Genomic DNA, 40,762 nt, shown 5'->3' on the forward strand with positions numbered 1-40,762 from the left:
CACCCACGCCTCCCCGCCCTCCATGGCAGCACGGAGGGCAGACAGGCGGGCAGCACCCACTGTCCGGAAGGCCGCAGGCGGACACGACCAGACGCCACTCCCCCGGCTCACCGGCCGTCCCCACCGTGCCCGACATCCGACGCCAGGACGACCTCGCGCGGGCGGCGGGAAGGGACACAGGGGGCACACCGTGACGACGAAGACGCTGCGCGTGAGGGTGGCTCGCATCACCCCTGAAGCCGAAGGCATCCGGTCCTACGAGCTGGTCGCCGAGGACGGCGGCGCCCTTCCCGCCTTCGAGGCCGGCGCCCACCTGGACGTGCGGGTGCCGACGTTGGACGGCCTGCGCCAGTACTCGCTCTGCAACGACCCACGGGAGACGCACCGCTACGTCATCGCCGTGCAGCGCGACGCGAACGGGCGCGGCGGTTCGCGGGCGATGCACGACCACGTGCGCGTGGGCGACGTGCTCACCGTGAGCGAGCCGCTCAACGACTTCCCGCTCCTGTACGGGCGCAGCTACGTGCTCATCGCGGGCGGCATCGGCATCACCCCGCTGCTGTCCATGGCGCGCGTGCTGGAGCGCACCGGCGCGGAGTGGGTGCTGCACTACTGCTCGCGCAGCGCGGACCGGACCGCCTTCACGGAGCTGTTGTCCTCGCCGTCCTTCGCCGGCCGCGTGCACCTCCACCATGACGGGGGCGATCCCGCGAAGGGCCTGGACGTGAAGGCGCTCCTGGCCACGCGCGGCCCGGGCACGCGGCTGTACTGCTGCGGCCCCGCGGGCCTGATGAAGGCCGTGCGCGAGGCGGCGACGCTGCACCGGTGGCCCTGGGAGAAGGTCCACTTCGAGGCCTTCACCGCCGAGGGCACCTCCGCCACCCGCGAGCAGGCGGAGGAGGAGTTCGAGGTGGCCCTGCGCAGCACCGGCCAGGTGCTCCGCGTTCCGGCCGGAAGGAGCGTGCTCAACGTGCTGCGCACGCACGGGGTGAAGGTGGAGAGCGACTGCGAGGCGGGCTCGTGCGGCACCTGCCTCACCCGCGTCTGCGAGGGGACGCCCGAGCACCGCGACACCTTCTTCCAGCAGGAGCCCGCCGGGGACGCGCGCATGCTCGTCTGCGTCTCGCGTGCACGTTCCAAGCGGCTGGTGCTGGACCTGTAGTAGGAGCACAGGGCCGGGACGCTCGCGGGAAGGGAGCGCCTCCGCCGCGCGGGCGGCCCATGCTCGCGCACGAGAGAGGCTGATGAGCGACGGGACGCTGTTCTCCATGGAGACGATTCCCACCGAGGCCCAGTACCAGGGCCGGCTGTGGGTGGCGGATCTGCTGGACCTCACGGGCGCGGCGCTCGTGGGATGGGGCGCGGTGCGCGCGGCGGAGCAGGTCTCCACCGCGGGCGCGCTCGTGCTCGCCGGAGCCGTGGCGTGGTTCGCCCTGTCCGCGGTGGGCGGGCTGACGGGCCGCACCCCGGGCCGTCACTTCCTGGGCCTGCGGCTGGAGCGCGGCGAGGGACGCGCGCCGGGCCTGGGCACCGGCCTGCTGCGCGGCCTCACCGCGCCGGTGGAGCTGCTGCTCCAGGTCGTGTTGCAGCGCCGGCCCCTGGACACGCGGCTGGGCGTACACGCGCGGCCGATTCCGGGCGGCGCGCGCGGCTGGGTGCGGGGCCTGCTGCCCCAGCTCGTGGGAGTCGCGGTGCTCGCGGGCGCGGTGTGGAGCATCGTCACGCCCACGCGCCAGGAGATGCTCCAGTACCTGGACTCCACGCTGACCGGCTGGCACTGCTGCCACGGCACGCGCGAGGTGACGTGGCAGTGCCGCACGTCCCTGTCCCGCGCGGTGCGCAACGCGAAGGGCGGCGACGCGGAGGTGGAGAAGCTGCTGCGCGCCGAGTGCCCCGTGGCCGCCGCGCGACTGACGCCCTGAGGCACGCCAACCCGTAGGGCCCCCTCGATGAGGGCCCTCCGAGGAGGGCTACTCGGGGGAGGCGCTAGTCCGGCTTGCCCAGCACGAAGTCGCCCTGACCTTCCTTGCAGGTGACACGCACCATGCGGTCGCCCACGCCGGGCGCGCTCGACTCCACCTTGAAGTAGGGCTCGCGCACCTGGACCACGTGCCGCGAGTAGGGCTCCAGCTTCGCCATCAACGCCTGCTGCCGCTTCGCCAGGACGATGGTGCACCGGGTCCAGACGCGGGTGTCGTTGTTGATGAGGGTGAGGGTGCGCTTGACGTTGCTGCCCAGCAGGCCGTCCATCGTCGCGAGCCCCAGGAGCGGGGACGGCTCCGGGGGCTTCTCCTCGCGCACCGGCTCCGCGACGGGCGTGGGCACGGGCGCCGCGGGCACGGCGGCACGCGCGGGCAGCACCACGAAGCGCAACCCCTTCGCCATGTCCGCTTCGTCATCCAGGCGCAGGGTGAGCTGATCCCGCTTGGGACGGATGCTCTCCACGCGGGCCTGCCCCAGCAGGGGACGCTTGTTGGAACCGCTCGCGACCGGCGGGCCCACCACCTGCAACGACGTGCCCGCGATGAGGCCGGGCCAGGCCTCCACGGCCACCACGCGCTGGCCGCCGCGCGTCTCTTCAATCTCAGCCACCGGCGTGGTCACGGTCACCGAGCGCGGGGGCTTGCGAACCTTCGACACCGACGCCGTCTTCACCGGCTTGTCGGGCACCACCACCGGGGGCGGCTCGGGCGGGACCGGCACGGGCTCCGAGTCCGGCGCCTTGTTCACCACGCCCTCCGAGTGGGTGGGCGGCGTCACCACAGGAGGTGGTGCCACCACCGGAGGCGGTGCCACCACCGGAGGCGGTGCCACCACCGGAGGCGGTGCCACCACCGGAGGCGGTTCGGCCGCGGCCAGCACCGGCGCGGTGGGCGGCGGCAGCGGCGCGGGGGTCCCGGTGGGCGCGTTCGCGTGGATCACATACGCGGTGAGGCCCGCGGTGACGCCCACCAGCAGCAGCGCGGCCACGGCGATCCGCGCCACCGGCCTGCGCCGCTCGGACGGCTCCACTGCCTGTGACGCCGATGCCACCGCAAGCGGCGAGTCCGGCACCCGGTGCACCGCGGTGGCGCCCAGCGCGGACTCGTCCGGGGCCTCGTCGCTGCGGGCCACGCCGCCGGAGCCCGGGCCGCGCGCCACGCCGCCGGAGCCCGAAGCGTGGGACACGAACGTGCCGGAGGGGCCTCGCGCCGCGTCCTCCCGTTCAATGCGCCCGGTGTCCCGCCGTCCCGCGTCGCTCCCGGGCCGCAGCGCCGTGGCCTGGAAGCCAGGGGCCTGATCCGGGCTGCTCCCGGGGGCGCCGTACAGGCCGGTGCCGGAGTTGCCGCGCGGGGCCGGCGGCGGCGTGCGGCGCTCGCCGGTGACGCTGGAGGCCAGCTTGCGCTGCTCGGCGAAGGCCTCCGGGCAGAGGGCGCGCACGAACTCGCCCACCTCTTCGGCGCCCATCGCGGCCCCGGTGCGCAAGAGCTCCGCGTTGAGCGCGCGGCCGAAGTCGTCCGCTCGCGCGTAGCGGTCCGCCGGCACGGGCGCGAGCGCGCGGCGCACGACGGCCTCCAACGAGGGCTCCACGTCCGGCCGGAGGTCGCCCAGGGGCGGGACCACCGGCTGCGACATGGCGGCCATCATCTCACCCACGGTGCCGTGGGGAACGAGCCCACGGCCCGCCAGCATCTCCCACACCACCACCGCGCAGGAGTAGATGTCGCTGCGGTGGTCCAGGGGCTCCGCGCGCACCTGCTCCGGCGACATGTAGCCCAGCTTCCCCATCACCGTGGCCGGCAGCGTGTACTTGCTGCGCGCGGTGGACTTCGCGAGGCCGAAGTCGATGACCTTCACCTCGCCCTCGTACGACACCATCACGTTGTGCGGGGACACGTCCCGGTGGACGATGCCCAGGGGATCGCCGTCCGTGCCCGTCTTGCGGTGCGCGTACCCCAGCCCCTCCGCCATGCGCTGGCCGATGTAGAGCGCCACCGGCGCCGGCACCGACCGCCCCTGCACCCGCGCCTGCTCCAGCAGGTAGCCCAGGTCCACGCCCGCCACGTACTCCAGCGCCATGTAGTAGGTGCCGTCCGCTTCACCCATGTCGTACACCTGGGCGATGGACGAGTGCACCAGGTGCACCAGCACCTTGGCCTCGTGATGGAAGCGGTCCAGGAACTGCCGGTCCTTCACCAGCGCCGGCAGGATGGTCTTCACGATGCAGGGCTTCTCGAAGCCCGCCGCCCCGGTCAGCTTCGCCAGGTACACCTCTCCCATGCCGCCCTGGCCCAGGAGGTGGACGAGCTCGTAGCGCCCGAAAAACCGAGGGGACTCTGAGGGTGCGGTGCTCATGGCTTCGGCGCGGGAGCGCAACACGGACTCCCCCATGGAATCAAGCCGCGCGCCTCGCTTCCCTGCCTTCTTTCCAAGCCTTGGACACCGCTCGCGCCAAAAATGGAAAGTCCCGGAGGTAACGGAAAACCTGAAGCTGGCTTCCTGCTGACAACAACCGCGGTGTGCACCCGCGCACGTCCGGGGCCGCGCGCCCCGCCGGACGTTGCCGCTTTGGCGCCGGATGCGTTCCCTGAGTGTGCCTCCCGTGGATCGTCGTTCTGGAAGGAGTCGGCCATGATGCGATGGGGATTCGTCGGTTTGCTGGCGCTGGTGGCGTGTGCGCCGGAGTCGTCCAGGCAGGCCCAGTCACAGGCGCGGGTCTGCCCGGGCGTCATCGCGGGCGAGGTGACGCAGGGTCAGGGACTGGATGGGAACCAGCCCTCGAGGGAGCCGGACGACGGCCGCACGGCGACCATCATCCGCTTCCGCAAGGTGAGCGGCACACAGGCCTCGCGCGTCACCGCGGCTGGCGCTGACCTGGCGCGGGATGTGGGCGCGAAGGTGAGCTTCGTCTACCGCAACATCCCCGCGGTCGCCGCGCGCGTGACGCCCGAGGAGCGCCGCGAGTTGGAGCAGAGCGAGCTGGTGGAGAGCATCGAGGAGGACCAGGCGTGGTTCGCGCAGGGGCTGACGCCCGGCCTGCTGCCTGCCCCGGTGATGGCGGCGGCCCAGGGCGTGCTGCCCACCGGGGAGTACACGGACGCGCTGCGCATGGTGCAGGCGCCGGAGGTGTGGGACGCGGACGAGGACGGCGTGCTGGACGTGGGCGCCCCCACCGGCGCGGGCGTGAAGGTGTGCGTCGTCGACAGCGGGCTGGACCTGGGGCACCCGGAGCTGCAGGGCGCCGTGGTGGCGGGCCGCGACTTCCTGGACGAGGACGACGACGCGAGCGACAAGGGCGAGGCGGGCCAGTGGGGCATGGGCCACGGCACGCACGTGGCGGGCATCATCGCCGCGCGGCCAGGCCAGGGCGGCGTCACGGATCCGAAGTCGCACCCCGGCGGCATGGTGGGCGTCGCCCCCGGGGCCTCGCTGCTCATCGCGCGCGTGCTGGACCTGCAGGGCCAGACGCAGATGAGCGTGGTGTTGTCCGCGATGGAGTGGTGCGAGTCCCAGGGCGCGCGCATCGTGTCGATGTCGCTGGGCGGAGGCACGGCCACGCGCAGCTCGGTGGACGCGTTCAAGGCGGCGCTGGACCACGGCATGCTGATCGTGGCGGCCGCGGGCAACCAGGGCGGGCCGGTGCTGTACCCGGCGTCGGATCCGTCCGTGGTCGCGGTGGGCGCGGTGGACGCGCACGAGCGGCGCGCGGGCTTCTCCTGCGTGGGGGCGGAGCTGGACCTGATGGCGCCCGGCGTGGACGTGCTGTCCAGCTTCCCCCGGGGCCTGGGCGCCTTCTCGCAGATGTCCGTGAGCGACACGCAGCCGATGTCGCGCTCGCTGCTGTTCTCACCCACGGGTAACACCGCGGGGATGCTGGTGGACTGCGGCCTGGCGGATTCGCTGGACACGTGCCGGGGCGCCACCTGTGACGGCTTCGTGGCGTACGTGCACCCGGGCATGGTGCCCATCGACCAGGCCATGTCCAACGTGATGATGCAGGGCGCGCGCTCGGTCATCTTCGGCGCCGACGACGGGCCCGCGGGCAGCGAGGTGGACATCCTCGCCCTGCCCCGCCGGGGGCACTGGGCGCCCGCGGTCAGCGTCAACCAGGCCGCGAGCACCATGCTGCGCCAGCGCATGGGCAGCCACGCCTGGGTGAACCTCTTCCCGGTGGACTACACCCACTCCTCCGGCACCTCCATGTCCGCGCCCTTCGTGAGCGGCGTGGCGGCGCTGCTCTGGAGCGCGAGGCCGGAGCTGACGCCCCTTCAGATCCGCCAGGCGATGCAGGCCTCCGCGCGCGACCTGGGCACCGTGGGCCGCGACCCCGTCTACGGCCACGGGCTGGTGCGCGCGAAGGACGCGTTGCAGCACCTGCCGTGAATCCCCATTCTCAAGAGGCGGGAGGAAGACCGGGCGGATGTTGACGAGCAGAAAATCCCCCGCACGGACGCAATCACGAACGCACTCCCTCGTGGAATGAACTCGCGGCGGGATTGTACGTGGCGCGCGCCGATGGCTGCCGGGAGGGCAGCCAGGCCGGCGTGAAAACCCTTTCATTCTTGAATTGAGGATATCCATGTTGCGAATTGCTGTTGCCGCCCTGGTCCTTGCCGCCACTGCTTGCGCCTCGACGTCGAGTGGTGCGGCGGCTGGAGGGCGTGGGGGCAACGCCACGGTCACGGGCAGCGTCACGTACCCGGAGAGCGGGCTGCAGGGGAACCCGTGCACTTCCGTGAGCGTGAAGGTGACCGAGGGGAACTCCGCGGCGCTGGGGTCGGGTGAGGTGAAGCAGAGCCGCAACAACCGCTGCAGCTTCACGGTGGCCGGCCTTCCGGACGGGACGGACCTGCAGGTGGCGTTGGTGGTGGATCCGGGCCTGAAGTGCGCCAACGGCGCGGCGCCCACCGCGACGCCGGGGCCCACGACGATGAAGATCGCGAAGTACGCGGCGCCGGTGGTCAGCTACAAGCTCACCTGCGGGTGAGCCGGAAGCACTGAAGCACTGAAGCACTGAAGGGCTGGGGACGCGCCATGTCATGGGGCGTCCCCGGTCTTCCGGGTAGCGGGAGACCTGGCGGGTGGGTTCGGCCGGGACCATTGATTGCTGAACACAAGGGGGCGAAGCTTCACCGGCCCATGTCCCTGTTCCGTCTGCGTACCGCCGTGCTCGCCCTGGCCCTGCTGGGGACGGGTTGCGAATCCGAAGCCCCCTTTCCGAGTGAAGACGAGCTCGACGCCCTCAACACCCTGCACACGCCCAGTGCGCGTCCGGACGTGGACCCCACGAACAAGTGGGGCGACAACCCGGACGCGGCGGCGCTGGGGCACCGGCTGTTCGATGATCCGGGGCTGTCGCGCTGCGGCACGGTGTCCTGCCGCAGCTGCCACGACGGCGAGGGCTACACGGTGGAGACGGCCACGGCGGAGGGCTGCGGGGGCCAGCGCACGGAGCGCAATCCGCCCAGCCTGCTGAACGCGGGCTACAACCGCTGGTTCATGTGGGACGGGAGAGCGGACCGGCTCTGGTCGCAGGCCATCCTGCCGCTGACGAACCCGGTGGAGATGGACTCGGACGCGGTGGTGGTGCGCGCGCGGCTGGTGGCGGAGCCCGCCTATACGGCGGCGTACACGCAGCTGTTCGGCACGGCGCCCGCGGAGGAGCAGGACGGGGACCGGCTCCTGGCCAACGTGGGCAAGGTGCTGGCCGCGTACCAGCGCACACTCAACCGGACGGACGCGCCCTTCGACGCGGACGTGCGGCGCTTCCTCCAGGCGGTGCAGGCGGGCACGGCGGAGCAGGACCCGGCGTACCTGGGGCTGAAGACGTTCGTGCGCAAGGGCCAGTGCGTGGTGTGCCACAAGGGCCGCGCGCTGTCGGACGACAAGTTCCACAACATCGGCCTGAAGGACGCGGGCAACGGCAAGCGCGGCCAGGCGGACGCGGTGGACGCGCTCCTGTCCTGGACGTTCAACGCCGCGGGCGTCTTCAGCGACGCGCCCACGGGCACGGACGCGGCGCGGCTGTCCGCCCTGCACACGCAGGCGCAGAGCAAGCCGCAGGAAGTGGTGGGCGCCTTCCGCACGCCATCCCTGCGCAACGTGGCGCTGAGCGCGCCGTACATGCACACCGGCGCGGAGAAGTCGCTGGAGGATGTCGTCGAGTTCTACAACAAGGGCGGCGACGCGGACGGCAGCTTCGTGGGCGTGCGCACGGAGACCATCGTGAAGCTGGACCTGAGCAGCGAGGAGAAGCAGGCCCTGGTGGCGCTGCTCAAGTCCCTGACGGGCGCGGCGCGCTGACGCCTTCCGCGCGCTGAAGCTTTCAGCGCACCAGGTGGAAGGACGTCTGGCGCTGGAAGGCCCAGCGCACGGCGCCCTGCGCGTCCAGCACCACGTCCTCCTCCTGGCCGGAGCGCACGGGCTGCTGGTTCCACTCCGGGACGGGGGTGGTGGCCTGCAGCTCGATGGAGAACCAGGACTGGGGCATCACGCGGTGCTCGCCGTTGCCGGGCACGCCCTCCTGGCGGTCCCACATGCCAATCATGGGGCCGGCGCCGTGGCCGTTCAGGCCGATGGGGTGCGAGTACACGGTGCCGTCGATGCCCTCCGCCTTCATGCGCGCGAGCGCGGCGCGGAGCACCTCGTTGCCGGCGAGGCCCGGCTTGAGCTCCCCGATGACGATGTCCTGGAGCCGGTTGGAGGCCTTGAGCGCGGCCTTGAGGCCGGCGGGCGCGTCCGTCTCCCCTTCGCGCAGCACGTAGCCCATGTGCTGGGTGTCGGTGTTGAGGCGGAGCGCGGTGATGCCGAAGTCGCAGTGGAGCACGTCGCCGCGCTGGATGACGGGGTTGTCGCCGAGCTGTTCTTCGGTGCTGCCCTTGCGCTGCACGTCCACGTCGGGCTGGAACCAGGTGTCCAGGCCCTCGTCGGCGAGGCGCTGGCGCATCCACCACTCCACGTCCTTCGGGGTGGTGACGCCGGGGGTGATGACGGCGTTGGAGAAGGCGGTCTGGATGATGTTCCAGGCGTGCTTCGTGAGGTCCTCGAAGAAGCGGACCTCGTCGGCGCTGCGCCAGCCGAGCATGTCCAGGGGCAGGCCACCCGCGGGCTTGAAGCGCTTCACCCAGGTGGGGCCCAGGGCCTGGGCCATGGCTTCGTATTCGCCGTGGGTGAGGCCGTCGGCGAAGGCGATGGCGGGGGACACGTCGATGGCGATGGACTGGGGCTTGCGCTCCTCCACCACCTGCTTGAGGAGGGGCCACTGTTCGGGGCCGAGGAGCTCCGCGGTGCGCTGGACGCCGCCGCTGTTCACGCGCTGCGGCGCGCGGAGGACTTCATAGAGGCCGCCCTGCGAGCTGCCGCCCAGGGCCAGCCGCTCCACGCCCTTGTCGCCGCCCCGGTCGAAGAAGACGTAGATGGTGCGGCGGCGCGCGGCGAAGGTGGTGGGGGACACGAGCGCCTTGAAGACGGGGTCTTCGTTGTGTTCGCGCATGGGGATGATCCACATCTGCACGCCGTACTTGCGCATCAGCATGGGCAGCGCGGTGTCCAGGCGTTCGCGCAGCCAGGCCTGCTGACGGTCCGCTTGTTCGCGCAGGGTGCCGAAGGGGCGCTCCGGCGCGGCGGGGGCGACAGGCGCGGGCGCGATGGCCACGGGAGCCGCGATGACCGGGGGATCCACCTTCGCGGGGGTGACGGGCGCGGTGGCGCAGGCGGAGGAACAGACGAGCGGGACGACGAGCAGGTGTTTCCAGGAGCGCATGGGCGCGCAGTCTGTCACGCGCTCCCGCGTGGCGCCGCACCGATGCGCGGCGTCACGACAGGCCTGGGGGCGCGGCGCGGGGGCTGACCTTGCGCAGCTCGTGGAAGTGCTCTCGGACGAAGCGCGCGGCGTTGAGCAGGGCATCCACGGGCCCGACGCCCACCAGGCTCGCGGTCAGCGGGACCTCATGTCCGATGAGCACGGGGCAGTACCAGTCGCCGTTCGCGTCCTGCGGGATGGGCGCGGGCCTGCCCATCGTGACGCGTGAGACGTGCGGACGTCCGTGGTCGTCCTCGAACGACCAGTAGTCGTCGGCCACGGGATCATCGATGGACGTATGCCGTGGGGGGCCAGGGGACATGGACGCACTCCGTGGATGGGACTCACGGCAGCGTGCGCGTGCCATCCCGTACCTGTCCATCCCCCCCTGGCCCGAGCCGTCAGTGAACAGGCTCGCCGCCCGGCAGCGCGCCCGCCACGCAGGGTCCGCAGTCGAGCGTTCCCCCGCAGCCGTCCGTCGTCACACCGCAGCCCGGACCTCGCGACTCACACGTCACGGGCATGCAGGGGGCCGGGACGTACTCCTCGCTCGTGGCCAGCGTGCCCAGCTCATTCACCCCGCCCACCACCAGCACCGTGCCCCGGCGCAGCCACAGCGCGCCCGCTTCGCCTCTCGGCTCATGCAGCGTGGGCGCTTGCGCCCAGGTGCCTCGCACCGGATCAAACCGCTCCGCCGCCGCCAGCGTGCCGCGCGTGGAGTGCTCGCCGCCCAGCACCAGCACCGCGCCCTCCGCCGTCACCAGCGCCGCATGGTGCTCGCGTGGCAGCTCGGGCGGATCCACCCGCTCCCATGCGTTCCGCTCTGGCACATACACCTCCGCCGTCCGCGCCGCGCGCTCCGTGGTGCCGCCCACCACCAACACGCGCCCGTCCGGCAACAGCGTCACGGTGTGCCCCAGCCGGTGCGTGCCCGCCGCGCCTCCCACCGTGCCCGCCTTCTCCCAATGGCCCGTCACCGGGTCGTACAGCTCCGCCTGCAACCCACTCGCGAACAGCACCTGGCCCGACCGCAGCACCACCGCCGTCCCCGCGCCTCCCCGCACGAAGCCCGGGGCCTCCGCCGGCCGCCATACCCCCGTCGCCGGGTCGAACAGCTCCGCCGAACGCACCGGCCGCAGGTCCACGTCCGTGCCGCCCGCCACCAGCACGCGCCCGTCCGGCAACAGCACCGCCGCCGGGTCGTTGCGCGCCTCGGCCAGCGACGCAGCCACCGTCCACGTCCCCGTCTCCAGTGCGTACAGCTCCGCGCTCGCCAGCGCCCCCACCGTCACGCCGTTGGAGCCGCCCACCACCAGCACGCGCCCGTCCGCGAGCCGCACCGCCGCGTGGTTGCGCCGCGCCGTGCGCAGCGCCCCCGTGGGCCGCCAGCGTCCGGTGTCCGGGTCGAAGACCTCACAGCTGCCCAGCGTGCGGTGCCCGTCGTGCCCTCCCGCCGCCAGCACCCGCCCGTCCTCCAGCGACACGTAGGGCAGCAGCCGGCGCGGCGTGGACAACATGCCCGGGACGACGGGCGCCTCCAGGCCTCCCGCGTCCGCTCGCGGCACGGGCCCGCACGAGAACATCACTCCCAACCACAGCGCCGTGACGCAAGATGTCGAAAACCGTCGCATGACCCCACCCGGACGTCTGACCGAGGGGTCCGTCTACCGCGCCGGTCTGACACGCCAGGCCCGCCAAGACCCAATGATTCCAGGGCCTTGCCCTGCCCGCCGGGTTGGAATGCCCCTGCTGTCCGAGGGCCTTCCGCGACGCTCGGACGTCAGTGCCGCACGGGATCCACGGGGTTGTTCAAGGGCTCCGCGTCGATGCCCTTGCTGTCGCGCGGCGGCAGGGCTCCGCCGTCGTCATCCACCTCCAGCGTGAGCTGCGAATGGTCGGCCGGCTTGAGCAGGACCTCGTCCCCACTCACGGCCTCCACGTCGGAGTACTCGATGAGGTAGTCGCGCCGGGGAATGGGAATGAGGCCCTGCTCCAGCTCGAAATGCGTGTCGCCCACGCCGGCCACCCGGCCCAGCGTGCGTCCGTCAGCGCTGCGCACCGCCATGCCCTCGCGCACCTCTCCCGCGTGAATCATCGTGTCGCTCCTCGCCGTGGCATCTCCTCCCAAGGTGGGGTCGCTCCCACTGCCGTGCGCGTCGTGGCGGGCAGCCCGGGGAGCCCCCGGGCAGGCACCTTCCACGGCAGGGAGCCGGCCCCGCGTGCTCGGGGTGACGGTGCCTACCGTTCCTGTTGGAGGACCCCCACGATGCTGCTGGAACTGTCGAACGAGGAGTCGCGCGTCCTGAAGGACACGCTGGACGCAGCCCTGCGCACGCTGCTGGATGAGATCGCGCACGCGGATCAACGCGAGTTCAAGGAGGCCCTGCGCCACCGCTACGACCGGCTCCATGACCTCCAGCGCCGCCTGGAGCCGCTCGTGGAGAGCGAACAGGTCTACGCCTGACGCGACGTCACAGCGCCCGCCCCGTCTTCCCATCGAACCGGCGCAGGTAGCGCACATCATGGCGCAGCCACACCGGGGCTCCGCTCGCGGCGCGGAAGTCTCCGGGCGCCCTGGCCACCAGCCGCTCGCCCCCTGTCTCCACCGTCACCCAGACCTCCGCGCCCATGGGCTCCACCAGGTACACGCGGCCCTCGCGTGCATCCTCGGGCCGGGGGCCCTGGCCCACTTGCAGGTGCTCCGGCCGCAGGCCCAGCACCGCGTCCTCCGCGGGCAGCCCCAGCGTGTCCGGCTTCACCAGGTTGATGCGCGGCGAGCCGAAGAAGCCCGCCACGAACAGGTTCGCCGGCGCGTCGTAGAGTTCGCGCGGCGGGGCCACCTGCTGCACCTCGCCCTGGCTCATCACCACCACGCGGTCCGACAGCGTCATCGCCTCCGCCTGGTCGTGCGTGACGTAGATGAACGTGGCCTGGAGCTGCTCGTGCAGCTTCTTGATCTCCCCGCGCATCTGCGTGCGCAGCGCCGCGTCCAGGTTGGACAGGGGCTCGTCGAAGAGGAACACCTTGGGCCTGCGCACCAGCGCGCGTCCCAGCGCCACGCGCTGCCGCTGTCCTCCCGACAGCTCCTTCGGCCGGCGCGCCAGGAGCGCCTCCAGCCCCAACATCGCGGACACCTCGCGCACCCTCGCGTCGATGTCCGCGGGCCCCATCCCCGCCACCTTCAGCGGGAACGCCAGGTTCCCCGCCACGTCCAGGTGCGGGTAGAGCGCGTAGCTCTGGAACACCATCGCGATGTCGCGCTCGCGCGGGGACAGGTCGTTCACCACCTGCCCGTCGATGCGCAGCGTGCCGCCCGACAGCTCCTCCAGCCCGGCGATGAGGTTCAACGTCGTGGACTTGCCGCAGCCGGATGGGCCCACCAGCGACACGAACTCGCCGTCCGCGATGTCCAGCGTCACGCCCTTCACCGCCGCCACCCCGCCCCGGTACACCTTGCGCACGTCCTGCAGGGACACCGTCGCCACCCGCGCCACCTCCACCGGAATCGAGAAGGCGGCCAGCATCGCCGCCCCCGCGCGTCCCACAAGCCCGTCCCCACCGGCACGTACGGCCCCGGACATTCGAGCGCGCCCGGAGCCATTCGCGCCGGAGCCCGCTACCGCTCCACCGTCACGCCCTTCCAGAAGGCCACGTGGTCCCGGATGTTGGCCGCGGCGGACTTCGGCTCCGGGTAGAACCAGGCGGCGTCCGGGTTCGTCTTCCCGTCCACCTCCACGGTGTAGTAGCTCGCCTCGCCCTTCCACGGGCAGGTCGTGTGCGTGGTGCTGGGTTTGAAGTGCTCACGGCGGATGCTGTCGGGCGGGAAGTAGATGTTGCCTTCCACCGTCTCGAAGCGCTCGGTCTGCGCGAGCACGACGCCATTCCATTTCGCGACTGGCATTGAAGCAGCCCTCCTGGGCCTTCCGGTAACCGTGCGTCACCCGGTGTGCGCGGTGTTCGTGGACGCATGCTGGGTGAGGAAGGGGGCAAGCTCCGCGTTCACCAGCGCCGGCTCCTCCACCGTGGACGAGTGCCCGCCGCGCGACAGGCGCACCAGCTTGGAGCCCGCGATGAGCGAGTGGATGCGCTCCGCCTTCGCGGGCACCGTCGCGCGGTCCTCCTCGCCCACGATGACGAGCGTGGGCGTGCGGATGCGCGGCAGCTCGTCCGCGACGCTCTTGCGCTGGATGACGCCGTTGACCGCGCGCCAGATGTCACGGCGGTTCTGGCGCAGGCGCGCGGCCCACAGCGCCCGTTCGGCCGCCCGGCCCGGGTCGGTGAGGAACGACGTGCCGAACATGATGCGCATCACCACCCCGGTGACGGGCGCAAGCCCCAGGTAGCGGGCAACGAGGTTGAGCGCCGTGTACTTGGGCACGTTCGCGGTGGGCTCGGGGTCGGTGGACGTCTCCAGCAGCACCAGCGAGCGCAAGAGGTCCGGCCGGCGGGCCGCGAGCCGCAGGCCCACGAAGCCGCCCATGGACAGGCCCACGAAGTGGACGGGGCCCACGCCCAGCGACTCGATGAGCGCCACCGCGTCCGCGTACACCGTCTCCATGTCGATGACCGCGTCGGGCGGCACCGCGCTCTGCCCCTGCCCCCGGTGGTCGTACGCGATGCAGCGGAAGCGGCCTCGCAGCGCCTCCACCTGCGGGTCGAACAGGCGCGTGCTCCAGAGGAGGCCGTGGCTGAAGAGGACCACGTCCCCCGCGCCTCCGGTGTCCTCGTAGTACAGCCGGGTTCCGTTCACGGACCGCATGGGCATGGGCAGGTCTCCCTGGGTAGGTGCTGGTGACTGGCTCCTGGCAGCCGGCACCCTAGTCCAGCGCTCCCCGGGAGCGCAGCCCTACCCGGGAGGGCGGTGTCCACTGGAGGAGAGGGGCTGTCCGGCCTCACTCGGAGGGCCGCTTGTGCCGCCCGGCGGTCCGGGGGAGCATGGACGCACCTCCGGATGCGCCCTTCTCGCCCTGTCCTCGTCTCCCTCGCGGTGGTTGCCGTCCTCGCCGTGGGGGTGGGTTACGCCCTCCGCCCGGCGTCGTCCTCCGCGCCTGTTGCGTCCACGTCCGCGGTCACGACCCGGCCTCCTGTGGCTCCGGTGGACGCGGGAGGCCCTGCCGCGCCCGTGCCGGTGAAGACGGCGGAGGCGTCCCCCAAGGCTCCGGCGACGGCTCCGGCGAAGCCGAACCGGTTCGTGGGCTCCGAGGTGTGCGCGGACTGCCATGAGGAGCAGCACACGGGCTGGAAGCACGACTGGCACGCGCGGGCGCTGTCCCCGGCGACGAAGCAGTTCGTGGTGGGCACGTTCACGGGCGCGGGCACGCACTTCAAGGGCGAGTCCAGCGAGGCGTGGGTGCGCCGCGATGCCAGCAAGTACCTGATGCGCACCAAGGGCGCGGACGGGAACCTGGGCGAGTGGCCGGTGCAGTGGGTGGTGGGCGGCAAGCGGATGCAGGACCCCATCACGCTCTTGCCGGACGGGCGCTGGCAGGTGTTGCCGGTGTACTTCCACGTCACGGGCAAGGGCGAGTGGGTGGACTACTCGGAGAAGAAGCAGGGTGCGCTGGCGCCGGACCACCCGTTCTTCTGGGCGAACTTCCGCCGGAGCGCGCAGCACGCGTGTCTGGACTGCCACGTCACGGGGCTGGACGCGCGCTATGACCGCGCGAGCCACCAGTGGGAGACGAAGTTCGCGGACGCGGGCGTCGCGTGCGAGTCCTGCCACGGGCCGGGCGGGCGGCACGCGGATTCGCAGGCGGAGGAGGACATCGTCCAGCCGGCGAAGCTCTCTTCGGAGGCGGGCTTCGCGGTGTGCGCGCAGTGCCACGGGCCGCGCCGCACGCTGTTCCCGATGCTGGACGCGGCGCACCGCTTCCAGCCCGGCCAGCGCTACGACGCGAACTACCAGCCGATGGTGCTGTTGGTGGGCAACGAGCGCTCCGGCGACTTCTTCAACGACGGGCGTCCCAGCACGTCCAGCTTCGAGTACCAGTCGCTCATCCAGTCGCGCTGCCACATGGAGGGCGGGGCCACGTGCCTGACGTGCCACACGGCGCCGCACGACCCGCATGCGCCCAACGAGGTGAAGAAGCCGAAGGTGACGACGGCGCGCACGTCCGCGAACGCGGCGACGTGCCAGGGCTGTCACGCGGAGGTGGTGGCGCAGGGAGAGAAGCACACGCACCACAAGGCCGCGGCGGCGCAGGACTGCATCGCGTGTCACATGCCGCCGGTGGTGTCGGGCGTGTTGGATCACTTCGCGGACCACGCGCTGGACGTGCCGGTGCCGAAGAACACGGCGCGCCACGACGTGCCCAACGCGTGCAACAGCTGCCACGCGAAGGAGACGCCGGACGCGATGGACGCGGCGCTGACGAAGTGGTGGCCGAAGGCGGACGCGCGCCAGCAGCGGCGGCTGCGCCTGGCGGATGCGTTCGACGAGAAGACGGCGGCGTCCAGCCGGGGGCCGCTGGAGGCGGTGCTGGCGGACACGACGGAGGCGGGCACGCTCCGGGGCGCGGCGGCGAAGTTCCTGGCGCGGCGGTTCAAGCACGACGTAGTGCCGGCGCTGCGGGCGACGCTGAAGAGCACGACGGACAGCACGTTGCGCTCGGACCTCATCGACGCGCTGGGCAGCGTGAATGCGCGCGAGGCGGCGGAGGACCTGGTGCCGCTCTTGAATGACGGCTCGCTGTGGGTGCGGCAGGGCGCGGCGCTGACGCTGGCGGCCTTCGGCGACGCGCGGGCGATGCCGGCGTTGCAGGCGCTGGCGACGCAGCCGGAGACGAGCGGGCTGGTGCAGCCGCACGTGATGCTGGGGCAGCTGGCGATGCGCCGGAAGGACGTGACAACGGCGACGCGCGAGTTCGAGCGGGCGCTGGACCTGCAGCCCTACAACGCGGACGTGCTGGTGCGGCTGGCGGACCTGTACGTGGTGCAGGGCAACGTGGCGAAGGGCCGCGAGCGGCTGGAGGAGGCGCTCCGGTTTGATCCGCAGAGCCGCTCGGCGAAGCAGCGGTTGTCCATGCTGCCGGTACCGTGAGGAGAGGACACAGGCTGAGGCTTCCGGGATGGCTGGGCCTGGGCCTCGCATTGGCATGCGCGCAGCCTGCCGCGACCCCTGGAGTCATCCAGGGCAATGCGCGTGACGCTCTCGAGCGCATCCCGGGCCCCATGCCGGGCTTTGGACCCTTCGACACGTATTCGGACGCGCTCATCTCTGCCTGCTCGATGCTGCTGAAGCAGCCGCAGGCCACCGCGGGACGCCGCTCGGACATGAACTTCCAGCTGCGCTGGGAGCTCTCACGGGAATACTGCGCCTGGGTCTATTACACGCCGGATGAGCGGTTCGAGATGAGCATGATGTCCGTGACCCCTATCCAGGACGCGCGTGGCAAACGGACCTGTCGCCTGCCGCCCACGGTGGACGATGCCCGGTATCCTCCCGAGAGCATTGGCTACGTGTACCTCCTCCACACCCATCCCTATGCAGGCGAGCTCACGGAGCAGGACATCCGGTACATCGTCGCCATGGGACTGGCGCATGGATGGGAGGTGAAGACGAAAGCGGGGATGCTCCGGCTGTCCCTGGTGGCGTTCTTCTCGGCCTCGAATGACTTCGCGAATCCCACCTGCGACGGCTTCTTCCAGTACACGCCCACGACCGGTGATCTGTCCAAGTGGACGCATGAGCGGGATCAGTGGAGTCGCCAACCCCTTGGCACCGTCGTCTGGACCGACGAGCAGACCTATCGGATCGACCGCCACTAGGCGCACGGTCAAGGAATCGACGAAGAGGGCCCATGGCGACAATGCGCTTCATGCTTCCGGCGGCCCTGCTGTTGGCGGGCTGCCTGCGGACCCCGCCCACGCGTGATGCGTGGGTGAGTGATACGTCCATCGACTTCCCTGCCTTCTTCGAGCATCCCGCCGTGGAGGCAGGTGCCGACGGAGGAGCTGTCGAGCTCACCGGCACCGTCCTGTGCGCGCTTGAACTCGCCGCTGCTGACTTCCTGGGCCCGCAGCGTGCCGACACGCCCTGCCCTGACCGACGCGAGGCGCATCGGTACAGGGTCATTCAGCAGCAGGGCATCGTCTTCATCCGGATTGATGAAGATCCCCGGTTCTGCGGCCTGACTGTTCCAGGGCTGCACTCGGGAGCCCAGTACGCGGTGGGCAGCGATGGCAGGATCCTCCGGCGGCTCCGGGATGGAGAACCGGGTTCATCGCTGACGCCAACGGACGCGGGGCCTGTCATTCCGGTTCCTTCATCCGAGGTCGGCCGGTCGTTCGATCCGCCGGATGGCTCCGTCCCCCTGCCATTCCTCATCGGCCCCGGCTGGGATGCAGGGACCTGACAGCGCGGATGTGCTGATTCGGCTGGCGGACCTGCATGTGCTGCAAGGCACCCGTGAGCGCTCAATGCTGGACGGCGAGGATGCGCCGTCCTGTCACGTCCACGGCATAGGTCGCGCCCATGTCCATGAGGGGCCCCTGCTTTTCGCAGAGCTGGGGCTTGAGCGTGATCTGCACGAACGTCACGCCGTCGGGCCCGGGCGCCGCGGTGACGTCATACGACTCGCGCTGGTAGAGGCAGAGCTCCTCCTCGGTGGCGCCCTTGTGGGGCTTCAGGTCCAGGGGCCGGAAGTCCTCCAGGGCCAGCTGCATCGCGGTCACCACGCCGGCCGGGAGCGTCTGGGCGTCCGCTGGCAGGTCGAGCGGGAACTGGACGCGCGCCGCTTCTTCCGGCGGGGCATGGACAGGCCGAGACGCACGCTGAAAGAGCGCGCAGGCAGGGAGCAGCAGGCACAAGGGCAGGAGCAGTGCGGGCTTCATCGAGGCTCCACGCCAGCCTGGCGCTGGATTTCGGATGTGCATGGGATGGGGGCTACTCGTCGACGGCGGTCATGAGCCCGACTCCTTTGTGCTCTGGCTTGACGATACCAATGAGCGCCCAGCTCTTCCCGCGCCGTTCGTAGACTTCTCCCGGCCGGGCTTCGCCGATGTAGGGCACCAGCTTCATCACCCTGCACTTCGTGTCGAACTGGAGCCGGATGGAATACCGCTGACGCGCCTGGGTCCGGTCTGGCCTGGACATGCGCGAATCCGCCCAGGGATGGCTGTGGTAGTCCGCGTGAATGCTCACCTCTCCGCGCGAGTCCCGGACGAGGTTCGGCTGCTTGCAGCTCTTCTGCTTCTCAGGGATCGCTTTCAGCACAGGGCCCAGGGGAGACGGCATGCTCGCCGAATAGGCACCGCCTCCAACGGAATAGAGGACCCCACAGTACTCCTGCCCGTACTCGCGCCCCTGGGCGCGCGGCAACTGCATGACGGCGGGACAGAGCTGATCGATGACCGCATCGATGTCGGATGAGGGCTGGATGGCGTCCCACGGGCCTCTCACCCAGACGGCGCCCTCCATGAGGCCATAGTCGCGCTCCTCAAGAGGAGCATGCGGGGTGCCAGCACAGGACATGAGCCCAAGCCCTACCACGGCTCCCCACAAACGCCACTTCATGGAAAACGGCATTAACGAGCAAATACCACAATTGGCACCGCCGTGACCAGCTGAACACCGCACCACCCCTCAGTCCTTCCGCCGTGCTGCCTTTGAGCGCCCCTCCGGCACGGACTGTCATCCCCGTCCTCCGGTCCAGTCCGCGCGCTCCGTCCAATCACTGTCAGGCACTTCGGTGTCTGTCTGTGTTGTCCATCGCTGCGGCGGCAACCCGAACCCATGGCGGCGAATGGGCTCCGCCCCTACCTGGGGAGCACCCTCTATGAACGCCCTTCTGTTCGCAGCCCTGCTTGCCAGGGCCAGTGCCACCGGCGCGGCCCCCGCGCCCGCGGGCCCCGAACACCCGCGGGTCCTCGTACAGAACCCAGACTCCGTCCCGGAGGTGCCACCGCCCTTCCAGCCGGAGGTGTCGGATCCGCTCCTCACTCCGGCCCCTCCCGCGCCGCAACAACTCACCTCCTGGAACGAAGCGCTCACGCTCCTGCGCCAGCGCTCGACCGACCTCCAGAGCGCGCTGGGACAGCTCGAAGTCGCCGCGGGCGTGTGGCGTATCGCGCTCGCCAACCTGCTGCCCACCGTGGGCGGCACCCTGTCTGCCCAATACAACGTGCTCAACCCGGACGTGCCCGCCGTCGGCGGCGGGGTGGGCGGCGGCATCGGTGGCGGCGTGGGCTCCGCCGGAGGCTTCACCCCCACGCCCCTGCTCGGCCTGGGCGTGCTCACCGCGTCCGTGCCCGTGGTGGACCTGGCCAGCCTCTATGCCCTGGGCAGCGCGAAGGAGTCGCGCCGCACCGCCGCCCTGTCGCTCGCGGAGACGCGCCGGCAGCTCACCCGCGGCCTCGCCCAGGCGCTCGTGACCGTGTCCTCCACGGAGCGGCTGGCGGAGGTCAACCGCGTCAACCTGCGCACCGCGCTGGAGCGGCTGGCCCTCGCGCAACGCCGGTTCGAGCTGGGCGCCGGCACCCGCCTGGACGTCGTCCGCGTGGAGCAGGATGCACAGTCCGCCCGCCGCAACGTCGTCATCGGCGACGAGGACCTGAGACGCGCCCGGGAGACCCTGGGACTCGCGCTGGGCACGCCCTCCGCCGTGGGGCTCGCGAAGGGGCTGGACCTGAACACCCTGCTCCAGGCCGCGAAACAGAGCTGCCACCCGCTGGAGTCGCTGGATCGCCGCGCGGACCTCGCCACGGCACGCTCCCGGCTGGTGGTCGCCGAACGCGCCATCGGCATCGTGAAACGCCAGTACGCCCCCACCCTGGACGTCACCAGCACCACCACCGCGCTCACCGTCAACCCGGGCTTCGCGGAGGTGCCCATCTGGAACATCGGCGCCAGCCTCGTGCTGCCCTTCTGGGACGGCGGCGCCCGCGAGGGCCGCCTTCGCCAGACGCGCGGCCAACTGGAACAGGCCCGCGCGGACGTCATTGCCCTGGAGCGCAACGTCTCCGTGGAGGTCACCCAGGCGAAGCGCACCGTGCAGGTGAACCAGGCGACGCGCGACCTGGCGGACCGCGAGCGCGGACTCGCGGAAGAGAGCGACCGGCTCACCCGCCGCAGCTTCGAGGTGGGCACCGGAACGAGCCTCGAACTGGTGCAGTCAGCCGGGGACCTGCGCCAGGCGGAGCTGGCGCTCGTGATTCGCGACTTCCAACTCCGTCAAGCGCAGGTGGACGCATTCCTGTCGGAGGCCGCATGCGATTGGTGAGGGGTGGTTGGGGTGCGTGGGGGCTCGTCCTCGCGCTCGCGGGCGGGTGCAGCGGCAGCAGCAAGGAAGGGGCGTCGTCCTCGCCCGGCGGAGGTCCCCAGGCCGGCCAGCAGGGCCAGGGCGCGAAGCCCGTCCCCGTGCAGGTGATGAAGGTGGAGCCCGGCCCGGTGCGCGACACCCGCGAGTACGTGGGCACGCTCATCTCCCGGCACAGCATCACCCTCTTCCCGCAGGTCGCCGGCTACGTGCAGTCCATCTCCGCGCGCCCCGGCGACACCGTGAAGGCAGGCCAGGTGCTGCTCGTGGTGGACCCCCGCCAGGAGCAGGCCAACCTGCGCGCCTCCCAGGCCCAGCGGACCTCCGCCATCGCCAGCCGCGAGTACGCGCGCCGCACCCGCGAGCGCAGCGCGCAGCTGCTCAAGGAAGGCCTCATCAGCCGCCAGGACTACGAGCAGGCCGTGGCCCAGGCCGAACAATCCGTGGCCCAGGCCCGGGCCGCGGAAGCGCAGATCCAAAGCCAGCAGGTGCAGCTGGGCTTCTTCAACGTGAGCGCGCCCTTCGACGGCGTCGTGGGCGACATCCCGGTGAAGCTGGGCGACTCCGTGACGCCCCAGACGGCGCTCACCCGCGTGGACCAGAGCGAGGCCCTGGAGCTGTCCGTGCAGGTGCCGGTGGATCAAGCCTCCCGCGTGAAGGTGGGCCAGACGCCGCTGGAGGTGCTCGACGACGACGGCAAGCCCGTGGTCCGCGCGCCCGCGTTCTTCGTCGCCACCACACCCGCCCCCGCCACCCAGCTCGTGGAGGTGAAGGCCGCCTTCCAGAACACCACGGGCCTGCGGGCCGGCCAGCTGGTCCGCGCACAGCTCGTCTACGACGTGCGCGACGCCTTGAAGATGCCCACCAGCGCCGTCACCCGGCAGGGCAGCCAGGCCTTCGCGCTGGTGGTGGCGGAGGGCGACGGCGGCACCGTGGCGAAGCGCCAGCCGGTGACGCTCGGGCTGGTGGAGGGCAACGACTACGAGGTGGTGAAGGGCCTGGAGGCGGGCACCCAGGTGGTCGTCAGCGGCGTGCAGGCGCTGCGCGATGGGATGCCCATCCAACCCAAACCCGCGCAGCAGCAGCAAGGCATGCCCCAGGCCCCCGCGCAGGGCATTGGCGGCGGCGCGGACGCGGGTCGCTAGGGGGCTGCCATGTTCACCGACTTCTTCATCCAGCGCCCCGTGTTCGCGAGCGTGCTGTCCATCCTCATCACGCTCGTGGGCGCCATCTCCATCCCCAGCCTCCCCATTGAACAGTACCCGGAGCTGGCGCTGCCCCAGGTGCAGGTGACGTCCACGTACACGGGCGCGTCCGCGGAGACGGTGGAGAGCGCCGTCACCACCGTGCTGGAGCGCCAGCTCAACGGCATGGAGGGCATGCGCTACCTGTCCTCCACCAGCACCAGCGAGGGCCTGAGCACCATCATCGCGACGTTCGACCCGGAGCGGGACGTGGACCTGGCCGCGGTGGACGTGCAGAACCGCGTCGCCACCGCCACGCCGCAGCTGCCCCAGCAGGTCAACGCGCTGGGCGTCACCGTGCGCAAGTCGCAGACGCAACTGCTCGTGTCCTTCGGCCTGTATGACAAGGAGAAGCGCTACACCACGGAGTTCCTCAGCAACTACGCGGACGTGTACATCCGCGACGCGCTCCTGCGCGTGAAGGGCGTGGGCGACGTGCGCATCTTCGGCGAGCGCCGCTTCGCCATGCGCCTGTGGTTGGACCCCACGGAATTGGCCCGCCGGGGCCTCACCGCGCAGGACGTGCTCAATGCCTTGCAGGAGCAGAACGTCCAGGTGGGCGCGGGCAAGGTGGGCCAGGCGCCGTCCTCCAGGGACCAGGCGTACCAGCTGTCCCTCCAGGTGAAGGGGCAGCTCAGCTCGCCGGAGGAGTTCGGCGCCATCGTCATCCAGCGTGGCGCGACGGGCGCCCTGGTGCGCATCCGCGACGTGGGCCGCACGGAGCTGGGCGCGGAGAACTACCAGCAACTGCTGCGCTTCAACGGCCAGGAGGCGGTGGGCCTGGGCATCACGCAGCTGCCGGGCTCCAACGCCCTGGAGGTGCGCGACGGCGTGGAGAAGGAGCTCCAGCGGCTGTCCGCCAACTTCCCGCCGGGCCTCAGCTACCGCGTGGCGTTCGACACCACGCGCGCGGTGAGCGCCTCCATCCAGGAGGTGCTCAAGTCGCTGGGCGAGGCCATCCTCCTGGTCGTCATCGTCATCTTCATCTTCCTGCACGGCTGGAGGAGCGTGCTCGTCGCGGTGACGACGCTGCCGGTGTCGCTCGTGGGCACGTTCATGTTCGTCAACGCGTTCGGATTCTCGCTCAACACGCTGACGCTGTTCGGCCTGACGCTGGCCACGGGCCTCGTGGTGGATGACGCCATCGTCGTCATCGAGAACGTCGAGCGCGTCATGGAGCACGACAAGGTGGACGCGAAGGAGGCCACCCACCGGGGCATGCAGCAGGTGTCCGGCGTCGTCGTCGCCACCGCGCTGGTGCTCTCCGCGGTGTTCATCCCGGTGTCCTTCTTCCCCGGCACCACGGGCGCCATCTACCGCCAGTTCGCGCTCACCATCGCGTTCTCCATCAGCCTCTCCGCGCTCGTCGCCCTCACCCTCTCCCCCGCGCTGTGCGCGCGCCTCTTGCGCGTCAACGAAGGGAAGAAGTTCCTCCTCGCGCGCAAGTTCGATGAGGGCCTGGATTCGCTCCGGCGCAACTACGGCAAGCTGCTGGGCTTCATGCTGGGCAAGGCACGGTGGGCTGTCGTCGCCGTGTTCGCTGGGTTCCTCGTCGCCACGGGGTTCCTCTACAAGTCCACGCCCACCGGCTTCATCCCGGAGGAGGACCAGGGCTACCTCATCGTCGCGGTGCAGGGCCCGGAGGGCACGTCGCTGGAGTACACGCGCAACGTGCTCATCCAGGTGGAGTCCCTCCTGCGCAAGCAGCCGGAGGTGATCGACATCTTCACCGTGGGCGGCTTCTCCCTCCTGGGCACGGGCGCCAACTACGGCTCGCTCTTCATCAACCTCAAGCCGTGGGAGGAGCGCAAGAAGAAGGAGGAGAGCGTGGCGGGTCTCGTGGAGCGGCTGCGCGGGCCGCTGTCGCAGGTGGGCGGCGCGCTCGTGCTGCCCCTGCAACCGCCCGCCATCCGCGGCGTGGGCAGCGTGGGCGGCTTCGAGTTCGTGCTGGAGGACCAGCAGGGAGGCCGCTCGCTGGACGAACTGGCACAGGCCACCCAGGCGTTGATCAGCCGGGGCAATCAGGAGCCTCGCCTTCGCGGCGTGTTCTCCTCGTACACGGCGGGCTCGCCGCAGCTCAACATCGACGTGGACCGGGAGAAGGCCAAGGCGCTGGGCGTGCCGCTCTCCACGCTGTTCTCCACGCTCCAGGTGTACCTGGGCAGCCAGTACGTGAACGACTTCACCTTCTCCAACCGCGTCTACCGCGTGTTCGTGCAGGCGGCCGTGCCCTTCCGCGACAACCCGAAGGACATCGGCAGCTTCTACGTGCGCGCGGACACCGGGGCCATGGTGCCCCTGGAGAGCCTGGTGAAGCTGACGCCCATGGCCACCGCGCAGAACATCACCCACTACAACCTCTTCCGCTCCACCAACATCAACGGCCAGGGCGCCCCCGGCGTCAGCACCGGGCAGGCGCTCACGGCCATGGAGGACGTGGCGAAGCAGGCGCTGCCCCCGGGCTTCACCTACGAGTGGACGGGCCTGTCCGCGGAGCAGAAGAGCGCGGGCAACACGGTGCTCGTCATCTTCGCGCTGGGCATCGTGTTCGTCTTCCTGGTGCTCGCCGCGCAGTACGAGAGCTTCGCCCTGCCCTTCGTCGTCATGCTCGCCGTGCCCGTCGCGATGATGGGCGCGCTCCTGCTCCAGAACCTGCGCGGGCTGGTGAACGACGTGTTCTGCCAGGTGGGGCTCGTGATGCTGGTGGGCCTGGCGTCCAAGAACGCCATCCTCATCGTGGAGTTCGGCGAACAGCTGCGCGCGCAGGGCCAGGGCGTCGTGGAGTCCGCCGTCAACGCGGCGGAGACTCGGCTGCGTCCCATCCTGATGACGTCCTTCGCGTTCCTCTTCGGCGTGGTGCCGCTGATGCTGGCCACCGGCGCGGGCGCCTCCGCGCGCAAGTCGCTGGGCACCGCCGTCTTCGGCGGCATGCTCTTCTCCACCTTCGTGAACCTCATCTTCATCCCGGTGCTCTACGCGCTGGTGGAGGGCGCGCGGAGCAAGGTCCTCAAGAGTCGGAAGTCAGGTAAGTCTCTCCCTCCTCCGGGTGAGCCACCGCGACCCCAGCCCGCGTAGAACGCGACCCGCACAGCGGGCAGGCACCGCGGTGCTGTATCCAGCGCTGGAGCACGTTGGTTATCCTTTATCGACGCATGGCTTTTCCCATCACGGTCGATGAGCGGCGTCGGTGGCTGTACACACTGAAACAAGCGCCCGCGCTGCGGCACACCCGCACGTCCATCCTGCTGCGTCTGCTGAGCAGGGCCCGTCCCGTCGAGCCTGGTCCGGGCACGGGCGTGTGCACGGAGGGCCAGGAGGTGGACGGTGTCTACCTGCTGCGCTCGGGCGAGTGGAAGGTGACGGCGGGAGGCACGGTGCTGCTGCACCTGCGCGCGGGCATGTCGCTGGGCGTGGAGGCGCTCGCGCGAGGCGTCTGGCCCGTCACGGTGACGGCGGTGACCCTGTCCCAGGCGCTCTTCATTCCCCGCGCGGAGCTGGAGGTGGCGGCCGGGGCTCCCCGGGTCGGCCTTCCCGCGCCCGGGCCTCGCGCGGAGGTGGTGACGTTCCAGACGCAGGGGCTGGAGCTGCCGCCCGCCGTGCTGTCCACGCTGGTGGAGCTGGTGGCGAAGGTGATGGTCCACGACTTCGGGGACCGGGTGCTGCTGGTGCGCGCAGGGAGGCGGGGGACGAAGGGCGCGGTGCGCGGCGCGGACGGCGTGTTCCGCCGCACGGTGGGGCCCGGGGGCGCGGCGCACGTCGAGTCCTGGGTGGCTCCGCTCGTGGCTTCGGACGAGGACTTCGACTGCGTGCTGGTGGACGGGCTCCCGGTGCCGGACGGCGTCACGGCGCGCGAGGTGCGGCTGGTGCCCTCCGCGGGCGAAGCCGTCGTGGCGTCCGGCGCGTCGGTGCTGCCCACGGTGCTCCTGTCGCCGTGGAAGCCCGGGAGCAGCTCGAGTCTGAAGGGCCGCCCGCTGCCGGACGAGGACGGGTGGGACTCGGACGCGCCGCCGCCTTCGTGCCGGCTGCGACTGGATTGGGAGCGGCTGCTGGTGCGGCCCGGGGACACGCGGCCCCTGGCGGCGCTGGGGTTGGACGCGGGGACGCGGGACGCGCTGTCGCGCTGGGCCCGCGCCATCACCGGCAGGCGCGTGGGGCTGGCGCTCAGCGGCGGCGGCGTGTGGGGCTTCTACCACGCGCACATCTTGCGGAGGCTGACGGCCCTGGACGTGCCGGTGGACTTCCTCAGCAGCGCCAGCATGGGGTCGCTGGTGGGCGCGTACTTCTGCGGCACCGCGCGCGACGGACGCGAGGGGCTGGATGGCCTGCGCCGGCTGCGCTACCGCGCGAAGCACGGGCACCTGTCCGCCGCGGCGCTGTCGTCCGTGGTCACCACGCAGGCCATGGAGTGGCTGGTGCGCGGCGACCTGGGAGACCTGGCGCTGGAGGAGCTGCCCACGGGCTTCCTGCCGGTGACGACCGACCTGACCACGGGCCGCTGCGTGGTGCTGGAGCAGGGGCCGCTCGCGCTCGCCGTGCGCGCCAGTGGCTCCGCGCCGGGGGTGTGGGCGCCCACGCTCCAGCCGCCCGCGCGCTACGTGGACGGGGCCTTCACCAGCATGGTGCCGGTGGACGTGCTGCTGAACGCGGGCGCGGACCTGGTCTTCTCCAGCAACATCTTCCCCGCGGGCCACCATCAGGCCTCCAGTCCACTGCTGCCCGGCGCGGTGGGGCTGTTCCTCTCCGCGCTCAACCCGGTGGCGCGGGCCAAGGACCTGCTCGCCAGTGGTGTGTTGCTGTTGCATCGCAATGGCGACCTGGAGTCGGCGCGCGGCGACCTGCGCTACGACGTGGGCACGCGGGACCACCCGCTGCTCGGCTCCATGCGCTTCACGCACGTGGACGCCGTGCTGGATGAAGCCGCGCGCGACATGGCGCTGGAGCAGAAGCTGCTGGAGTTCAAGCAGGCCTGGGAGTCGCTGCGCGTGCGGCGCACCCCGTGTGGCGGCAGGAGGGCCGCTTGATCCCCGTCCGCATCCTCGGCACGGCGAGCGTGCTGCCGGGGCCGCCGGTGACGACCGCGGAGCTGTGCGCGCGGGTGGGGCGCGACGCGGCGGAGGTGGAGCGCAAGACGGGCATCCGCACGCGGCACTTCGCCCCGGCCGGCCTGCGCGCGGCGGACCTGGGGGCGCAGGCCCTGCGGGGCGCGCTGGAGGCGGCGGGCCTGGAGGCGACCGCGCTCCGGCGCATCCTCTTCGTGTCGTCCATGGGCGGGGATGTCCTCACGCCGGCCAATGGCAGTCGGGTGGCGGCGGCGCTGGGGCTCGCGGGGACGTGTGACGCGATGGACGTGACCAACGCGTGCATGGGCTTCTTGAGCGCGTTCGACCTGGCGGCGCGCTCGGTGGCCACGGGGCTGGGGCCGGTGGGCGTGGTGTCGGTGGAGCTGCTGTCGCGCACGACGCGGCCGGAGGACCCGCGGCCCTGGCTGGTGCTGGGCGACGCGGCGGCGGCGGTGGTGCTGGGCGCGGCGCGGCCCTCCCCAGGCAGGCTCGGTGACGGCGGGCTCGGTGACGGCGGGCTCGGTGACGGCGTGCTGGGCGCGGCGTTCGGCAACGACGGCACGCTGCCCCCGGACGTCGTGCTGGAGAACCCGCTGCTGACGGACGCGCCCCCGGGGATGCGCTTCCTCACGCCTGTCCGCGACATGACGCGTGTGGCATTGGGAGCGCTGACGCGCGCGGCGAAGGCGGTGCTCACGGAGGCGGGGCTGACGGTGGCGGACGTGGAGTGGGTGCTCACGCACCAGCCGAACGGGAGCATGTTCACGGCCATCCTCCAGGCGCTGGAGGTGCCGGCGGAGAAGAGCGTGACGGTGGTGGACACGGTGGGCAGCGTGGGCTCGGCGTCGCTGGGGACGGGGTTGGACCGGCTGTGGCGCACGCGTCCGGTGAAGCCGGGGGACCGGGTGCTGATGGTGGGCGTGGGCGCGGGCGTGGCGCACGGCGCGGTGCTGTACCAGGTGGGCGGGTGACGGCGACGGGCGCCGCGGCGCGGGCCGCGTGGCTGACGACGTTCCGCCTGCTCCAGCGCTACCACCGCTACGAGGTGGTGAACCTGGAGCCGCTCCTGCGCCCCGGCGCGAAGCTGCTGGTGGGCTACCACGGGCGCCCCCTCGCGGTGGACCTGTGCATGCTGACGGTGACGCTGCACGACCGCCTGGGCTACCTGCCGCACGGCATCGCGCACGGCGCGTTCGACCAGCTCCCCGGCATGCGGGAGGTGACGGAGGGGCTGGGCTTCGTGACGGGTGACGGGCCCCGGCTGGCCGAAGCGGTGGCGAAGGGCGAGCACGTGCTGGTGCAGCCGGGCGGCACGCGCGAGGGCTGCCGCGACTTCCGCCACCGCTACCGCGTGGACTGGGGCGGACGGGTGGGCTACCTGCGGCTGGCCGTGCGCTACGGGCTGCCCATCGTGCCCATCGCGGGCCACGGCATGGACGACGCCTACCTGGGGCTGAACGACGGCTACGCGTGGGGCAAGCGGCTGGGGATGCCCGGGCGGCTGCCGCTGTGGCTGGGCGTGGGCGCCACGGGGCTGTGGCCGCTGTCGCTGCCGTTCCCGGTGAAGATGACGCAGTGGGTGGGCGAACCGCTGACGCGCCACCTGGACGCCGGGTTCGACGCGGAGGACCGGGACGCGCTGCTGGCCGTGCACCGCGACGTCACCGGCGCGGTGCAGGGCCTGCTGGACGCGGCCGGTCCTACCAGCGCACGCGGTACGTCGCCGCGCGGCCATTCCGGGACTCCACCACGGTGGTGAGCCCCTTCACGCCGGTGGCCATCGTCCCGAAGTGGCAGATGGCGCCGATGAACTCCGGGTACGTCCCACCCTCGTTCACCTTGATGCGGTAGTCCGTGTCCGACACGCGCTCCACCTCCACGTGGAGGAAGTTGCTGCCCGAGGCCAGGTTGCGCGACGTGCGCTCCAGCGCGCGTGCCGGCCCCAGCAGCTTGAGCATGCCGTGCAGGGCACGGCCCATGTTGGTCTCGAAGTAGCCGCTGACGAAGCGCTCGCCCAGCATCCACTGCGCCTCGGACATGGGGACGCCCGGGAAGAGCTCCTCCGCGCCGACCTGCAGCGCCCGCTGCCAGATGGCGTTGGGGTACGCGGGCTCCAGCTTCTTGTCCACGTCCAGCCCGGCCGCCTTCAGCTTCGCCTTGAGCGGAGCCTCCAGCCGACCCTTCAAGGCCAACAGCAATCCTTCGACCGTATGGCCGAACACGAACTCAGTCTGATTGGACGACACCGGGAGCTCCTTCGCCACGTCTCGGGGGATGACGCGGTTCAGTTCCTCCTGGCTAGACCGTTTGTGGCCTTGTCGACAACCCCTACATCCCCCGGGTGATGACGATTCGACGGGCAGTCCGGGGGGCCCCGGCCCGGCGTGACATGACGTGTCGTATCGGGGAGGCGACCTGAGAGGTCCCCGGCCCGGGTCGCCGGGGGGCTACCAGCGGGCCCGGAACGTCGCGGAGATGCCCGCGCGCGACTCCACCACGGTGGTGAGCCCCTTCACCCCGGTGGCCATCGTCCCGAAGTGGCACAACGCCCCCATGAACTCCGGGTGGAGCCCGCAGTCGTTCACCTTGAGCCGGTAGTCCGTGGGCGCCAGGCGCTCCACCTCCACCTGGAGGAAGTTGCTGCCGGTGGCCATGTTGCGCGACGTGCGCTCCAACGCGCGCGCCGGCCCCAACAGCTTCAGCATCCCCTTCAACGCCCGCCCCATGTTCGTCTCGAAATAGCCGCTGATGAAGCGCTCCCCCAGCAGCCACTTCGCCCGGGGCATGGGGACGTTCGGGAAGAGCTCCTCCGCGCCCAGCAGCAGCATCTGCTGCCACTGCGCGTTGGGGTACGCCGACTCCAGCTCCCGATCCAGGTCCAGTCCCAGGGCCTTCAGCTTCTCCCGCAGCGGACCTTCCAGCCGGCCCTTCAGGGCCAACAGCAATCCTTCGACCGTATGGCTGAACACGACCTGTTCGTGAGAACCCAGGACGCGGCGCTCCCTGGCTCCGGCTACGACCCAAACCGTGGATCCCTCGCTCATCGGCAGCCCCCCATCTGTATCCATGACAATCCCAGCCGTGGATCCCTCCCGGGATTCTCCCAGATGGGTCAGGAAGAGGATGAACGGATCACGTCCCGTCCACCCATCAACAGACACACCTCCCGCGGGCCCGGCTTCCCGCCCGCGGATGACCGCGCGACACTGCCTCGCGACGCGTGTCCAGCGGCCCCTCGGACGGGCTGCCTGTCTGTCATTGCTTGAAGTCCTGGCCCTGGGGGGATGTACATGAGCTGGAGCATCGAGGTACCCGCCGTGAACACGCTGAACCGTCCGTTGGGGGATTCCTCCCAGGAGCAGGCCCTGGGCCGCGCGGAGTGCAGCGTGAACCGGAAGGTCCCGCTGCCCGGAGGGTCGGTCCTGCTGGGGGCGTCGCTCAAGGTGCCGGTGGAGCTGTTCAACGGCCCGGAAGACAAGGACGCGGGAGGCGTCGTGGGCAAGCGGAGCGCGGACGCTCCGGACGGCTCCACGCCCGAGCCCCTCTTCCTTCCGGATGGGATCACCTGCTGGTTGAAGTACGCCGCCGAGCTCAACGCCGAAGCCAGCGCGGAGGGCTCCCTTCCCTTCCTCACCCTGGACGGCAAGGGCGCCATCAACGTACGGGTGGCGGACTACCGGGGCCACCCCACCCGGAACCTCCTGGGCGACACGCTGCGCGAGGACGCGAAGACGCTGCGGCTCCCCTTCCAGGTGGACGACGTGCGGGCCCTGGGCCCCGACGATGCGCTCGCCTTCCAGGCGCGCATCCAGTTGAAGACCGGCGCCACCCTGTCGTGGCCCATCGTCACCGCGGCGGTGGTGACGGCGCTCGCGAAGCGGGTGGGCCGGGCCGTAGCCCTCCAGCTCAAGGCCGACGTGGGCCTCTCCGTGGGCGGCTCGCTCCAGTTGGAGGACGAGCTGTGCCTCGTCTTCTCCCGACCGAAGAACCCGGGCCCGTTCACCGTGTCGGTCCGCAAGGCGACCTCGCACGGGGGCGCCGTGAAGATTGAAGCAGGCGCCACGCTCGGGGTGGAGTCCCCGGTGCTCACCGCGCTGCTGACCTCCGTGGCCTCCACCGAACAGGCCCAGGAAGTATCGAAGGTGATGGAGGCGCTCGAGGCCGGGAAGCTGAGCCCGACGCTGCTGACGGTGGCCACCGCGCTGCTCGGGGGGCTGGGGTTCAAGGAGGAGCTGGACGCGACGCAGACCACCGTGGAGAAGGTCTACGGCGAGCTGAAGACGCTCATCAAGGACAGCGTGTGCGCCACGCTGAAGGCGGGCTTCGAATACGAGTACGCCCGCTGCACCGAGGACACGACGCTGATGGAGCTGGAGGTGCCGGAGGCGTCGCTGGGGGACGTGCACGAAGCGCTCATCTCTGGCGACCTGGCCCGCATCCAGCGCCAGGTGAAGGACGCCTGGACGCGCCGCTACTTCCAGATGACTTCGATTGAAACGCAGCGCACCCGGAGCTTCGGCCTGGGCTGGCGCGACGTCTTCCTGGCGAAGTCCGAGGACAGCAAGAAGCTGAAGGCCGTGGCACAGCACGCCTCGCGCGACCACGTGAACGGACCGCGCCGCTACGCCTTCCAGGGCGCTCGCTCGTACAAGCAGGAGGGTTGGCTCGCGGGGGCCCAGGTGCTCCAGGGCATCGACTTCAGCGCGCAGATGCCCGGGTTCTCCACCCGGCCGAGCGCGGATGCGTTCGCGTATGCCTTCTTCGCCCAATCCCGGTTCCAGGGCAGCCCGTCCCTCCAATGGCTGGAGGACACGGCCCGGGTCTGGGGCGCGCTGCCGGACGGAGGCTCCCCTGAACGGCTCACCGCGCTCGTCCAGGCCGCGCCGCGCGGCACCCGCATCACCGCGCGCTTCGAGCTGCGGATCGACTCGCCCACGTTCAAGAAGCTGCTGAAGCGGATGGGGACCGACCCGGCGGCGGAGCTGGACTGCTTCGCCATCGCGCTCGCGCGGGCGCTCCCGTGGGAGTCCGTGGCCTTGCGCGCCTCCCCCGCGGTCCGGCAGCAGATCTACGCGCCCCTCTGGAAGAAGTACCTGATGGACCGCGCGAGGAACTGGGACAAGGCCTCCATCCTGCGCGGCGTGGATGACCGCTTGAAGCGGATGCAGCCGCCGGCCGCCCTCCAGAACCGGACCTGGGAACAGTCGGCGATGGCGGGCGGGGCCCCCACGCCGGCGACCTTCATGGGCGTGATGGAGAACGCCTCCCGGTACGGCGGAGACGTGGGCGGCAGGCCCTACGGAAAGGTCTACGAAATCTGGGCCCGGCTGACCCAGCGGCTCCAGGCCTTGCAGCAGGCCATCGACGCGCGGAGCCCGCTGTCGGACGACCCCGAACACTCCATCATCGTGGATGCGTTCGACCCGCTGGAGGACTCGGGCTCCGACGGGTTCCGGCTCACCGCCACCGTCGCGTGGTTCCTGGAGCTGTCACGGCACTGGGGCTTCCGCGCGGACCTCCAGCCACTCGTGGGGATCAAGGTCGGCGACCAGCCGGAGCTGCTCCTCACGTCCGTCTGAACGGCGGGGGTCCTCTCCGCACGGGAGCGGCGCTTTTCGCTGGCCGCTCCCCCCCGCGTCCCTACTCCTGGCACTCCAGCTCCCGCCGCGTTTCGGACAGGAGGGCGCAGGCCCTGCGCCGGGCCTCCTGGGCCTTGAGCACGTTCCGGACAATGCCCTGGCCTTCCTCCAACTGCTTCGCCAGCAGCACGCAGCCCTCCGGCTCGCCCCGCTCGCACGCCATGGAGGCGAAGATCACCACGCCCTGCGGGGACCGCACCCCGCGCCCCCCTTCGTCATGCATCTGCGCCATGACCAGACAGCCCAGGCCGCTTCCGCCCGTGCAGGCCCGCACGCCCGCCTCCTTCGCCGCCTCCGGGTCCTCGACCAGGCCGAGCCCCTTCTGGTAGCCCTCGGCCACCTCGCCACAGGCGTCCGGGTTGCCGTCGTCGCACGCCGCCAGCTGCTTGCGACGGCTGGCCGTCGCTGGCGGCAGAGGAAGGCCCAACTCCTCGCAGGACGGGTTCACGTGCGCCTTGCAGGCCTGGACCTTGAGGCGGTGCAGCGCCTCGGGGTCCTTCGCCCCGGACGCGTCGGAGGACCGCGCCGCACCGAGCAGGCGGGAGCAGGAATAGGAATCCTCCAGGGCGAAGCAGCCCCGGCTCCACGCCTGGTGCGCGCGCGCCTTGCTCGTGAACCCGGTTTCGGCGAACTCGAAGAGATCGCCCAGGGCATGACACGCCCGGCCCCCATCGTCCCGCGCGCAGCCCTTCTCCAGGAACTGCCGGCTCTCGCGGAGGTGGATGGGCCCACCCTTCCACCACAGGTACAGATCCACCAGCTCCACGCACCCGTCGACATCGCCTCCGTCGCAGCCCTGCTGGAGCGCCCGCTCCGCCCCTGCCTCGCTGCGAACCGCCCCCGACATGCCCCGCCTGAGGAGCAATCCCAGACGGGTGCACGCATTGGCCCGCCCGGCCTTGCACGCGGCGTCCAGCCGCGCCACGGGGTCCAGCACGGTCGCGTTCTCCATCGGCACCACCCGCCGCGCCGGCTTCACCCGCGCCGGGTCGAGTCGCAGCGACTCCAGCACCGACGACGGCTTCGCTTCCTCGCGCGGCTCCGGGCGCGGCGCCGGCAGGTTCAATCGCAGCGACTCCAGCACCGACTGCTTCGGCTCCGGCCGGGGTGCCCCTTCCGGCGTGAGCCCCAGCATGCGCCGCATCGCCTCGCAGCCCTCGGGGACCTCGTTGTCGCACGCGTGCTTGTAGAACACCGTCGCGCGGCCGGGGTTCTGCTTCACGGAGGCGCCCTTCTCGTACGCCACCCCCATCAGGTAGCACGCCATCCCCTTCACCTCGCCCGTCCCGGGGGCGTCACACATCCCGCGGATCTTCGCGAGCTTCGCGCCGTCCTCGGCCGACACCGCCGGCTCCGGCGTCGCGCGCCCGGGAAGCTCGGCGCGCTCGCACGCCGTCTTCGAGCCCAGGTCGCACGCCTGACGGAAGTAGCTCACCGCGAGCTCCGGATCCTTGCGCACGCGCGAGCCGTCCTGGAACTCGTTGGCCATCGTGAGGCACGCGGTCACCACCTCCGCGTTGCAGGCCTTCACCAACAGGTCCATCCCGCCGGCCACGTCCTGCGTGAGCCCGAAGGCCCCCATCAGCTTCAACACGCCCAGGTTGTTGCACGACATGCCGTCGCTGTGGATGCACCCGCGCTGGAAGAAGTGCACCGCCTGGTCCTGGCGCTTCTCCACCCCGCGCCCCTCGCCGTACAGCAGCGCGAGCCGTCCGCAGCCCTCCCCGATGTCCCGGTCACACGCCTGCTGGTACAGCTTCGCCGCGCCCGCTTCGTCCTTCGCGATGCCCCGGCCCTCCTCCTTCAACTGCCCCAGCCCCACGCAGCTCCTCGTGTCTCCGCCGTTGCAGCCCAGCTCGTACAGCGTCGCCGCCCTCGCCTCGTCCTTCGGGACGCCGTCGCCCTTGAGGTGGCGCCCGGCGCTGTTGAAGCACGCCTCCACCCGGGTCCCTCCGCACGTCCGCAGGTACAGCGTGGACAGCTGCTCCTCGGCCTCCGACTTCGCCACCTCCTCGGAGGACGAATGGGCACACGCCACGAGCATTGCGAGGGCTGGCAACGCCAGCCACGCGAAGAGGGATTTCACTGAAGGCATGTCTCATCCTTCCACCCCACCGCGGCCCGGTCGAGGACCCCCACCGTCACCCGGGCCCCACGCACACCGCCTTCCTATGATTGACGCACCATGCAAGCGCCACCTCGACCAACACCCCGCCCGCAGCCCCCAGAAGCCCTCTCCCCACGGGGCCCTCCGGACCCACGGTGGGCCCTCATCCTCGGCGCCTCGTCCGGCACGGGCGCGGCCATCGCGGAGGCCGTCGCGCGCACGCCGGGGTTGAATGTCTTTGGCGTGCACCGGGGCCGCTACCCGGAGGCCGCGGACCGGATGGAGGCGAGCGTGCGCGAGGCGGGCCGCGACGTGCTGCTGCGGCAGGCGGACGCCTCCACCCCCGAGTCCGCCGACGCGGGCGCGGACGCCCTGCTCGCGCACGCGGGCCCCCAGTGCGTGAAGCTCTTCGTCCACGCCATCGCGGGCGCGTCCGTGGGGCGCTTCCTGTCGGAGGGGCCGGACCGCCTGCACCCGCGCCGCGTGCAGCGCACCTTCGACTGCATGGCCCACTCGTTCGTGTACTGGACGCAGGCGCTGGTGGAGCGCGACCTGCTGGCCCCGGACGCGCGGCTGCTGGGGCTGCAGAACCCGTTGGATCAGACGCACCTGGGCAACACCGGCCTCATCAGCGCCTCCAAGGCCGCGCTGGAGATGTACGTGCGTCACCTGGCGGTGGAGCTGGGCCCCAAGGGCCACCGGGTCAACCTGCTCAAGTTCGGCACGGTGATGACGCCCGCGCTGAGCCACGTCTACTCGCCGGAGGCCCTGGCCCGGCTGGAGCAGCGCCACGCGGCCATGAACCCCGCGGGGCGCATGTGCACGGTGCAGGAGGTGGCGCGCTTCGTCACCGTGCTCACCGGCGACGACGCGGGCTGGTTCAACGGGGCCACCATCGACTTCACCGGTGGCATGACGCTCCGGCTGATGGACCTGGTGCTCAATCCCTGACGGCCGGCGCCTGCTCCGGAACGCGGAACGTGAGGCAGTAGTAGAACGGTGACACCTGTTCCTCGATGACGCCTTCGGCGTTGCGGGGCAGGAGCGCGCGCGGGCTCCGGGCATCGCGCGTGTAGAACGTCAGGGCACGGAAGGCCGCGCGCTGGAACAGCGACGGACGCAAGCTCGCGTCCAGTTGCTCGTCCACCACCACCAGCGGCGTGCCGGGCAGGGCCACGCGCGCCATCTCCAGCAGCGCCACCGCGGGCTGGCGATAGCCCCCGATGCCGCCCACGTGGAACACGCGGTCGAACGTCGCGTCACGGAAGGGCAGCGCGTGCGCATCCGCCAGGAGCAGCCGGGTGTCCTGCATGCGCCGATCCTTGCGCAGCCGCTTCTCGCACTGCGCGAGCATCCCGGTGCTCAGGTCCAGCCCCCACACCTCCACGTCCAGGCCGGGCGGCAGCGCGCCCCGGATGCGCGGCAGGTTCGCGCCCGCGCCCACGCCCACCTCCAGCACCCGCACCGGCTGCCCGTCCTCGCGCGGACGCAGGGCGCCCAACTCCAGCCGCCGCATGTACCCGTCGCGCATCCGCGACTCGGAGACGGACTGGAACAGCGGCGTCAGCACCGCCGTCAGCGGATCATGCAGCGCGGGCAGCCCGTCATAGAGATGGCGCATCAAGCGGTCCGTGCCCTGCACGCGGTCTTCGCGGAATAGCCGCGCGACGCCCTCGTCCACGTCCCACGTCTCGCCGCAGCCGCCGCAGCGCAGCCGGCCCTCGGTGATGCGGTCGTCCTCGTTGAGTCCGTGCCACACCAACCGGCCCCGGCAGTCCGGACACGCCAGGACCGCCACGTCGCCCACTCGCATCATCGCGTCGTCACCGCCATGCCTTCCGCCGTAATGCCCAGGGCCTGCTCGGCCTCGGCGCGCGCCAGGTCCTCGCGCGCGTCCAGCCGGGTGAAGTCCTCCACCGCCCGCCGCAGCAGGTCCGCGCGCTCGGGGTCTTCCACGGGCAGGTGCCGGGCCCACTCCAGCCGCGCGCGCGCCGCCTCGTAGGGCATCCGCCGCTTCGTCGCTTCGGTGATGCACCGCTGCCACGCGCGGAACGCCTTGGGGTGCTTGCCCGCGAGCCACGCCTCGCAGCCGCGCCACAGCCACGCCGAGGGCTCGCCGAAGGGGAACACCCGCGCGAAGTCCTCCACCGCCTTGAGCGCGACGCGGGCGCTGTGCGACAGCGCCTGGAGCCCCGGCCCCGGCGTCTCGCGCGCCCACAGCGTGAGCAGCACCTCCGCGACCGCCGTGGCCCCGAAGTAGACGAAGTGCGCCACCGGCTTGCCGGCCGACAGCCGCACCAGTGCCTTCTCCGCCGCCGCGCGCGCGCCCGCCGCGTCGCCCTCGCGCAGGCACAGGAGCGCCAGCGTGCCGTCCACGATGATGCGGTCGGTGGCCCCGCCGTGCGCCTCCGTCCACGCCAACGCCGGCTCCAGCGCGACGCGGGCCCGCCCGTGCTCGCCCAGCCGCAGCAGGATGTGCGCGCGGTAGTGCATGGCCCAGTGCTGCGTCTGCACCGCGCCCCGGCGCACCGCGGACGCCTCCAGCCAGTCCATCAGCGGCAGCCCGCGCGCGAACTGGCCCTGGTAGCAGAGCGCCACGGTGAGCAGCGCGCGGCACTCCTCCGCCAGCCGCAGGTCCCCCACCGAGTCCACGATGGACGTCGCGCGCCGAAGCCACGCCTCCACGTCCTGCCAGTGGGCCTGGTACACCGCGCACACCGCGTTGCGGTTGAGCACGTAGGCCAGGTCCACCGGGCGGCCCACGCGCTCCGCCACCTCCCCCGCCCGCTTCACCCACGCGTCCGCCACCCGGTGCACCGGCACCGTGCCCGCCACCACCGCCATCACCGTGTAGCCGCGCGCCAGCTCCGGCGAGGGCCCCGCGGGCTCGCACAGGTTCAGCATCCGCAGGCCGCTCCAGAGCACCGGCAGCGCTTCCTGCGCGTAGATGAACGCGTCCGTGAGGCGCATCAGCAGCCGGCCCGCCACCCGCCGCACCTCGCGGCGCCGCGCCGAGTCGTCCACGTACGCGTCCGGCCGAGCGCTCTGCGCCAGCCGCGACAGCGCCTGCCAGAGCGTGCCCAGCACCCACCCGGTGCGCGTCGTGGGCACGGGCCAGCCGAAGTGCCGGAGCGCCGCCTCCGCGTGCGCGCGGAAGGCCTCCAGGTCTCCCAATTGGAAGCGCGCCTCCGCCAGCAGCGCCTCCATGTGGCCCTGCTCCCGCGCCGTCGCGTTCGGGGCGCGCGTCAGCGCCCGCGTGAGCAGGGGCAGCGCCTCGCGGCACGCCCCCACCTCCAGCGCCTCCTCGCCCGCGCGCCGCGCGTGGAGCGCCTCGCGGGCCGCGTCCTGGGCCTGCCCCCAGTGGTACGACAGCGCCGCGGCGTGGCCCCGCGGATGGGCCGCCTCCAGCGCCTCCGCCGCGCGCCGGTGGAGCGCGGGCCGCGACCCGGGCGTCAGGTCCTCCAGGAGCCGCTCCCGCAGCTTGTCGTGCGCGAAGCGCCAGCGGCCGTCCGCCACGTCCAGCACCGCCGCCGCGGCACAGTCGGTGAGCCACGCCTCCACGTCCACGCCCGGCGCCGCCCGCTGGAGCACCGGCAGGTCCAGCTCCCGGCCGAGCAGCGCCGCCACGTCCAACAGTCCCCGCGCGGACCGGGGCACCTTCTCCAGCCGGCGCTGCACCAGGGCCCGCATGCCGCCCGCCCACACGCGCTCCGGCAGCGCGCGCGCCTCCAACCGGTCTCCGAGCTGGGCTCCGAGCCGGTCACCGAGCCGATCCAGGCCGCCCGCGTCCTCCGCCAGCGCGCGCACCACCTCCACGAGGAAGAAGGGGTTGCCCTCCGTCTCGCGGCGCAGCAGCTCCAGCACGTCGGGCCGCCGGCCCACGGCGCCCAGCATGGACTCGCCCAGGAGCGCGATCTCCTCCGCGTCCAGCCGGGGCAGCCGCAGCGTCCGGGAGCCGGGCACGCGCTCGGGCAGCTGCGGGGTCTCGTCGTCGCGGAAGCTCGCGAGCAGCAGCAGCGGCAGCCCGGAGGCCCGCGCCGCGAGCCGCGCGAGCAGCTGGAGCGACTCGCTGTGCGCCTGGTGCAGGTCCTCCAGGATGACGACGGTGGGCTGGGACAGCCGGGCGAAGACGTCCTCCACCGTCTGGTGCAGCCGCAGCTGCGCCATCTCCGCGTCCAGCTCCGGGGCGGCGGGCACCGCGTGGCCCAGCAGCGCCTCCATGTCCGGCACCAGCGGCTTGAGGACGCGCGCCTCGCGGTCGGACAGCTCCGTGAGCATGGGCAGCCAGCGCAGCACCGCGCGCCACTCCTGGTACGGCAGGCCGCCGGTGTCCACCGCCTGCCCGCGCACCACCACCGCGCCGCGCACGAGCGCCTGCGCGCGCATCTCCTCCAGCAGGCGCGACTTGCCCACGCCGCTCTCCCCGCCCACGAGCCACGCGCTGCCCTGGCCCGCCATCGCGCGGTCGAGCACGTCCATCAGGTGCTCGCGCTCGCGCACGCGGCCCACGAAGCGCGCGGACTGCAGGAAGCTGTCGCGCGTGGCGGCGGACTCGGCGGGCAGGGGCTGGTCGGTGGCGGCGCACAGCGCGGCGATGGCGGCCTGCGCGTCGCGTGGACGGCGGTGCGCGTCCGGCGCCACCAGCTGCTCCAGCAGCGCCTTGAGCGCGGGCGGGAAGCCCGGCGTCGCGAACACCTGGCCTCCGTGGGGCAGCCGCCCGAAGAACATCTGGCACGCCATGGCGCCGAAGCCGAAGAGGTCGGTCTGTTCGGACGGGGGCTGGTCCTCGAACAGCTCCGGGGCGAGGTAGCCCGGGGTGCCCGCCGGCTGCGCGCGCCGGCCCTGGTCGCGTCCCACCGCGAGCCCGAAGTCCAGCACCTTCACCTGCCCGTGCACCACCAGCACGTTCCCGGGCTTCAGGTCGCGGTGGATGATGCCGCGCCGGTGCAGGTACGCGAGCGCCTGGAGCGTCTGCACCAGCAGCGACACCTGCGTCGTCAGCGGCGCGTCCGTACCGGCCTCCACCAGCGTGCGCGCGTCCTCCAGCAGGTCCATGGCCAGGTAGGGCCGGCCCTCGTCGTCGAAGCCGTAGTCCAGCACGCGGATGACGTGCGGGTGGCGCAGCGACACCAGCGTCTGGAACTCGTGCGCCAGCGACAGCGCCATGCCCTGCGTGGCGAACGCGGAGGGCGTGCCCTTCCCGGGGTGCCGCGCCAGGTCCGCCACCGTCTTGTGCAGCCGCTTGAGGGCCACCGGCCCGGACAGCCCGTCCTGGGCGAGCCACACCGTGCCCGCGCCGCCCCGACCCAGCAGGTCCAGGATGCGGTAGCGACGGCCCACCACCTCCGGGCCCACCTCCGGACCCACTTCGGGAGACGACTCGGGCTCCGGCAGCTCCGGCCGGATGGGTGTCTGGGAGATGGGGTGAGACATGAGGGGAGGCCGCCCTGTCGTCAGGATATCCCCCCTTCCCGTGCGGGAGGGGATTGAATGCAAGTCGGGTAAAGGCGAGCCGGGTGGCGCTCGTGACCCTGGGGAGCGACCCGGCGGGCATCACCGGGCGGGCCGTCTTCCCCGGGGGGTGGCAGCACCCCATTTCTTGGGTCTGGGACACAGGGAGGAGCGTCGATGGCGGGCTACGACTTCGATTTGTTCACGGTGGGCGCGGGATCGGGC

General features: G+C 71.7%; 32 protein-coding genes. 17 read left to right on the forward strand and 15 right to left on the reverse strand.

Annotated features, from left to right (window positions below; all coding sequences use genetic code 11):
* Positions 1-190: 190 nt before the first annotated feature.
* Together D7V97_RS07155 and D7V97_RS07160 are read left to right on the forward strand one after the other, a co-directional pair.
* The gene (locus D7V97_RS07155) at positions 191-1,162 is read left to right on the forward strand and encodes a PDR/VanB family oxidoreductase (RefSeq protein WP_120609847.1); all 972 of its coding nucleotides are present in this window, start codon (positions 191-193) and stop codon (positions 1,160-1,162) included.
* An 82-nt stretch (positions 1,163-1,244) separates the two neighbouring features.
* Positions 1,245-1,922, forward strand: coding sequence for an RDD family protein (locus D7V97_RS07160; RefSeq protein WP_120609848.1), 678 nt, complete (start codon positions 1,245-1,247; stop codon positions 1,920-1,922).
* A 64-nt stretch (positions 1,923-1,986) separates the two neighbouring features.
* Here the strand turns inward: D7V97_RS07160 and D7V97_RS46610 are convergent, their stop codons facing one another.
* The gene (locus D7V97_RS46610; protein WP_120609874.1) at positions 1,987-4,335 is read right to left on the reverse strand and encodes a serine/threonine-protein kinase; all 2,349 of its coding nucleotides are present in this window, start codon (positions 4,333-4,335) and stop codon (positions 1,987-1,989) included.
* A gap of 276 nt (positions 4,336-4,611) precedes the next feature.
* Between D7V97_RS46610 and D7V97_RS07170 the strand changes: the two genes are divergently transcribed.
* From D7V97_RS07170 to D7V97_RS07180, 3 genes are all read left to right on the forward strand, one after another.
* Positions 4,612-6,363 carry a S8 family serine peptidase gene (locus tag D7V97_RS07170; RefSeq protein ID WP_120609849.1) on the forward strand — a complete coding sequence of 584 codons (1,752 nt, stop codon included), beginning with the start codon at positions 4,612-4,614 and terminating at the stop codon, positions 6,361-6,363.
* A 352-nt stretch (positions 6,364-6,715) separates the two neighbouring features.
* Positions 6,716-6,967: a hypothetical protein gene (locus tag D7V97_RS45765; RefSeq protein WP_233582555.1), complete on the forward strand. Its 252-nt coding sequence runs from the start codon at positions 6,716-6,718 to the stop codon at positions 6,965-6,967.
* A gap of 152 nt (positions 6,968-7,119) precedes the next feature.
* Complete coding sequence (locus tag D7V97_RS07180) at positions 7,120-8,283, forward strand: cytochrome-c peroxidase (RefSeq protein WP_120609851.1); 1,164 nt, start codon at positions 7,120-7,122, stop codon at positions 8,281-8,283.
* Between the two features lie 22 nt (positions 8,284-8,305).
* On the opposite strand, the gene D7V97_RS07185 is transcribed toward D7V97_RS07180, so the two are convergent.
* The 4 genes from D7V97_RS07185 to D7V97_RS07200 all read right to left on the reverse strand — a co-directional run bounded on the left by D7V97_RS07185 (position 8,306) and on the right by D7V97_RS07200 (position 11,876).
* Positions 8,306-9,742: a M24 family metallopeptidase gene (locus tag D7V97_RS07185; protein WP_120609852.1), complete on the reverse strand. Its 1,437-nt coding sequence runs from the start codon at positions 9,740-9,742 to the stop codon at positions 8,306-8,308.
* A 52-nt stretch (positions 9,743-9,794) separates the two neighbouring features.
* Positions 9,795-10,103, reverse strand: coding sequence for a hypothetical protein (locus D7V97_RS07190; RefSeq protein ID WP_147444721.1), 309 nt, complete (start codon positions 10,101-10,103; stop codon positions 9,795-9,797).
* Between the two features lie 79 nt (positions 10,104-10,182).
* Positions 10,183-11,412 carry a kelch repeat-containing protein gene (locus tag D7V97_RS07195; protein WP_120609854.1) on the reverse strand — a complete coding sequence of 410 codons (1,230 nt, stop codon included), beginning with the start codon at positions 11,410-11,412 and terminating at the stop codon, positions 10,183-10,185.
* A gap of 149 nt (positions 11,413-11,561) precedes the next feature.
* Entirely contained in the window at positions 11,562-11,876 is a 315-nt protein-coding gene (locus tag D7V97_RS07200; RefSeq protein WP_120609855.1) for a DUF2171 domain-containing protein, read from the reverse strand.
* Between the two features lie 171 nt (positions 11,877-12,047).
* On the opposite strand from D7V97_RS07200, the gene D7V97_RS07205 reads away from it, so the two are divergent.
* Positions 12,048-12,245, forward strand: a complete 198-nt coding sequence (locus D7V97_RS07205; protein ID WP_120609856.1) for a hypothetical protein — start codon at positions 12,048-12,050, stop codon at positions 12,243-12,245.
* 7 nt (positions 12,246-12,252) lie between these two features.
* On the opposite strand, the gene D7V97_RS07210 is transcribed toward D7V97_RS07205, so the two are convergent.
* The 3 genes from D7V97_RS07210 to D7V97_RS07220 all read right to left on the reverse strand — a co-directional run bounded on the left by D7V97_RS07210 (position 12,253) and on the right by D7V97_RS07220 (position 14,546).
* Positions 12,253-13,266, reverse strand: coding sequence for an ABC transporter ATP-binding protein (locus D7V97_RS07210; RefSeq protein WP_120609875.1), 1,014 nt, complete (start codon positions 13,264-13,266; stop codon positions 12,253-12,255).
* Positions 13,267-13,397: 131 nt separating this feature from the next.
* Positions 13,398-13,682 (reverse strand): DUF427 domain-containing protein, encoded by a 285-nt coding sequence (locus D7V97_RS07215; RefSeq protein WP_120609857.1) that lies wholly within the window; start codon positions 13,680-13,682, stop codon positions 13,398-13,400.
* Between the two features lie 36 nt (positions 13,683-13,718).
* Complete coding sequence (locus D7V97_RS07220; protein WP_120609858.1) at positions 13,719-14,546, reverse strand: alpha/beta fold hydrolase; 828 nt, start codon at positions 14,544-14,546, stop codon at positions 13,719-13,721.
* Between the two features lie 186 nt (positions 14,547-14,732).
* Between D7V97_RS07220 and D7V97_RS07225 the strand changes: the two genes are divergently transcribed.
* The 3 genes from D7V97_RS07225 (at position 14,733) to D7V97_RS07235 (ending at position 18,135) form a co-directional block, all read left to right on the forward strand.
* Complete coding sequence (locus tag D7V97_RS07225; RefSeq protein WP_120609859.1) at positions 14,733-16,820, forward strand: HEAT repeat domain-containing protein; 2,088 nt, start codon at positions 14,733-14,735, stop codon at positions 16,818-16,820.
* A 131-nt stretch (positions 16,821-16,951) separates the two neighbouring features.
* On the forward strand, positions 16,952-17,548 hold the full coding sequence (locus tag D7V97_RS07230) for a hypothetical protein (protein WP_120609860.1): 597 nt from the start codon (positions 16,952-16,954) through the stop codon (positions 17,546-17,548).
* 113 nt (positions 17,549-17,661) lie between these two features.
* On the forward strand, positions 17,662-18,135 hold the full coding sequence (locus D7V97_RS07235) for a hypothetical protein (RefSeq protein WP_147444722.1): 474 nt from the start codon (positions 17,662-17,664) through the stop codon (positions 18,133-18,135).
* A 61-nt stretch (positions 18,136-18,196) separates the two neighbouring features.
* On the opposite strand, the gene D7V97_RS07240 is transcribed toward D7V97_RS07235, so the two are convergent.
* Together D7V97_RS07240 and D7V97_RS07245 are read right to left on the reverse strand one after the other, a co-directional pair.
* Positions 18,197-18,613: a hypothetical protein gene (locus tag D7V97_RS07240; protein ID WP_120609862.1), complete on the reverse strand. Its 417-nt coding sequence runs from the start codon at positions 18,611-18,613 to the stop codon at positions 18,197-18,199.
* A gap of 52 nt (positions 18,614-18,665) precedes the next feature.
* Positions 18,666-19,199: a hypothetical protein gene (locus tag D7V97_RS07245; protein WP_233582556.1), complete on the reverse strand. Its 534-nt coding sequence runs from the start codon at positions 19,197-19,199 to the stop codon at positions 18,666-18,668.
* A 358-nt stretch (positions 19,200-19,557) separates the two neighbouring features.
* On the opposite strand from D7V97_RS07245, the gene D7V97_RS07250 reads away from it, so the two are divergent.
* From D7V97_RS07250 to D7V97_RS07275, 6 genes are all read left to right on the forward strand, one after another.
* Positions 19,558-21,000, forward strand: coding sequence for a TolC family protein (locus D7V97_RS07250; protein ID WP_120609864.1), 1,443 nt, complete (start codon positions 19,558-19,560; stop codon positions 20,998-21,000).
* On the forward strand, positions 20,988-22,181 hold the full coding sequence (locus D7V97_RS07255) for an efflux RND transporter periplasmic adaptor subunit (RefSeq protein WP_120609865.1): 1,194 nt from the start codon (positions 20,988-20,990) through the stop codon (positions 22,179-22,181). The genes D7V97_RS07250 and D7V97_RS07255 overlap by 13 nt, the downstream gene beginning before the upstream one ends.
* A gap of 9 nt (positions 22,182-22,190) precedes the next feature.
* Positions 22,191-25,355 carry an efflux RND transporter permease subunit gene (locus tag D7V97_RS07260; RefSeq protein ID WP_120609866.1) on the forward strand — a complete coding sequence of 1,055 codons (3,165 nt, stop codon included), beginning with the start codon at positions 22,191-22,193 and terminating at the stop codon, positions 25,353-25,355.
* Between the two features lie 77 nt (positions 25,356-25,432).
* Entirely contained in the window at positions 25,433-27,301 is a 1,869-nt protein-coding gene (locus tag D7V97_RS07265; protein WP_120609867.1) for a cyclic nucleotide-binding and patatin-like phospholipase domain-containing protein, read from the forward strand.
* Entirely contained in the window at positions 27,298-28,311 is a 1,014-nt protein-coding gene (locus D7V97_RS07270; protein ID WP_120609876.1) for a 3-oxoacyl-ACP synthase III family protein, read from the forward strand. Before D7V97_RS07265 ends, D7V97_RS07270 begins: the two co-directional genes overlap by 4 nt.
* Positions 28,308-29,099 carry a lysophospholipid acyltransferase family protein gene (locus tag D7V97_RS07275; RefSeq protein ID WP_120609868.1) on the forward strand — a complete coding sequence of 264 codons (792 nt, stop codon included), beginning with the start codon at positions 28,308-28,310 and terminating at the stop codon, positions 29,097-29,099. Before D7V97_RS07270 ends, D7V97_RS07275 begins: the two co-directional genes overlap by 4 nt.
* On the opposite strand, the gene D7V97_RS07280 is transcribed toward D7V97_RS07275, so the two are convergent.
* Positions 29,041-29,586 (reverse strand): DUF2378 family protein, encoded by a 546-nt coding sequence (locus D7V97_RS07280; protein ID WP_120609877.1) that lies wholly within the window; start codon positions 29,584-29,586, stop codon positions 29,041-29,043. The two genes, D7V97_RS07275 and D7V97_RS07280, sit on opposite strands and share 59 nt — an antisense overlap.
* Positions 29,587-29,787: 201 nt before the next feature.
* Positions 29,788-30,309, reverse strand: a complete 522-nt coding sequence (locus D7V97_RS07285; RefSeq protein ID WP_233582557.1) for a DUF2378 family protein — start codon at positions 30,307-30,309, stop codon at positions 29,788-29,790.
* 321 nt (positions 30,310-30,630) lie between these two features.
* On the opposite strand from D7V97_RS07285, the gene D7V97_RS07290 reads away from it, so the two are divergent.
* Complete coding sequence (locus D7V97_RS07290; RefSeq protein ID WP_147444723.1) at positions 30,631-32,919, forward strand: hypothetical protein; 2,289 nt, start codon at positions 30,631-30,633, stop codon at positions 32,917-32,919.
* A 61-nt stretch (positions 32,920-32,980) separates the two neighbouring features.
* Here D7V97_RS07290 and D7V97_RS07295 read toward each other — a convergent pair whose 3' ends face one another.
* Positions 32,981-35,074: an SEL1-like repeat protein gene (locus tag D7V97_RS07295; protein WP_120609870.1), complete on the reverse strand. Its 2,094-nt coding sequence runs from the start codon at positions 35,072-35,074 to the stop codon at positions 32,981-32,983.
* 90 nt (positions 35,075-35,164) lie between these two features.
* Between D7V97_RS07295 and D7V97_RS07300 the strand changes: the two genes are divergently transcribed.
* Positions 35,165-36,037 carry an SDR family NAD(P)-dependent oxidoreductase gene (locus tag D7V97_RS07300; RefSeq protein ID WP_120609871.1) on the forward strand — a complete coding sequence of 291 codons (873 nt, stop codon included), beginning with the start codon at positions 35,165-35,167 and terminating at the stop codon, positions 36,035-36,037.
* Here the strand turns inward: D7V97_RS07300 and D7V97_RS07305 are convergent.
* Positions 36,027-36,902, reverse strand: coding sequence for a methyltransferase domain-containing protein (locus D7V97_RS07305; protein ID WP_120609872.1), 876 nt, complete (start codon positions 36,900-36,902; stop codon positions 36,027-36,029). The genes D7V97_RS07300 and D7V97_RS07305 overlap by 11 nt on opposite strands.
* Positions 36,899-40,519, reverse strand: a complete 3,621-nt coding sequence (locus D7V97_RS46615; protein ID WP_120609873.1) for a serine/threonine-protein kinase — start codon at positions 40,517-40,519, stop codon at positions 36,899-36,901. Before D7V97_RS46615 ends, D7V97_RS07305 begins: the two co-directional genes overlap by 4 nt.
* Positions 40,520-40,762: the final 243 nt, after the last annotated feature.

Origin of the sequence: Corallococcus sp. CA053C (assembly GCF_003611675.1) — a bacterium.
Lineage (GTDB): Bacteria > Myxococcota > Myxococcia > Myxococcales > Myxococcaceae > Corallococcus.

What these genes read in the sequence shown, in the direction of transcription:
- D7V97_RS07160 (WP_120609848.1), top strand. Translation starts at nt 1,245, where the DNA reads ATGAGCGACGGGACGCTGTTCTCCATGGAGACGATTCCCACCGAGGCC.
- D7V97_RS46610 (WP_120609874.1), bottom strand. Translation starts at nt 4,335, where the DNA reads ATGAGCACCGCACCCTCAGAGTCCCCTCGGTTTTTCGGGCGCTACGAG.
- D7V97_RS07170 (WP_120609849.1), top strand. Translation starts at nt 4,612, where the DNA reads ATGATGCGATGGGGATTCGTCGGTTTGCTGGCGCTGGTGGCGTGTGCG.
- D7V97_RS07180 (WP_120609851.1), top strand. Translation starts at nt 7,120, where the DNA reads ATGTCCCTGTTCCGTCTGCGTACCGCCGTGCTCGCCCTGGCCCTGCTG.
- D7V97_RS07185 (WP_120609852.1), bottom strand. Translation starts at nt 9,742, where the DNA reads ATGCGCTCCTGGAAACACCTGCTCGTCGTCCCGCTCGTCTGTTCCTCC.
- D7V97_RS07190 (WP_147444721.1), bottom strand. Translation starts at nt 10,103, where the DNA reads ATGTCCCCTGGCCCCCCACGGCATACGTCCATCGATGATCCCGTGGCC.
- D7V97_RS07195 (WP_120609854.1), bottom strand. Translation starts at nt 11,412, where the DNA reads ATGCGACGGTTTTCGACATCTTGCGTCACGGCGCTGTGGTTGGGAGTG.
- D7V97_RS07200 (WP_120609855.1), bottom strand. Translation starts at nt 11,876, where the DNA reads ATGATTCACGCGGGAGAGGTGCGCGAGGGCATGGCGGTGCGCAGCGCT.
- D7V97_RS07205 (WP_120609856.1), top strand. Translation starts at nt 12,048, where the DNA reads ATGCTGCTGGAACTGTCGAACGAGGAGTCGCGCGTCCTGAAGGACACG.
- D7V97_RS07215 (WP_120609857.1), bottom strand. Translation starts at nt 13,682, where the DNA reads ATGCCAGTCGCGAAATGGAATGGCGTCGTGCTCGCGCAGACCGAGCGC.
- D7V97_RS07220 (WP_120609858.1), bottom strand. Translation starts at nt 14,546, where the DNA reads ATGCCCATGCGGTCCGTGAACGGAACCCGGCTGTACTACGAGGACACC.
- D7V97_RS07225 (WP_120609859.1), top strand. Translation starts at nt 14,733, where the DNA reads ATGCGCCCTTCTCGCCCTGTCCTCGTCTCCCTCGCGGTGGTTGCCGTC.
- D7V97_RS07230 (WP_120609860.1), top strand. Translation starts at nt 16,952, where the DNA reads ATGCCGGGCTTTGGACCCTTCGACACGTATTCGGACGCGCTCATCTCT.
- D7V97_RS07240 (WP_120609862.1), bottom strand. Translation starts at nt 18,613, where the DNA reads ATGAAGCCCGCACTGCTCCTGCCCTTGTGCCTGCTGCTCCCTGCCTGC.
- D7V97_RS07245 (WP_233582556.1), bottom strand. Translation starts at nt 19,199, where the DNA reads ATGGAGGGCGCCGTCTGGGTGAGAGGCCCGTGGGACGCCATCCAGCCC.
- D7V97_RS07250 (WP_120609864.1), top strand. Translation starts at nt 19,558, where the DNA reads ATGAACGCCCTTCTGTTCGCAGCCCTGCTTGCCAGGGCCAGTGCCACC.
- D7V97_RS07255 (WP_120609865.1), top strand. Translation starts at nt 20,988, where the DNA reads ATGCGATTGGTGAGGGGTGGTTGGGGTGCGTGGGGGCTCGTCCTCGCG.
- D7V97_RS07260 (WP_120609866.1), top strand. Translation starts at nt 22,191, where the DNA reads ATGTTCACCGACTTCTTCATCCAGCGCCCCGTGTTCGCGAGCGTGCTG.
- D7V97_RS07265 (WP_120609867.1), top strand. Translation starts at nt 25,433, where the DNA reads ATGGCTTTTCCCATCACGGTCGATGAGCGGCGTCGGTGGCTGTACACA.
- D7V97_RS07290 (WP_147444723.1), top strand. Translation starts at nt 30,631, where the DNA reads ATGAGCTGGAGCATCGAGGTACCCGCCGTGAACACGCTGAACCGTCCG.
- D7V97_RS07295 (WP_120609870.1), bottom strand. Translation starts at nt 35,074, where the DNA reads ATGCCTTCAGTGAAATCCCTCTTCGCGTGGCTGGCGTTGCCAGCCCTC.
- D7V97_RS07300 (WP_120609871.1), top strand. Translation starts at nt 35,165, where the DNA reads ATGCAAGCGCCACCTCGACCAACACCCCGCCCGCAGCCCCCAGAAGCC.
- D7V97_RS07305 (WP_120609872.1), bottom strand. Translation starts at nt 36,902, where the DNA reads ATGATGCGAGTGGGCGACGTGGCGGTCCTGGCGTGTCCGGACTGCCGG.
- D7V97_RS46615 (WP_120609873.1), bottom strand. Translation starts at nt 40,519, where the DNA reads ATGTCTCACCCCATCTCCCAGACACCCATCCGGCCGGAGCTGCCGGAG.